Source organism: Bradyrhizobium sp. USDA 223, from assembly GCF_044909005.1.
Classification (GTDB): Bacteria; Pseudomonadota; Alphaproteobacteria; order Rhizobiales; family Xanthobacteraceae; genus Bradyrhizobium; species Bradyrhizobium yuanmingense.
In genome coordinates, this window is record NZ_JBIYDR010000001.1 from 6,238,206 (window position 1) to 6,295,876 (window position 57,671).

A 57,671-nucleotide genomic window follows, 5' to 3' on the forward strand; every position below is an offset into this window, starting at 1 on the left:
AGGACCTCTCGGAGCGTCGCGCGGATTCGATCAAGCGCTACCTGGTCGAGAAGTACAGCATTTCCGCGACCGATCTCGTCACCGTCGGCTACGGCAAGAGCAAGCTCAAGGACCCGAACCAGCCGCTGGCGGAGGCCAACCGGCGCGTGCAGGTCGTCAACATGGAAAACAAGACCACCGCATCGAAGTGAGCACGACGAATCCATTGCCAGTGACAAGTCGTGATGTCGTGTAAGGTCTCGTTTCCAAAGCGCGTCCCGCAGCCTTGCGGGACGCCGCTTCATGTCAGAAAAGCGCTCCGTTTGGGCCTCGCGCGGATGGCCGTGAGCCAGGTCAGGATGATCCGGCGATGAATTTGACTGAATATCTCAAGCCGGCCGGAACCGTGCTGTTCGTCACCGCGCTCGGCATCGGCTATTATCTGTTCGAGCATCGCAAGCGTCCCGAGCCGAAGGAGACGCAAAGCGAGGCGCTCGTCATCGTGACGAAGTCGACCAATGCCTGCTTCTCCGATCTGGTGCGGGTGACCGGCTTCTTCGTGCCGCGCCGCGAGGCGGTGGTCGTTGCCGATCAGGAAGGCTCCAGGGTCACCGACCTCCTGGTCACCGAGGGCACAATCGTCGCCGACAACCAGGAGCTGGCGCGCCTCACTGCGCCGCCGCAGATTCCGGGCCAGCCGCAACGGCCCGGCCAGCAAGGCCCGATCTCGCTGAAAGCCCCAGCGCCGGGCCTCATCACCGAGGTCCGCACCATCGTCGGCGCGCCGGCCTCGCCGCAGGCCGGTCCGATGTTCCGCATCGCCGTCAACAATGAGATCGAGCTCGACGCCCAGGTCCCGGCGGTGCACATGTCCAAGCTCACCTCCGGCGCCACCGTGCGGATCAGCCGCGACGATGCGCCCGATCTGATCGGGCGGGTCCGGCTGGTTGCGCCAGAGATCGACCGCACCACGCAGCTCGGGCGGGTCCGCATCAGCGTCGCCAACAACCCCTCGCTCAAGGTCGGCGTGTTCGCTCGCGCCTCGATCGACGCCAAGCGAAGCTGCGGCGTCTCGATCCCGAAGACCGCGATCGATCACCTCACGGTGCAGGTCGTCAAGGGCAATGTCGTCGAGACACGCAAGGTGCGGGTCGGATTGTCGTCCGACAGCGCGACGGAAATCCTGGAAGGGCTGCAGGTCGGCGAAATCGTCGTGGCCGACGCCGGCTCTTCGCTCCATGACGGCGACCAGATCAAGACCATGTTCGCCGATGAACTCGATCGCACGCGGGTACGCTGATGGCTCTCAATATCTCGGCATGGTCGATCCGCAATCCGCTCCCGTCGGTCGTCTTCTCGATCATCCTGCTGGTCCTCGGCTGGGTGTCCTTCACCAAGCTCGCGATCACACGGCTGCCCTCGGCCGACATCCCCGTGATCTCGGTGGCGGTATCGCAGTTCGGCGCCGCACCGGCAGAACTGGAATCCCAGGTCACCAAGACGGTTGAAGACGCGGTCTCCGGCGTCGAGGGCGTCAGGCACATCACTTCGTCGATCACCGACGGCCTGTCGGTCACCACGATCCAGTTCGCGCTCGAGACCAACACGGATCGCGCGCTCAACGACGTCAAGGACGCGGTGACGCGCGTGCGCTCCAACCTGCCGCAGAACGTCACCGAGCCGCTGATCCAGCGCGTCGACGTCATCGGCCTGCCGATCGTGACCTATGCCGCGATCTCGCCCGGCAAGACGCCGGAGCAGCTCTCCTATTTCGTCGACGACGTGGTCAAGCGCGCGCTGCAGGGCGTGCGCGGCGTCGCCCAGGTCGAGCGCATCGGCGGCGTCGAGCGCGAGATCCTGGTCTCGCTGGATCCCGATCGCCTGCAGGCGATGGGCCTGACCGCGGTCAATGTCAGCCAGAGCCTGCGCGGCACCAATGTCGACGTCGCCGGCGGCCGCGCCGAGATCGGCAAGAACGACCAGGCGATCCGCACGCTCGCCGGCGCCAAGACCCTTGGCGATCTCGCCGGCACCATGATCCCGCTGTTCGGCGGCGGCGAGGTCCGGCTCGACGATCTCGGCACCGTCACCGACACCATCGCCGACCGCCGCACCTTCGCCCGCTTCAACGGCGAGCCGGTGGTCGCGCTCGGCATCAAGCGCTCCAAGGGCGCCAGCGACGTGAAGGTGGCCGAGGCCGTGCAGAAGCGCATCGACGCGCTGAAAGCGGCCTATCCCGACGTCGACCTGAAGGTGATCGACACCTCGGTCGAATACACCAACGGCAATTACCACGCGGCGATCTCGACCCTGTTCGAAGGCGCCATCCTCGCCGTGATCATCGTGCTCTTGTTCCTGCGCGACCTGCGCGCCACCATCATCGCCGCGATCTCGCTGCCGCTGTCGATCTTCCCGGCGTTCTGGGCGATGGACCTGCTCGGCTTCTCGCTGAACCTCGTCAGCTTCCTCGCCATCACGCTCTCGACGGGCATTCTCGTCGACGATGCCATCGTCGAGATCGAGAACATCGTCCGGCACATGAACATGGGCAAGTCGCCCTACCGGGCCGCGCTCGAGGCCGCCGACGAGATCGGCCTCGCCGTCATCGCGATCTCGCTGACCATCATCGCCATCTTCGCGCCTGCGAGCTTCATGTCGGGCATTGCCGGACAGTTCTTCAAGCAGTTCGGCATCACCGTCTCGGTGCAGGTGTTCTTCTCGCTGCTTGCCGCGCGCTTCGTCACGCCGGTGCTGGCCGCCTATTTCCTCAAGCACAGCACGCACGAGGAGCCGCCGCCCGGTCCCATCCTGCGCTCCTATCATCGCATCGTTGCCTGGTCGGTGAAGCACTATTTCATCACGGTGCTGATCGGGCTCGGCGTCTTCGCCGCCTCGATCTGGAGCATCACGCTGCTGCCGCAGGGCTTCCTGCCGGCCCAGGACAGCGCGCGATCGCTGCTTGCGCTCGAGCTGCCGCCGGGCACCCAGCTCGCCTACACCGAGAAGGTCACCGAGGACATCGTCGCGCGTCTGCGCAAGCGGCCCGAGGTCAAGAGCATCTTCGTCGACGGCGGCCGCGTCCCGCCGGGCACCCAGGAGGTGCGCCGCGCCGCTCTGATCATCAATTACACACCCAAGGACAGCCGCGACATCACCCAGCGCGAGCTCGAATTCTCGATCAGCCAGGAGCTGGAGAACGTTCCCGATATCCGCTTCTGGTTCCTGGACGAGAACGGCCTGCGCGCGATCTCGCTGGTGGTGACCGGCGTCGATCCCAACATCGTCAACAACGTCGCGAGCGAGCTCGCGACGCAGATGAAGCGCATTCCCACCATCGCCAACGTCATCTCCGAAACTTCGCTGGAGCGCCCCGAACTGCGCATCGAGCCGCGCGCCGATCTCGCCGCACGGCTCGGCGTCTCCACCGAAAGCCTGTCGCAGACCATCCGTGTCGCCACCATCGGCGACGTCGGACCGGCGCTCGCCAAGTTCGACGTCGGCGACCGCCTGGTGCCGATCCGCGTGCAGCTCGAGGACGCCGCCCGCGGCGATCTGAAGACGCTGGAGCAGCTCCGCGTGCCGCTCGGCGAGCGCGGCGAGAAGGGCGGCGTGCCGCTTTCGGTCATCGCCGACGTCAAGCTCGACCAGGGTCCGACCAGCATCGGCCGCTACGACCGCGAACGGCAGGCGACGGTTGCCGCCGACCTCGTCGGCTCCGCCGCGCTCGGCGATGCCACCAAGAAGATCTACGACCTGCCGGTCATGAAGACCCTGCCGAAGGGCGTGAAGGTCTCGCCCTCGGGCGATGCCGAAAGCCTGAACGAATTGTCCGAGGGCTTTGCGACCGCCATCACGGCGGGGCTGATGATGGTCTATGCGGTGCTGGTGCTGCTGTTCGGCACCTTCCTGCAGCCGATCACCATCCTGTTCTCGCTGCCGCTCTCGATCGGCGGCGCGATCGCGGCCCTGCTCGTCACCGGCAAGCAGCTCACCACGCCGGTGTGGATCGGCATCCTGATGCTGATGGGCATCGTCACCAAGAACGCGATCATGCTGGTGGAATTCGCCATCGAGTCCATCAAGGCCGGCACGCCGCGCGAGGAGGCCATGATCGACGCCGGCATGAAACGCGCCCGTCCGATCGTGATGACCACGATCGCCATGGCCGCGGGCATGATGCCGAGCGCGCTGGCCGTCGGCGCCGGCGGCGAATTCCGCTCGCCGATGGCGCTCGCGGTGATCGGCGGCCTGATCTTCTCGACCCTCCTGTCGCTGGTGTTCGTGCCCGCGATGTTCATGGTGATGGACGATTTCGGCGCCCTGATCTGGCGCTTCGCCAAGCGGCTGATCGTGCACAGCGAGGATGCGGAGATGGATCATGGAGCTGCGCCGGCGGAAGCCAGGCCGGCGCCAACGAGCGTCGCGCGGCCCGCGGCGGAGTAGGGTTAAGCGGCTTACGACCGGCCGACCTTCGTCACCTGTCGGGTGCGATGATGAGCGCCGCGAACAAGCCCCTACTCGTTCCGCGCGATCGCGGTCAGCTTGGTCATGTTCCGCAGCAGGATCCGGCCGCGCTGGAGATCGAGGATCGCTTCCTTGCGCCAGGCCTGGAGCTGGCGGTTGACGCTTTCGCGGGCGGCGCCGACGAAGACGCCGAGCTGCTCCTGCGAGATGTGGACCTCGGAACCGAAATCGGCGGCGAGCGCGCAGAGCCGCCGCGCCAGCCGCACCGGCAGCGGCTGCAGCATGGATTCTTCCATGCGCTCGCTCTGCCAGCGGATGCGCTGGCAGAGCAGCGCGATGATTTTGATCGCGACCTTGGGCTCGCGCTCGAGGAAGCCGAGGAAGTCTTCGCGCCGCAGCACGAACAATTCGCTGGCCTCGCCCGCGGTCGCGTCCGCCGTCCGGTTCTGGCCGTCCAGCACGGCGACCTCGCCGAACAGGTCGCCCGGCCCCATGAAGTTCAGCGTCAGCCGGCTGCCGTCGGCGGCGCCGGTCTCGATGCGGACCTGGCCGCGGCGCACGCCGAACAGCGCATTGCCGGGATCGCCCTTCTGGAACAGCACCTCGCCGCTGGCCAAATGCTGGGTGTGGCAGAGATTGGACAGCCGCTGGAGCTCGTCTGCGCCGAGATCGGCGAACATCGGGTTCATCTTCAGGATGACCGCAAATTCGGCCTGCTTGCTCATGTCAATGTCCTTGTGAACGTCCTGGTCATCGTCTCTTGGCAAATCGTCTTGGCAAATCGCTTGAAACCATCAACCTCAGGATCGCGTAAAACCGCGCTGGAGAAGTGTGTCATAAGTCACATAACTTTGCAGCACCCCCTGACTATTTTTACGCGCTTGGAGCCGCTTCCCGTCCGGGGATAAACTCCGGGCGCAAAGGACGGGTGATCGGCCGGGTTCGGCGCGGATTGTCCGTCGCTGGAAAGTCGAGATGAGAGCATTGAAATTTGTCGGTGGGGCTTTGGCCGCCGTCATCGTCGTGATCGCACTTCTGCTCGTGGTCGGGATCCCCTCGGGCTTCCTGACCTCGACGATCGCCTCACGCCTCGAGAGTGCGACCGGCTATCGGCTGTCGATCGACGGCACCACCAAGATCAGCCTGTGGCCGACGCTGAACGTCACGCTGAACGACCTCACGCTGGCCGACCCCAAGGACCGAAGCGGCATCACGCGCCTGACGATCGATCGCGTGCAGGCCGACATGTCGCTCGCGAGCGTGTGGTCCGGCAGGCCCGAGATCAGCGAGCTCGTCGTCACCCATCCCGTGCTCTACCAGCCGCTGCTCCGCGAACGCCTGCCGAATGCAGCCGCCCCTTCGAAGCCGCTCGCGCTCGACACCAAAGGCGCCACCATCGACCGCATCAAGATCACCGACGGCGAAGTGGCATTCTCGCGCCTGCGCGACCGTGTCGAGGGCCGCATCAGCGCCATCAACGCCGACGCGATCCTGGACCGCGACCGCAAGGTCAATATCACCGGCACCGCGCGCGTCGGCGATCACCCGACCAAGTTCGACATCAAGGCGGCCTCCCCGGCCGAACGGCCGGCGTTTCAGGTGGATTTCGCCGTCGATATGCCCAGCGTGCTGAAGTCCCAGCTCACCGGCCAGGCCGAGATGCGGCTGAGCGGCAATGTCGTGATGATCAACGGCGTGAACGGCAGGCTCGGCGACGGCGCCTTCAACGGCTGGGCTTCCGTCGACATCGCGAGCAAGCCGCTGGTCAAGGTCGATCTCGACTTCCAGCGGCTCGCCATGCCGCTGGCGAAATCGCCGGAAGGCGTGTCGGGGCAGCCCTGGAGCAATGCGCCGATCGACGTGTCCGGGCTCAATTATGTCGATGCGCAAGTGCGGATCTCCGCCAACGAGGCCGTGATCGGCGATGCGCGGATCGCGCCGCTGGCGCTCGACGCCAAGCTCGCCGGCGGCGTGCTGAAGGCCGGCACGGCCAATCTCGGCGCCTATGGCGGCCAGGTCTCGGGCGAGGTGATCCTGGACGCGACCACCGGCGCGCCAAGCTTTGCCATGCATTCCGACCTTGTCGGCGTGCGCGCGCTGCCGCTGCTCCAGAGCCTTGCCGAGTTCGATCGCATCGACGGCAAGCTGCAGGCCAAGCTCGCCTTGCGCAGCGCCGGCAACAGCCAGCGTGCGCTGATGGCGAACATGCAGGGCACGGCCTTCGTCAATTTCCAGGACGGCGCCATCCGCGGCATCAATGTCGCGCAGATGATCCGCTCGCTGACGACGAGCACGCTGTCCGGCTGGCAAGGAAGCCAGAACGGAAACCAGGACCCGAGCCAGGAGCAGAGCACGGATCTGTCGCAGCTCTCGGCCTCCTTCCGCATCGACAAGGGCCAGGCGGTGACGACCGATCTCAACCTGATCGGGCCGCTGGTGCGCGTCACCGGCGCCGGCACCATCGCCCTCGACACCAAGATGATGGGCTTTCGCGTCGAGCCCAAGCTCGTGATGACGACCGAAGGCCAGGGCCGCACCTCCGAGCCGGTCGGCTTCGGCATTCCCGTGATGATCCAGGGCTCCTGGTCGCAGCCGCGGATCTATCCCGACATGGCCGGCATGCTGGACAATCCCGACGCCGCCTATGCCAAGCTGCGCGAGATGGGCAAGGGCCTGTTCGGCCCCGACGGCGCCGGGCTCGGCAACATCCTGGGCAGCCTCGGGCTGGGTGCCACTGCCGCGCCGGGCAGTGGCAATGCAACCGGCAATGCCAATCCGCAAGGCCAGCAACCGGGACAGAACAATCTGCTCGGCGGCCCGCTCGGGGAGGCGATCGGCAATCTGATCCAGCAGGGTCTCTCCAGCGGCGCGGGGAGCGGCACTGGCACCGGGCGCAACCGCAGCCTGCCGGCAACGCCCTCGACGCCGGCGCCGCAGGCCTCGCCGGCGGCCCCAGCCCTGGAGGACCCACCGGCCGCGCAGCAGGACAGTCAGCCAATGAACGACGTGCTGCGGCAGCTCTTCAATCGATAAGCTCCCTCCTTCGAACGGATCCGGCTGCGACAATCGCCGCCGGTCCACCTGCCCAGGAGACCACAGGGGTAACCACACCGGCCGGTCCGCCGGCCGCGTGACGGCCCTTCGGTCCAAATTGTGGTAGAACGGCTTGGAAGGGGCCTGTACGGCCCACAGCGCGCGGCGTCAGTGGCGGCGCGAGAGGATCGGGATGGCAGGAGCGAACGACAAGACACGATCTCTGCGCGAGGGCCTGTTCGCCAAATACGTCGTCTCCCTCGTCGGCCTCGTCGTGTTCGTCCTCGCCGTCAACGGGGCGATGGAGACCTGGATCTCCTACCGCGCGACGCGGACACAGCTGACCGACGGCCTGGAGGACAAGGCGCAGGCAGCCGCCCGGCGCATCGAGCAGGCGATTTCCGAGCTCGACCGCCAGATCAGCTGGGTGACGCGCGCGAGCCAGGACACGCTGGAGAAGCGCCGCGCCGACTATGCCTCTCTGCTGCACCAGGTCTCGGTCGTCAACCAGCTGTTCCAGCTCAACGGCGACGGCCGCGAGGTGCTGCGCGTCTCCAGGCAATCGACCACGACCGGCGGCAATGCCGACCTCTCCCGCGACGTGCGCTTCACCGACGCCGTCGCCCGTGGCGTCACCTACGCGCCGGCCTGGTTCGCCGACCGGACGCCGTTGATGTCGATCTCGGTGGCGCATTCCGGCTTCAATGCCGGCGTCACCGTGGCCGAGATCGATCTCGGCTTCCTCTCCGACTTCCTGTCCGACGCGCAAGTAGGCAAGGCCGCCTTCGCCTATGTCGTCGATCCGCGCGGCCGCGTGCTGGCGACGTCATCGAAAGGGCCCGAGATCGGCCAGGACCTCTCCAAGCTGCCGCAGGTGGCAGCCGCGATCGCGCCCGGCCACGAAGCCGAGACGTCCGGGACCGACTTCAACGGCCATGCGGTGATGAGCGCCGCGAGCATCGTGCCGAAGCTCGGCTGGAGCGTGCTGTTCGAGCAACCGACCACGCAGGCCCTGATGCCGATCCGCGACCAGCTGGTGCGCATCGCGCTTCTGATCGGCATGGGCCTGATGGTCGCGATCCTCGCCGGCACGCTGCTCGCCCGCCGCATGATCATCCCGATCACGGCACTGCGCGACGGTGCCTACCGGCTCGGCGAAGGCGATTTCAGCCACCGCATCGACGTGCACACCTCCGACGAGCTGGAAGACCTCGCCGGGCAGTTCAACCGCATGGCCGACCAGATCCAGGAGACCTATTCGAACCTGGAGAGCAAGGTCGAGGAGCGCACCCGCGATCTCGCGCAGTCGATCCGCGAGCTCAAGGTGCTGGAGGAGGTCGGCCGCGCGGTGGCCTCCTCGCTCGATCTCAACGCGGTGCTTGCGACCATCGCGGCCCGCGCGATCGAGATCACCCGTGCCGACGCGGTGCTGATCTACGGCTTCGACGCCGAGGCGCGCCGCTTCAACCTGGTCGAGGCCAACGGCATCGACAAATCCGCCGAGGGCGCGCATGTCACCATCGCCCAAGGCGGCAACATCCTGAGCGATGCCGCCGACAGCGGCGAGCCGATCGCGCTGGCCGAGCTCAGGCAGGCCGCCGAGCAGCCGCTGCGCGAGGCCGCGCTCGCGGCCGGCTTCAACTCGGTGCTGGTGGTGCCGCTGATCGACCAGCAGGGCACGCTGGGCTCGCTCGTGGTGCTGCGCCGCGCCACCGGGGCGTTCGCGCCCAGCATCATCGGCCTGATGCGCACCTTCGCCAACCAGGCCGTGCTGGCGATGCGCAATGCGCAGCTGTTCAGCGAGGTCGACCACAAGAGCCACGCGCTGGAGGCGGCGAACACGACCGTGCGCGCGCAAGCCGACAAGCTCCGCGAGCAGACCGAGCAGCTCAAGGACTGGAACAAGTCGCTGGAGGAGCGCGTGAAGACCCAGCTCGGCGAGATCGAGCGCATCCGCAAGCTCGAGCGTTTCCTGGCGCCGCAGGTGGCACAGCTGATCGCCTCCTCCGACAGCCCGGAGGGGCTGCTCACCAGCCAACGCCGCGAGGTCACGGTGGTGTTCTGCGACCTGCGCGGCTTCACCGCGTTCACGGAAGCTACCGAGCCGGAAGAAGCGATGAACGTGCTGCGCGAATATCACGCCGCGCTCGGCCAGCTGATCTTCAAGTACGAGGGCACGCTCGACAAATATGCCGGCGACGGCGTGATGATCCTGTTCAACGCGCCGATCCAGTTCGAGGACCACACCAAGCGCGCTGTGAAGATGGCGGTGGAGATGCGCGACACGATCGGCCCCCTGACCGAGCGCTGGCGCAACCGCGGTCATAGCCTCGGCTTCGGCATCGGCGTCGCGCTCGGCTATGCCACGCTCGGCCAGGTCGGCTTCGAGCAGCGGCTGGAATATGCCGCGATCGGCAGCGTCACCAACCTCGCCTCCCGCCTCTGCAGCGAGGCCAAGCCCAACCAGATCGTGGTCAGCCGCCGCGTCTACGGCATGGTCGAGCCATGGGTCGAAGCCCGCGCCCTCGACGATCTCCAGCTCAAGGGCTTCAATCACCCCGTGCTCGCGATGGAGATATTGAGCTGGCGCGAAGAGGTGGAGAACGTGTTGGATGCCACGGCGGTGCGGCGGAGGGGGTAGCCGAAACAAAACTGCGAAAACAACCCCATGCACAGTAGGCGGGCCTTTGGGATCAATGACTTACGGCAGGCTTCGCCCGCGTGCCGCGCGATTTGACACGTCGGGCAAAACACCGGCCGATTGGCAGCATCCTCAACGCCTCCCCGAACCACATCCCTGCTCCCCGCGACCAACCCTCGCCTCAACGGCGAGGCTGAATCCGGATGGAGACGAGCCGTGGCATTTCCGCTGCCTTCGCGTGCCTATGATTTGCAGATGCTGGACCGGCCCGCGGATCGGTCGCGCGACCAGGGCTGGGTGTTTGGGCTGCCGCCGGGCATTGCATCCGAGCAATGGCCGCTCGATCCCGTCACCGGCTATCCCTTGATGCACGGCTTCACGCTTCTGCTGCCGGAGGATTATCGGGTGCATGGCGATGACATCGTCGCATTGTCGTTCTTCGCCACGGCGCCCGATCACAACGACGGCGGCGCGCCCGACGATCCTGAGATTCGCGAGGCGGTGCTGGCACGGCCGGCGCATCCGCGCCTGTCGCGCATGACCGACATTCTCGACTACGCATATGCCGCGCTGCTCTTGACGAGGGCCGAATATGACGGCGCGTTCGCGACACCGCCGGCGCCGCTTGCGCTGGCAACAGTGGAGCGGCCGCGCTGGCTCGACGTCGGCGGCGCCAGCGCCTTCTTCGAGGCCGCGCCGGCTTACGCCAAGAAGATGTTTGCAACCCCGCCGCGCGCCGATCTCGGCGAGACGCGCGCGATCGCGCTGTCGCCGCGCGCTGATGATCCCAACGCCGGCAAGGGCCCGCAGGATGAGTACGTGTGCAAAAATCCGCCGACCGGGTATCAGCCATATTACTACTATGTCGGCGGCGCCCCTAGCCGCGACAATTTCCGCCTGCACGACTGGGCCAGGGATCACGCCCACAACCATCTCGGCGGCACCATGCGGCCGTGCCAAGCCGTGCCGGAGATGAGCCCGTTCTACATCGAGTTCGAGGAATATTTCGGCGGCTACAATTTCGGCGGCGGCAACGCGCAGCTGGATTTCAGGGATATGAAGTTCGACTGGGCGTGCGGGTGATCACGCCCCCCGCTTCGGCCCGATCGCCTCGAACCCGGCCTTTTGCTCGTCGCTTAGGTCGGCCTGGAAATCGTCGAGCGCGTCGCTGATCGCGCCGACGGCTTGCAGCATGGTCTGCAGCCGCGCCTTCACGGCGACGAGGCGGGCCTGCGGGGTTGCGGCGGGCTCGGTCGGACAGGCGCTGAGCGTCTGCATGGTGCGGAGCGTGGTGTCCTGCAGCACCTCGAAGCGGGCGCGGGCGACCTCATCGAGATGGAGCGTGGTGGCGATGTCGGCGGCGGGCCATTGCTGCTGGATCAGCTGCTCGTATTGGCGCTGGGCGTTCTCGTCGGAAAGAGGATCGTAGTCCGCCTGGCATGCCTTGGCCGCCTGCGCGTCCTTGGAAGCGTTCTTGTCAGCGTTCTTGCTCGCGTTCTTGATATCGTTCTTGTCAGCGTTTTTGGACTGATAGGACGCCAGCACGGCGCGACGCTCGCTGGCGAGGGCGTTGAGGCGGGCTTTCTGGTCGTCATTGAGCAGGCCGACGAATTTCGACAACGGCGCTTCCATGGTGTCTATGGCCTTGATCATGGCCTCGACACGCTCGTGCATCAGGCCGAGGCGCTCCGCCGCATTCGCAGGGGTTTGCGCCGGGCAGGCGGTGCGGATGGTGTCGCGCGCGGCAAGCCAGGCGGATGAGAGCTCGTCGAGCGCGGTGCGCTGAGCTTCGTTCGGTGCAACGGCGCTCGCGATGCGCTCGACCGGCAGGCCGCCGGTGTCGCTGGCCTCGCACAGCGTCTCCGCGGTCGGGACCTTTCGCGCGCGACGGCCTTGCGGCACGGTGTAGGCGGCAAGCTCGGTGGCGGCATAGGGTGTGAATAGCGCGGCATAGATGTCGCCGTAGCCGTAGAGCGAGAGGCTGGTGGTGTCGCCGAAGATGATCGCATTGGTGAGATCGTCATGCGCGAACGGCCAAAACACCGGGCCGACCCAGCCGTAGCTGCCATCGGGATGACGCCACCAGCCTTGCGGGCGGCGGCCGCCTTGCCAGCCCGCCAGCGCAGCCTGCGCCGTGAGGGCCGCACGCATCACGTAAGGGTTCGACAGCTGGCTGCGGTCGGCCCCGCGCGGGTCCTGCGACCTCAGCGCCGCGGAGCGGTAGCGGCCGCCGCGCACCGCCATGCGGGAATGGCGCAGGCGCGACAGGCCGATCACGTGGCCGACGGCGAAGCGCGCAACCCCGACCGGACCGCCGCGCAAGCCGAACTGCGCCTCGGCTCTGTCAGGCAGCAGCACTGCTGCAACCACCAGGATCGCGCCAGCCAGTGCCAATCCCATGCGTCCCGACATGATCGTTGACCTGACGACCAATTTGGCCAGGTCTTGTTTGGCCACGACTTGTTCGGCCACGTCTTGGCCCTCCCACCCGCGCCAAGTGCGCAATGCGTCGCATCACGAAGACGCGCGAGGGAACCGAATGTTCCAGAGAGACACAGGACAATGCGTCGCAACGCGCCGGCCGTGCCGTGTCACTCGGCCTTTTGCGGCATCACGAAGGTCTGGCCGGGATAGATCAGATTAGGGTTTTGGATCTTGTCGCGGTTGGCGTTGAAGATCACGGCATAGCGGGAACCGTCGCCGTAAGCGAGCCGGCTGAGCGCCCACAGACTGTCGCCGCGGGCGATGATCCGGCTGCCGCCGGCCTCGGCCGGCGCGGCGGTGAGCGCCTCTGCCGGCGAGGCCGATGCGACCGCGGTGGCCGCCGGCGCATGCGCGAGAGTCCTTGGTTTAGGTGCTCCGATCAGTTTTGGCCGGGCCCCTTGCTTCTCAGGCACCGACGCCAGCCGCGGCGAGGGCGACGGCAGCGCGGCGACGACATCTGATTTGTCGTCGGGCTTCTCGGCCGGCTTGGCCTCCTGCTTCGCAACCGGCGGCGTGCGCACGGGCGGCGGCGCCGCCGCGGCGATGGTGACCGGCATGGTCCGGCCGGATTCGGTGACCGTGCCGTCCGGCGCCCTGGCGCGGAGCGTCAGGTCATACGAGCCGGCCGGCAGCTGCGGCGGGGTCATCACGAATTGGCCCGAGGCGTCGGCGACTACGCTGTCGAGCGGCTTGCCGTCGCGCATCAGCTCGACCCGCGCGCCCGGCGTGGCGCGGCCGGCAATCACCGCCGCCTCGCCGTGATCGTCGATGCGGGCGACGTCGAAACGGGGGCCGGCATCTGCAGCCGGCGCCGGCGGCTTGACCAGCACGAGGTCACCGAGCGCGGCCACCTGCTTCTGGGTCTCGGCCAGCGCGCCCGCCTTCGGCTCGGGTGCAGGCGGCGCGCTGTCGGCGAGCTTCGGCTGTTCCGGCTTCAGCTCTGGCTTGGACTCAGGCTTGAACTCGACCTTGGGCTCGACCTTGGCTTCAAACTTGGGCTCGACCTTGGCTCCGGCTTGGGGTTCGACCTTGGCCTCCGGCTTGGCGGCGACGGTGACCTTCGGTCCATCAGGCAGCAGGCGGCGCAGCTCGGTCGGCCCGATCACCAGCGCGGTGCCGACCAGCGCGAGCAAACAGAAGGCAATGAAGGCCTTGGAGGCGGTGATCATCTGAAAAGGACCTTAGGTGGCAAATCAGCCGAGGCCGGCAAGGTGCGCCGATTTGGCTGCCGCAGCAAGACTGTCGATCGGATTAGACCCCCGTCCGGCGCATCGGATCAACCGGCGCAACCATGCGGGTGTCCAAGCATCAAGGCCGGTTCGCGGCCTTCTTCAAGGGAATTCCTCCCGTGACCGTATTCTCCCGTGCCGCGCGATCACTCGCGTTGGTGGTGACGCTGCCCGTTCACTCGCTTGAGCTGCCTCCTGCCCGCCGTCCGGCTTCACGCTCTGCGACGATGCCGATCTCGCCTTCACCTCGCCGACGGCGCCACCAAGCTCGAGCAGTACATGAAGAGCGTCGCGGCGAAGGGGCCGGCGCATTGGAAATGCCGCTGACCTAGAGACCGGCAAGTTCGATGGGCCGGAGATGTTCGCCAAGACCAACGCGGAAGCCTTGAAGTGGGCAATCGAGCGCTGACATGCTGCGGTATTGCCGCGATCGCCTGTGCGATGGAACCAACTCTCTGATTCCATTCCGATTCATATTTTCCTAACCGTCAATGGTAACGGGGTCTTGTCGGGTTTGCTGCATCTTGCATCCCACGGGAGGGCTGGATGGGCGCATCGATCCGATGGACCGCACGAACGCGTGCGTTGTTCCGCCGTTGGCGCGGGGCGCCGCTGACGTGGCTGATCGCCGGCGGCTTCGTGCTGATGCTCGCGACCGCCATCGGCACCGCGCTCACCGTCGACCGCTTCCGGCAGAATGCTATCGAGAGCGGCCGCGACAGCCTGGAAAACGCCGTCCGCATGCTCGCCCGGCATTTCGACCGCCAGTTCGAGGACTTTGCGGTGCTGCAGAAGAGCATCATCGCGGAGCTCGAGAGCCACGGCATCGCCTCCGCCGAAATCTTCCGCAGCGAGATGGGCACGCTCGCCGTGCACGAGGTGCTGCGCGCGAAAGCCAGCGGCTGGTCCGACATCGCCGGCGCCAATGTGTTCGATGCCAGGGGCGTGCTGATCAACTCGTCGCGGCAATGGCCGGTCGCCGATGTCTCGATCGCCGATCGCGGCTATTTCAACCGTCTCAAGGACGATCCGGCTGCGCAAGAGGAAGTGGAGGTCGTGCCCGGCCGGCTCGGCAACGGACCGGCGATCGTGTTCGCGCGGCGCATCTCCGGCCCGCACGGCGAATTCCTCGGGCTGGTGTCGCGCGCGATCGCGCCCGAGCAGCTCGAATCCTTCTTCGCCTCGACCGGGCTCGGCGAGGATTCCTCGATCGCGATGCACCACCAGAACGGCCAGCTGCTCGCCCGCATTCCCCACGTCGAGGCGATGATCGGGCAGAACTTCCGCACCGGCACGCCGGAGCAAATGGCGGTGTTCGAGCGCACTTTCGTCACCACCCAGCTCGCAAGCCCTATCGACGGCAAGGACCGCATCGTAGCCTCGCGCCTGCTCACCGGCGAGCCGCTGGTCGTGGTCGCGACCAAGTCGCTTGATGCGACGCTGGCGACCTGGCGAACGCAGACGAAATTCTTCGTCACCATTGCCGCGCTGTCGATTGGCCTGTTGGTGCTCACGCTCTTTCTGATCTTCCGCCAGGTGACGCATCGCCTGTCGCTCGAGAAGCAGCGGCTCGACACCGCGATGAACACGATGACGCAGGGCCTTTTGATGTTCGATCAGGACGAGCGGCTGATCGTCTGCAATCGCCGCTACGTCGAGATGTACGGGCTCTCGGCCGCTGTGGTGAAGCCCGGCGTCCACTTCCGCGACGTGATCCGGCACCGCCGGGACACCGGCTCGTTCGAGGGCGACGTCGAGGCCTATTGCGACGACATCCTGAGCAATAGCGGCCGCACCAAGAGCGCGATCGTCGAAACCGCCGACGGCCGCCTGATCGAGATCAAGAACCAGCCGGCCGCTGCCGGCGGCTGGCTCGCCACCCATGAGGACGTCACCGAGCGCATCCGCGCCGACGAGCGCATCGCCCATCTGGCGCATTACGACGCGCTCACCGATCTGCCCAACCGCGTGCTGCTGCGCGGGCATTTGGAACGCCGCGTCGCCGAGCTCGCTCAGGGCAAGCCGTTCGCGATCCTCTATATCGACGTCGACGAGTTCAAGGGCGTCAACGACTCGCTCGGACACGAGGTCGGCGACGAGTTGCTGCGCCAGGTGGCGAACCGCCTGCGCGCCTGCGTCAGCGGCAACGACATGGTCGCGCGGCTGGGCGGCGACGAATTCGCCATCGTCAAGGCCGGCACCTCCGATCCGGCCGAGCTGACGGCACTGGCGGAAACCATCCTCAAGGCATTGCGCGCGCCGGTGGATTGCAGGGGACAGGAGATTCCGACCGATGCCAGCATCGGCATCGCCATCGCGCCCGACCACGGCGACAATCTCGACGATCTGCTCAAGCGCGCCGATCTGGCGATGTATGCGGCGAAGTCGCAGGGACGCCGCACCTTCCGCCTGTTCGTGCCCGAATACGACGCCAAGGTGCGGCAGCGCCGCCAGCTCGAGCTCGATCTGCGCCAGGCGCTCGCACGCGGCGAGTTCGAGGTGCACTACCAGCCGCTTGTCGACCTCACCGCCAATGTCGTCACCGGCTGCGAGGCGTTGCTGCGCTGGCGCCATCCCGAGCGCGGCATGGTATCGCCGGCGGAGTTCATCCCGGTCGCCGAAGACACCGGCCTGATCGGCGAGATCGGAGAATGGGTGCTGAAGCAGGCCTGCGTTGAGGCAGCCTCGTGGCCGGGACGGATTCACATCGCGGTCAACGTGTCGCCGGTCCAGTTCCGCTCGCGCACGCTGGCGCTCAAGGTCGCCGCCGCCCTCGCGGAGTCCGGGCTCGCGCCGGGACGGCTCGAACTCGAGATCACCGAGACGGTGCTGATCCGCGACGACGAGGAGGCGCTGGCGATCCTGCAGCAGCTGCGCGAGCTCGGCGTGCGCATCGCGCTCGACGATTTCGGCACCGGCTATTCCTCGCTCAGCTATCTGCACCGCTTCCCGTTCGACAAGATCAAGATCGACCGCAGCTTCATCAGCGACATCGGTCAGTCCGAGGACTCCTCGCCAATCGTGCAGGCCGTGGTGCACATGGCCGCCGCGCGCCATATGGCGACCACCGCCGAAGGTGTCGAGACCGAAGCGCAAGCCGAGGTGCTGCGCCAGCTCGGCTGCAGCCAGATGCAGGGCTGGCTGTTCAGCCCGGCGGTACCGGCGGCGAAGCTGAAGCAGCTGCTGGCGGCGCAGGCGGTCGCGGCCTAGCCGGCGACGCCACGTCTGGCCCGGATGTCCGCTGCGAGGAGAGCGGCGCCGCTGAGTGTTTGGTTCGAGGTCGTGCGGCGATTTGACAATCAGCGACCGACAGCTATCAATTCATTGAATTCTGCGCACCTGGCTCGTCGAAATGGTGAGCCGCCGATCCGCCTTATTTTCGAGAGGGCGGGCGAGAAACGCTCAAAATACCGATGGTTTGCCTTCATTGGCCGCCGCAACGAAGAGTCGCATCGAGTCCCAATCCAAGCGCAAACCACAGGCATTTCGGAGCCGTTCAGCGCAATTTGAACCAGGGATTTCTGCATGCCGAATGATGAGTCGAGGACGGGGACGGAGCGTCTGAGACACTGGCTTGAAAGCGTTGGGCTCAGCCAATACACGGACCTCTTCGTCCGCCATCGCATCGGTCTCGACATCCTGCCCCACCTGACCGAGTCGGATCTGGCACAGATTGGACTGCCGCTCGGAGACCGCAAGCGGCTTCAGCGTGCAACGGCGTCCCTTTCCGGAATGGCCGCGCCAGCCGCGGGCTACACATTGCCCGCTACGGCAATCGTTGCGGAACGTCGCCAGCTCACCACGATGTTCTGCGACATGGTCGATTCCACCGCGCTCTCCGCACAGTTCGATCCCGAGGACGTGCGTGACATGATCGCGAGCTTTCGCGAAATCTGCGTCGGTGTGGTCAAACACTATGAAGGATTTGCCGCCCGCTTCGTCGGCGACGGCATCCTGGTCTATTTCGGCTACCCGAAAGCGCATGAGGACGATGCCGAGCGAGCGGTGCGGGCTGGTCTCGAGATCGTGCGGACATTGTCGACCGCGCCTGCGATCGAGCCGCTGGGTGCGCTCAGCCATGCGCCCGCCGTCCGGATCGGCATCGCGACGGGACTGGTGGTCGTGGGCGACTTGGTCGGCCAGGGGACCGAGGAGCGCGATTCCGCGGTCGGCGAGACCGTCAATCTGGCGGCGCTATTGCAGGGCCTGGCGCCGCCGAACGGGGTGGTCATCTCGTCGTCGACGCAGTCGCTGTTGAAGGGAAAGTTCGACTATCGCAATCTCGGGGTCCATGCACTCAAGGGCATAGCCGGAAGAACACAGGCGTGGCATGTGGTTCGGCCGTCGCGCGTGGAGACCCGCTTTGCCGCAGCCATCGGCTCCCGGCTGACGCCACTCGTCAATCGCGACGACGAGATCACGGTTCTGCTCGGCCGCTGGGAGCAGGCCAAGGCGGGCGACGGCCAGGTCGTGGTGCTGTTCGGGGAACCGGGCATTGGCAAGTCGCGCATCGTCCAGGAAATCTTCGTGCGGATTGCGGGGGATCGGCACGGGCATGTCTCGTTCCAGTGTTCGCCCTACTACAGCTCGACGGCGTTCCATCCCTTCATCGAGCAGCTCAAATTTGCCCTGGGCCTCGACCGCGACGATGCTTCGGCCTCATCTCTGTCGAGTCTTGAGCGGACCGTTGCGGCCGCGCACGGCGACATCGAGCAGATGACGCCGCTCTTTGCGGCGCTGCTGTCGATCCCGACCGGAGGTCGCTATCCTCCGCTCGATCTGTCGCCGCAGCAGCAAAAGGACGCCATCGTCTCCGCCCTCATCAATCATCTCCTGGGCCTCGCGCACGATCAGCCGCTGGTGATCGCCTTCGAGGACGCCCATTGGATCGATCCGACATCCCGGGAGGTCATCGATCTGCTGGTGGAGCGGGTCCAGTACACGCCCATTCTCGTCGTCATCACCTGCCGTTCCGAATTCAAGCCGAGCTGGAGCGCTCACTCTCACATCACGACGCTGGTGCTGAACAGGCTGAGCCGGCAGCAGCGGACGACCTTGGTCGAGCGGGTTGCCGGCAGCCGCAAAATGCCGAAGGAAGTCGTCGAGGACATCATCGTCAAGACCGACGGCGTGCCGCTGTTCGTCGAGGAGCTGACCAAAGCCGTTCTCGAAAGCGACCTTCTGACCGAGGAACGCGGAAACTATGTGCTCTCCGGTTCGTGGCGACCGCTGGCAATCCCGGCGACGCTGATGGATTCGCTGATGGCGCGTCTGGATCGGCTGGGCCCGTTCAAGCGGGTCGCACAGATCGGAGCCACCATCGGCCGGCAGTTCTCCTACGAGATGCTGAACGCTGTCGCCTCCGTACCAGCCGACCAGATCGAGGCGGCGCTCGATCGCCTGGAGGAGGCAGGGCTGATCGTCCAGCTGGGTCATCCGCCGGATGCGCTCTACTCGTTCAAGCACGTGATGATCCAGGATGCAGCGCATGCGAGCCTGTTGCGCAGCGAGAGGAGACGGCTCCACGCGCGGATCGCGTCGGTGCTGACTCAGAACTATCCGGAAAAGACCGAGCGCGAGCCGGAGCTTCTCGCCTATCATCTGACCGAATCCGATCAAAGCCAGCCGGCGGCAGCTTCCTGGATCAAGGCCGGCAGGCACGCCGCAAGGTTGGGAGCCTATTTGGAAGCGATCGGCCATCTGCGCCGTGGCCTAGCGGTCGTCCTCGGCAGTCCCGAGATGCCCGACCGCGATGAAATGGAGCTGGAGCTTCGCATTGCGCTGGGTAACGCGCTGATCGCTGCCAAAGGTTACGGCACACAGGAGGTGGAAGACAATTTTGCCCGAGGCCTCGAGCTCGGACGGCAGCTCGATGATGAAGACAAGGTGCTTGCGGCGATAAGAGGGCTTTGGATGCACCACTTCATTCGGGCTGACCTGACCAAGGCACACGGTCTGAGTGCCGCACTCCTGAAATTCGCCAAACGGGAACGTCCGAGCGAGTTGCTGTCGAAGCAGACCCTGTACCTCGTGGAGGCCCACAGGTCGATCGCGGCGACCATGCTTTACCGCGGGCGGTTTCTGGCGGCGCAACATCATCTTCGTCGCTCCATCCAACTCGATGATCCGGCTCTGCATCGCGGTTCGGCGGAAAGGCTCCTCAATCCAGGCGTCATGTCGATGTCGTACCTCGGATACCTGCTATGGTTCCTGGGCCAGCCCGACACCGCGCGGCAGCACAGCGAGCAGGCGATTTCCGATGCCGAGCAAATGCGCCATCCTTTTACGCTGGCATTCGCGCAAGTGTTTGGCGCATACCTTTGTCAGCATCTGCGCGACGTCACGGGCACCAGAGATTATGCCAGCCGCGCGATGACCATTTCATCGCAACACGGCTTTCTGCATTGGAAGCAACAGGCCACCATTCTGCATGGATGGGCGCTGACTGAGCTCGGGGACATGGATGCAGGTCTGAGCGAAATGCGCACGGGCGTCGAGGGTTATGAGGCGCAGAATTCCTGGCTCGCCAGTTGCTGGTTCAGATGCCTCCTCGCGCAAGGCTATGCGAGGGCCGGTCTGTCGGAAGCGGCCTTGCGCGCGCTCGATGGTGCCTTGACGGTCGCGAAGAGGACGGGCGATCACTTCTATCTGGCGGAGATCTACCGCCTGCAAGGGGAGTTCATCCGGGCCCATGCCGGACCAGCGGCCGACTCCGAGGAATTGTTCGTGCAGTCGCTGGAAGTCGCGCGCGGACAGAATGCCCGCTCGTGGGAGCTGCGGACAGCCGTCAGCCTGGCCCGCCTCTGGCGAGATTCCGACAAGCTTGAGCAGGCGGTGGACCTGCTTGTGCCTGTTGTCGGCAGGCTCCGTGAAGGGCTCGTCACGCCAGACGTGAAAGAAGCCATGGCGCTAGCAAACGAGCTCGATATGCTGTCATCCAGAGATCAGCCATGGATCGCGCGAATCAATTCGATCCGACAGTGCCCGTGACCGGCATCGACATGCGACAGCGCACGCCGCCGGGTTCGAAGGCGAGATCGAACTCGCCGCCGAGGTCCGCCTCGACACAGCGCTCCATCAGCCGCGTGCCGAAGCCGCGGCGCACGGGCGGCATGACTTTCGGGCCTCCTGTTTCCACCCATTCATAGTCGAGGATGGTGCCGTGCCCGCCATTCCGCAGGGTCCATCGCATCGAGAGCGTCCCATCCGGCGCCGACAAGGCACCGTACTTGGTCGCATTGGTCAGGAGTTCGTTGAGAACCATCGTAAAGCTGAGCGCCGAGCGCGCATTGAGCGCGACGTGTGGACATACCTTCCATCCTGATCCGGCCATCCTCGGCCACGGGCGCCGTGATGTCCTCGACGAGCCGCTGGAGCGGAGCGTCCTGCCACTTGCGCTCGGTCAAGAGATCATGCGCACGGGAGAGCGCCAGCAACCGTCCCTCGAAGGTTCGCTTGAAGTCGTCCAGGCTGCTGGTATGGCGCGCGGTCTGGCTGGCAAGCGATTGCACCGTGGCCAGGGTATTCTTGACGCGATGATTGAGCTCGTCGATCAGAAGCGCTTGCGCCACTTCCGCGCGCTTGCGTTCGGTGATGTCGACCAGCATGTTGACCGCACCGATCATCCTGCCGTCGGAATCGTAGAGCGGCGTCGGATAGGGAATGAACGGTACGCGCGTGCCGTCCGGTCGCTCCGCGACAGCTTCCACGCCGCGCACGGGCCGTCCTTCCCGGAGCGCGATCGCCATCGGACATTGGTCGTGCGGCAGGGGCGTGCCGTCCGGCCAATAGAGCTTCCAGGTCACGCACCATTCGTCGCCGGGCAGCGGCGTGCGCCCGGCCATCTCGACGGCGGTCTTGTTGTAGAAAGTGATGCGACCTTTTGCGTCGGTTGTGTAGAGCGCGGCGGGCAGCGCCTCGAGCAGATCGCGCATATGCTGCTCGCTCTCGCGGATCCGATCCTGTAAACGCTTGGCTTCGGTGACGTCGTGACTGACGCGAACGCCGTAACGGAAGCGGCCCGCGCTGTCCCTGACTGAAGAGCTGAAAATCTCAAGATAACGCACGCTGCCGTCGGGGCGCAGGGCGCGCTTGCGATAGGTATAGCTGGGAATCTCGCCACGCACCTGTTGCTCGTAGAGCGCAAGGTCCGCGGCGCAATCGTCGGGATGGGTGTAATCGGAAAAGCTCATCGCCAGCAGATCTTCACGGGATCGCCCGGTGATCTCGCTCAGGTAATCGTTGACCCGGAGCAGCCGCCCATGTTCATCCGCCTCGGCGATGCCGACGCTGGCGGCCTGGTAGGTTGCAGCGAGGCGAGTCTCGCTCGCCTCGCGCGCCAGCTCGGCCACGTGCAGCTCGGTGACGTCAGTCGTGAAGCAGCGCGTGCTGACGAACTTGCCGTCCTCGACACGACTGTTCGAGGTGATCAGTACGTGCTTGATCGAGCCATCCTTCGCGCGCAGGCGGGCGGGATAGCGGTCGAGCCTTTCGCCACAGGACAGCCGGTGAAGAATGTCGCCGATGATGGGGGCGTCCGCGTGAAATTCGGCCACGTGGTGACCGATATATTCTTCGGCGCTGTAGCCCAGCAGATCGAGCTCGGCCTGATTGGCCCGGCGAATGATGCCATCGCCACCCACGATGTGGAGCCCAACCGCACTGTTCTCGAAGAAGTCCTCGAGATCCTTGGTCTTCGCGCGGACCTCTTGTTCGATCTTCTTGCGATCTGAAACATCCTGAAAGCAGTTGATTGCGCCCTGGATGCGGCCGGCATGATCGCGCAGGGGACGGATGTTCACGAGCGCGGTGATCTGCGAGCCGTCAGGTCGTTCGACCGTGACCTCCGTGTTGCGTGTAGGGAGCCCGAGCCGGATCGCCGTGGCCATCGGGCACTCGGAATGGGGAAGCAGGGTACCGTCCATCTTGTAGAGACGGTGCGACCCGCAGAACTTCTCGACCGAGCCAAGCTCGGGAGTCCTTCCCCACAATTCCGCGGCTGCGCCATTATAGGTCACGATCCAGCCTTCGCTATCGCAGACATAGACGGCGCCGGGGATGGCCTCGAGCGCTGCAGGAGCCGCGGTCACGAGGGCCTCGAATTCAGTCAGCTTGCGGGCAGAAAGCGGAAATTCTTCGACATTCGACATACTTAGCCCCGACGTGCCGCAGGCGGGCGCCTACGCAATGAGCTTGAACGCATGGAAGCCCGGAGCGTTCCAAGGCCTGCCAACTGCTGGTTGAGACCTGGCGGCGCCGAGTGCGGCTCCTCGGCAATCGGGTCGAGGTGCCCGACGACACCGTCATCACCGAGCCCAACCGCGCCGGGCGCACCATGGTCTGGCCTTATTACGTCAACGGCCGTCCCATGATCCGCTGCTTCATGCCCGGCAGCATGACGTGAACCGGGACGCGCCTGGAAAGGGCGGCACGCTCACATCTGCCGTCTGGCGGCCTGCACTTCGACGAATTCGGAATCGGGGTGGCTGACGATCGTGGCGACCCAGATGCCGCTGATGATCAGCGACCAGGCGGTGTTCCAACAGATCCAAAACACGAGCCAGCCTCCCTTTTCCCTCTCTCACGCCCCGAGCTAACGGCAGAACGATGCCGCCGTTCCCGGCGCGGGGCCTGCCGCGAGGGGGGGCGCAAGGTACTATTTTGGTTTGGTCGGCGGCGCCGCCCGATCGGTTTGGCCGGTGTGGCGCTTTGCCACGACGTCCGCATCGCGCTCGCCCTCGTGCGGGCGCGGCGGAAGCTTGGGCTGGCCGGCTTGACCGCCATGCTTGCCGCCCATGTCGGGCTTGCCTTCGAGATCGTTTGCGCGGGACATGTCGGTTCAATGCGTTCGCAGCGCATTGGTTCGCGACAGCATCGGCCGTTTTCGCCCTGTGAACGGCCTCATAGAACCGCCGCTCTTTGCAGTGCAGGATCGCTGACGCGGCCCTTGGCCTCGCGGCTTGCACCGATGGATTGGCCTGATGCGAAAACGACTCATCCTCTGGACCCTCATGACCTCCGCCCTGGTCGCGATCACCGTTTGGACCATGCTCGGGCCGCCGGACCAGCCGTCCGGGTTGCGTCTGCCCTCCCGAACCGCAGCGGCGCGCTGACCCGGCATCCCGCGACCGATACGATTTCGGCATCGATCGATCCCCATTGGATTTTGGTGCGGCGGCGCTCCGCCCGCTATGCTCGTAGCCAAAACGACAATGCCGTGAGCCGGCCTTCAGGAGGAGCCCATGTCGAGATCCATGTCGAGACCGATCCGACGCATCGCATCGCGCGCGCCACGCGCTGCGATCGCCGCCGCCCTGCTCGCTTCGCTTACCCTCATTTTTGGAGTCCGTGCCGGTATGGCCGAAACCTTCGCCTATGTCGGCAACGCCGACAGCAACGACATCAGCGTGTTCAAGATGAGCGAGAGCGGCGAGATGACGCTCGTGCAGACGGCCGCCTTCAAGGGCGTCGAAAAGCCGGGCTCCTCGACACCGCTCGCGATCACGCCCGATCACCGCACGCTGATTGCCGGAATCCGATCGCAGCCCACTCTCGCGGTGAGCTTTGCGATCGATCCCAAGACGGGCGAGCTCAGCCATCTCGGCAACGGACCGCTCGCGGACAGCATGGCGCATATCGCCATCGACCGCAGCGGCAAGTTCCTGTTCAGCGCCTCCTATGGCGGCAACAAGGTCGCGCTGAATCCGCTGCTTGGCAACGGCGTCGCAGGCGAGCCCAAGCAGGTGATCCCGACCGGGCTGAACGCCCACGCCTTCCTGCCATCGCCCGACAACCGCTTCGCATTCGCGACCAATCTCGGCTCCGATCAGGTGTTGGCCTTCGCATTCGATGCCACGGCCGGCACGCTGACGCCGAACGATCCGCCGGCGTACAAGGTGCCGGAAAAATCGGGGCCGCGGCACTTCGTGTTTCATCCCGGCGGCAAGTTCGTCTATCTCCTCCATGAGCTGAACGGCGATGTCGCGGCCTTCACTTATGAAGCCAGGAGCGGCGCGTGGGACGAGATCCAGCGCACCACCGCGCTGCCGGAAGGGTTTTCGGGAAAAGAGCCTAATAAGAAGCCTTGGGCGGCCGACATCCACATCACGCCGGACGGCCGCTTCCTCTACGCTTCCGAGCGCACCACCAGCACGCTCACCGCCTACAGGGTCGATGGCCCGAGCGGCAAGCTGACCAAAATCGGCAGCGTGCCGACCGAGAAGCAACCACGCGGCTTTCAGGTTGATCCCACCGGCCGCTATCTCGCCGCGGTCGGCGAGCTCTCCGATAGCATGACGGTCTATGCCATCGACCAGGGCAGCGGTGCGCTGGCCAAGCTGAAATCCTACCCCACCGGCAAGAGGCCGAACTGGGTCGAGTTCCTGAACCTGCCGTGAGGGGCCGTCGCCGACCTACGTAATCATCCGTAATTTGCGAGGCGCCAGCTTGGCGTCATATCTCGGTCATGGACCGGCAGATTGTCTTCAAATGCCCTCAGACGGGCCTGAACGTGCAGCATCGGCTTACCGACGAGCCGAGCGACCGCACGCACGTGTCGGTGTCGTGTCCGGCCTGCACGCGGTTACATCTGATCGAGCGGACCAGCGGCAAGCTGCTGGGTGAGCGGCGCCGCTGACGGCCCCCGCGCGAGCTCTTCGGAGCGAACCTGTTCTCCAATCCCGCGACTCATCAAAGACTTGTCGTCAAGGACTTGCCGCGATGCCTGCGGCGGCGCAGCGTCCTGTTTCGGGACGACGCGGCCGTAGTGCAGGCGGCGGCCATCTGCTATCGATTGGAGGCGTAGCCCAAGTGGAATTTACCCAATTGGAATTTCCGATGCGTCATTTGCCCCGCGCCGTCGTTCGAAACCTGTGCCCCGCAGCCGTCGCCGGCCTGCTCGTCCTCAGCCCCCATCCGGCCGGCGCCGCCGATGACGACGCGCCGAAGGGGCCGGCGGTCACGGTGCTGAAGGTCGCGAAATCCTGCTTCTCCGACGTCGTCGAAGCCACCGGCACGATCATCGCGCGCGAGGAAACCTCGGTGCGGCCCGAGCGGCCCGGCCTGAAGGTCACGGACGTGCTGGCGGAAGCCGGCGACACCACCACCGCGGGCCAGGTGCTGGCCCGGCTGGCGCTGCCCGAAGGCGGCACGCTTCAGGTCACCGCGCCCGTGGCGGGGGTGATCGCGACCTCGACCGCGCAGATCGGCAACTTCGCCTCGGCCAAGGGCGAGGCGCTGTTCACGATCGTGGCGCGCAGCGAGTACGACCTCGTCGGCCTCGTCGCCACCACCGATGTGCGCAAGCTCGCGGTCAATCAGCAGGCCACCGTGCGGATCCCAGGTGGCGGCGACATCAGCGGCAAGGTGCGCCGCATCGGACCGACCGTCGAGCCGAACATCCAGCAGGGCATGGTCTACATCGGCATCTCCTCGCAGAAGCGGCTGCTGCTGAATGGGAGTGGGCGCGCGCTGATCAAGACCGGGCAGAGCTGCAACGTGGCGGTGCCGCTGACGGCCGTGCAATATTCGTCCGCCGGCACCGTGGTGCAGGTGATCCGCCGCAACCGGGTCGAGACCAAGCGTGTCGAGGTCGGCTTGATGTCGGGCGGCAATATCGAGGTCCGCGACGGCCTCAACGAGGGCGATGTCGTCGTCGCCCGCGCCGGCGCATTGCTGCGCGAGGGCGATCCGGTGCGTCCCGTGATGGCGAGCGCGGAAGCGGCGAAGTAGCGGCCACGTCGTAGGGTGGGTTAGCCGAAGGCGTAACCCACCTCTTTGCTTTCCAAGCTGACGAGAGAGAAGCGGTGGATTACGCCTTCGGCTAATCCACCCTACAAGAGCCGAAAACTAACCGCCGGCTTCGCCGAAACGGACGTCTTCGAGCAGCGACGACGATACGGTCGGGACCTGGTCGCCTTCGCTGGCGCGGGAGATGGCGAGACGGGTCTTGTTGAAGACGCTCTCGGCGCTGCCGGGCTTGCTGAGGTTGTTGAGGAACTCGCTGACCAGCACGCTGTGCTCGCCCTTGCCGTCGTCGACGACCTTGCCGGGCGAGGCGGAGGTGAGGATGAGCGCATTGTCGGACGCGCTGATCGGCGCGAGACCGTGGCTGTAGGAGCGGAAGCGGCGCTCGTAAGGATTGCGGCGGGAGGCATCGACCACGACCAGCTTGGCCTTGGCACCCTGCTCCTTCATCATGTCGAGCACGCCGTCGATGGAGACGCCATGGCGGCGGACGTCGTTTTCCTTCCAGATCACGGCATCGACCGGCAGCATGTAGCTCTCGCGGCCGGCCTGCACGCCGTAGCCGCCGAAGAACAGCATGACGACGCTGTCGCGGGTGATCCGGGACTTCAGGCGGTTGACGGCCCGGACCATGTCGTCGCGGGTCGCATCTTCCACCATGTCGACGTCGAAGCCGTTCTTGCGCAGCGACGAGGACAACGCACGGGCGTCGTTGATCGACTGCGTCAGCGGCGCGCTGGCGTCGGGATAATGTCCATTGCCGATGACGAGCGCGAGGCGCGAGGTCTGGCCGATCGAACCGGTGATCTGGTCGGTCGAGACCGCCTTGGCGGCATCGATCGCACGCATGTTGAGAGCAGCATGGGCGCCGATCACCAGCGACACCGTGCCGATGAGGGCCGCGGCGAGGGCGATCGTACGTCTGGAAAGGTCGAGCTGCTTTACATTCATCTCGCTTCGTTTCCTGTGCCAAAGACCATCCAAGCGCGCGCACACTGTTTGAGTAGCGCGATAGCGTCTTTAGGTTTGAGGGATTGGCCGGGGAAGTGCCCCCGAATTGCGCGCAATTTGCGGCGCCGCACCAAACAAACCCTTAACCGGATATAGGCCCTGGGGCAATAGATTGCCCAAAATTTGAACTAAGTAGCTGAATGTGTTAGCTAATTCTCCCAGCTCAAGTCCTGCTTTGATGGCTTCCCGGTAGCATTCCGGGGATCGACCATGCAGCCCTCGCGCCGGCTTTTCCGTGACGTTCGTCACATTTGTATTTCCTGCGAATCCGAGTAGCCTTTTCAACGACTTGCAGGGGGTGGCGCGCAGATGCCAGCGTGCCTGATGTCCCCGACCAAGGCCCCCGCGACCAGGTATTTCATGAGCTTTCATTATTTTGCCGGCGCCGCCTGCCGGGCGCTGACGGCGCGGAAGGACGGCCCCTCGCTTTACGACGTCTGCGATCCCGTATTGTCGGATACGGCCCGCGGCGATCCGCATCTGGCCAAATTCTACAGGACCGCGCTCGGCAATCCCGCGCTGCGGATCCTGCTCCGCCGCGCCGGCCTGCCCGAACTGCGCGACGAGGGGACCCTGATGCGGCTGCGCGCGGCCCTCACCCAGGCCCGCGACCAGGCCGAGCCCGACTGGGCGGCGGTCGGGCGACCGATCGCCGATCTCGTCGACAGCATCGCGCTCGACCATCCCAGGCCGCCGCCGGTGCCGTTCACCGCCGCCATGCCGCAGAGCGCTGAGATCGACGGCGTGATCCGCGATTGCGCGCAGCATCTGCTCGGCTCGTACCGCCGCAACGGCTTCCTGCCGACCTACGCCGCCTTCAACCTGATCGGCGATCCTGATGTCCGCGGCCGCGAGCTGATCATGGCGCTCACGGGCCTCAACGCGCGCGGCTACAAGAATTCCTCGCTGCTGTTCAACCTCGCCCGCGTCTTCATCGCGCGCTCGCCCGCGCGCGCCGTGGTCAATCCGCCCTGGAAAGGCATTGCCGAGCCGATGTGGGAGCCAGTGCAGATCCGCCACCGCTCGGCCTATTACGACGCGTTCTTCATCGAGGCCCTGCTCGGCTTCGTCGAGACCGGGCTCGCCTCCCCGGCCGACAAGGTCGCGGCGGAGCGCGCGATCGCCGACATGGTCGATTTCTGCGTCAACATCAGTCGCGAGGAGGTCGAGGGCTTGGGCGGCGCGCGCTTCAACGTCGTCACCGCACTGGCGCCGGCGCCGCATCCGCGCTTCTCCCGTTACTTCGCGCAGATCAAGCAGGACCTCGGTTTCGGCATCTACGTGCCGGATTGCGACACCACGGCCTGCTCGATCTCCGCGGCGACGCAGGCCGGCTGTACCGACGCCATCATCGACCAGCCGCTCCTGGACTTCTATGCGGGCTATCAGGTGCGCGCCGGCGTCAACGAACCGCGCGTGACCGTGCCGCTCAACGACAATATCGACTATGAGGGCGGAGTTGCGACCTGGATCGACAATCTCAAGGGCGAGCGCCCTTACGGCAACGATCTCGATCCGACGCTCAATCTCGACATTCTCGAGGTCAGCTTCCGCAACCTTGAGCGCTGGAAGGTTTTGGAGACGCCGTCGCGGCTCGCCACCGTTCATCGCATCATCGGATTCCAGAAGCGCCTCGCCGCGAGCGGCGCCTTCGCCAATCCGCGCTCGCACATCTATTATCTGCCGGAGCTCTACAGCGCCTATTTCGGCCGCTGCTATGCCGCCTTCCTGGCGCTGCCGCTGGCGGCGCAGGCCGCGATCGATCCCGCCGGCGATTTCGATTTCATCCGCCACCGCGTGCTGTCCTACGTCAAGGGCGAGCTGATGGCGGCCGAGATGAACGTGTTCGACGCCGCGCTGGCGCTGATCGCGCTCGGCCATCTCGGCGCCGACCCGCGCGCCTTCGCACCGGCGCTGAACGTGATCGTCGCCGGGCTCGGCGAAGGCGGCCGCCGCGGCCCGTTCCGCGCCTATGAATGGAACAAGATGAAGACGCCGACGCGGATCCTGGTCGGTGGGCCCGAGGTGACCTCGGCGTTCGTGCTGATGGGGCTGGCGGTGGCCCGAAGGCGAATGGTGAATGGCGAATAGCGAATGGCACTCGCCCTACTCGCCACTCACCATTCGCAACTCGCCCGCCCAATGACAGGAAGTTGAAAGCCTATCTGTTCGGCATGCGCTGGCCGCGCGGCCAAAAGCCGACCACAATTGCGCCGTCTATCGAGATTTTCATCACAACTGGACGGGGAATGTTGCGAAAGGTCCTGATTGCGCTGTCTTTGTTCGCCATCCCTTCGCTGGCGGATGCCGCCGAGATCACCGGCACGGCAAAGGTCCGCGCTGGCGATGCCGTGGTGATCGGCACCACGCGGATCCGGCTCGGCGGCATCGACGCGCCTGCAATCGACCAGCTCTGCCTCAACACCAAGACCGAGCGCTGGACTTGCGGCGTCGCGGCCCGCGATGAGCTCGCCAGATACGCCGAGGGCAAGACTTGGATCTGCCACCCGAGATCGGTCGACCGACGCGGCCGCACCGTGGCGCGCTGCGAGGTTGGCGGCGAGGACATCCAGAAATGGCTGGTGCGCAACGGCTGGGCGCTGGCCTACACCCGCATGTCGCGCGACTATGAGGCGGATGAAAAGGCCGCGCGCGAGGCAAAAGCCGGCATGTGGCAGGGTGCCTTCATCGCGCCGTGGGACTGGCGCGAGCGCAACAAGAAGACCGCGATCCTCGGCGCGACCAAGCCGCCGGACGGCGCGCACGCGGTGCTGCTCGCTTCGGCCTCGGGGCCGGTCGCGCCGTCGCCGGACTGCACCATCAAGGGCAACGTGAACAGCGCGGGCGAGTGCATCTACCACCAGCCGACCAGCCGCTGGTACACCCAGATCAAGATGAAGATCAGCAAGGGCACCCGCTGGTTCTGCTCGGTCGAAGAGGCCGAAGCGGCCGGTTGCCGGGAGACCAAGAGATAAGAGCCCCAGACCTGCGTTTTGCGCGCTTTTCTCGAGACGCGACGCCGCGTAGAACTATGATTCAGCGACCCACCATCCTGTTCTCTGGCAATAAGGACCGACAGCAATGACCGTTCGCGCGGGCCGGGAGTTTCTGGCCATCCCCGGGCCCACCACGATGCCCGACGAGGTGCTGCGGGCAATGCACCGTCCGGCGATCGACATCTACGCCAAGGAGATGCTGGATCTCACCGAGAGCTTGCTCAGCGACATCTCCAAGCTGTTCGCGACCAAGGGCAAGTCCTACATCTACATCGCCAACGGTCACGGCGCCTGGGAAGCGGCGCTGAGCAACGTGCTGTCGCGCGGCGACAAGGTGCTGGTGCTGGAGAGCGGACGCTTTGCGATCGGCTGGGGCAACGCGGCGGCGCTGATGGGCGCCGAGGTCGAGGTGCTCAAGGGCGACTGGCGCCGCGCGGTGCGGCCGCACGAGGTCGAGGAACGCCTGCGCCGCGACAAGGAGCACAGCATCAAGGCCGTCGTCGTGGTCCAGGTCGACACGGCCTCCGGCGTGCAGAACGACATCGAGGCGATCGGCAAGGCGATCAAGGCCAGCGGCCATCCGGCGCTCTACATGGTCGATACCGTCGCCTCGCTCGGCTGCATGCCGTTCGAGATGGACAAATGGGGTATCGACGTTGCGATGTCCGGCTCGCAGAAGGGCCTGATGACGCCGCCCGGCCTCGGCTTCGTCGCCGCCAATGCGCGCGCGCTCGAGGTGCACAAGAAGGCCAACATGTCGACGCCCTATTGGAGCTGGAGCGAGCGCGAGGGCACCGAGAATTATCGCAAATATGCCGGCACCGCGCCGGTGCATCTGCTGTTCGCGTTGCGCAAGGCGATCGACATGCTGCACGAGGAAGGCCTGGAGAACGCCTTCCGCCGCCACAGCCTGCTCGGCGAAGCCGCCCGCCGCGCGGTCTCGGTCTGGTCGGAAGGCCAGGTGCTCGGCTTCAACGTGGCCGAAGCCAGCGAGCGCTCCAACACCGTGACCACGGTGACGATGAGCAACGGCCACGATCCGGCGGTGCTGCAACGCTATTGCAAGGACAAGTGCGGCGTCGTGCTCGGCACCGGTATCGGCGATCTCTCGGGACAAGCCTTCCGCATCGCCCATATGGGCCATGTCAACGCGCCGATGCTGCTCGGCACGCTCGGGGTGATCGAGGTCGGGCTGAACGCGCTGAAGATCCCGCACGGCAAGGGCGGGCTGGAGGCGGCGGTGTCGTATCTCGGGGACGAGGTGGCGGCGTAGGAAAGCCGCGCCCCGGACGCAGCGCAGCACGGAGTGATGCGCTGCTGAGCCGGGGCCCAGTGGCTCCGATGGGTCCCGGCTCTGCGGAGCGGCACTTCGCGCCGCACCGCGTCCGGGACACGGGATTCTCGAATCGTCCTGCGCGACGTCCCTACGGCCTCGGAGCGCGATACGCTTCCACCTGCGCCTTCAGCTCGTTCAGCGACGCGAGCGGCGCTTTCGGGTCGACGCGGTGCTCCCCGCTCGCAAGCCACTTCAACACCTTCGCGTCCACCACCGGCGAATGGTGGATGACGTCGCTGTAGTTGTCGAGATCGTGCGTGACGACCTTGATCGCGCGAAAATCGTGCAGGCGGACGTTGGGCAGTTGCGTCAGACGCTGCGCAATGTGCGCCGTGAGATCGGTGACGATCTTCAGCGTTTCGGGCGAGGCGTCGCGCATCGCGACGAATTGCAGGATCGAATAGGGCGGGAGGTAGATGTCGAACGTCACGTCGGGGTGGCGCGCGATCAGGCCGACGGCGTCGTGCTCGAAATGCCGGACCATGGCTTCGTAGCTGTAGCCTTCGCCGAGGAAGCGACGGCGCACGGGATCAGTGATGTAGGTGAAGGCGGCGAGCGTCTTTCTGGCGTTGTAGTCTCGCGCAACGTCGAAATCACGCGGCAGGGCGTAGATGTCGTCGACGTCCGCCAGCGCGAACTTGACCGGCAGATAAGACGACGCACGCGTCAGCGGCTCCCGCAGCAGCGGGACGGACCGCAGCAGCGCGAACACCGATTCCTTCGTCATCGCCGCGCTGAACAGATAGGAGGCGATGCCCTTGGCGGTTCGGCGATAAAGATCGACGGACAAATAGGGGTCGGTCTCGATGTCCGCGGCATCGATGAAGATGAAATCGTCCATTTCCCAGATCGCGCGCCTTGCGCCGCGGTCGATCGCCTGCTCCAGCACGAAGGCCTGCTGGCGCGAATTGGAGCCGGTCATGGCCAGCTTCAGCGAGCGGACACGAAGCGCGCGATCGATGTCGCTCTGGCGGAAATGGATCGCGAGCGAGGTGCCCATGAAGGCGGTGTCGAACGGCTGGCTGAGGATCAGCCCGGCATTCTGCACGCGCGTGTCCTCCGAGTAGAAGGCCGGGACCAGGCGCGAGGGGCGGAACAGCTGCAGGGGATCGACGATGAAGGTGAGCGCTGCGGCGCCAAGCACGCAGGCCGCGCTCGCCAGCAGAAGACGCCTGAGATGGGTGAACGCGCCCTGCATCAGAACCGGAAGTAGATGAATTCGCTGTGGCTCTGGATGCCCAGGACGCCGAAGGCGAGCAGCAGCGAGGCCGCATAGAGCGCCAACGGCAGCGTGCGCCCTGCCCGCAAGGCCTCGCCGACCTCGCGGCTGCCGTGGTCGTATCCGATCAGCGCTTGCGTGTTCGGCGCCAGCCACACCAGCGCCGCATAGATCGCGACCTGGACCAGCGCCGCGATCTCCTCGCGGCCGAGCACGAGGTTCGAAGGGGCAGCCATGGCGTGGAGCACCCGCAATGCCCAGGCGACGCTCTCGGCACGGAAGAACACCCAGGCGATGACGACTGCGAGGAAGGTCAGCACAGCGCCAAGCAGGCGGCCGGGACGCGCCAGCAGCGGCGGAACGTTCGGCACCAGCGCGTTGAACGCGTGATTGACGCAGAGATAGGCGCCATGCAGCGCGCCCCAAATGACAAATGTCCAGGCCGCGCCGTGCCAGAGACCGCCGAGCAGCATCGTGATCAGCAAATTGACGTAGCGCAGCACGCGGCCGCGGCGGTTGCCGCCGAGCGGGATGTAGAGATAATCGCGCAGGAATTGCGACAGCGTCATGTGCCAGCGGCGCCAGAACTCGACGATGCTGGTGGCCTTGTAGGGCGAATTGAAATTGACGGGCAGGAAGATGCCGAACATCAGCGAGATGCCGATCGCCATGTCGGAATAGCCGGAGAAGTCGAAATAGAGCTGGAAGGTGTAGGCGAGCGCGCCAAGCCAGGCCTGGTCGAAGCTCGGCGAGCGCGCCTCGAAAGCGAGCGCGACCAGCGGCTGGATGCCGTCGGCAAGGCAGGTCTTCTTGAACAGGCCGATCGCGAAGATGATGATTCCGCACAACATGAGATGCCCGTCCGGGCGCTTGGTCTCCTCGTGCTCGAATTGCGGGATCATGTCCTTGTGATGGAGGATGGGCCCCGCGATCAGATGCGGGAAGTAAGACACGAACAGCGCGTAATGCGGCAGCGCATAGGCCGCGACCTGACCGCGATAAGCGTCGACCAGGAACGCGATCTGGGTGAAGGTGTAGAAGGAGATGCCGACCGGCAGCAGGATGTGGAGCGCGACATGCGTGCCGAGCAGCGCGTTGACGTTCTCGGCGACGAAGCCGGCATATTTGAAGATGCCGAGCATGAGGAGATCGCCGGCGAGGCCGAGCGCGAGCGCGGCCTTTCGTTGCGGCTGCGTGAACTCCGCCACGATGAGAAGATGGCCGACGCCGTAGTTGAAGGCGATCGAGAGCAGCAGGAGGGCGACGAACTGCCAGCTGCCGATAGCGTAGAAGGTGATCGAAGCCAGCGCCAGCCAGACCACCGGAGCCAGATTGCTGCGCCGGCCGAGCCGGAAATAGCCGGCGAGCACGACCGGCAGGAACAGCAGGATGAACGCATAGGAATTGAACAGCATCGGCTGGACCGGCGGCGGGATATTGTCCCTCAAAGCACACAAGGAGCCGATCAACAACCCGGCAGCATGGGCGGTCGCGCTGGCAATCCGCGGAATCGGAACGATATAAGGAACGCGCGAACAAGCGGCGGCCCTTCTTCTCCCTCTCCCCGTTCTCACGGGGAGAGGGTTGGGGTGAGGGGCCTGTCTCCGCAGGCGAGATGGTCGAGGGACCTGTACCCCCTCACCCGCCGCTTCGCGGCGACCTCTCCCCGCAAGCGGGGCGAGGTTAAGACAAGACGATGTGCTGACGAATGAGGACCGAGTGACCCAAGCCAAGACGCCTTCGAAGCCCCCCGTCGCCCCGCGCCGGCCGCATTCCTTCACGCGGCACGGCATCACCGTGACCGACGACTATGCCTGGCTGAAGGACGCGAACTGGCAGGAGGTGCTGCGCGATCCCGGAGTGCTCGACCCTGATATCCGCAAATATCTCGACGAGGAGAACGCCTACACCGAGAGCCTGCTCGGCCACACCTCGGGCCTGCAGAAGACGCTGGTGCGGGAGATGCGCGGGCGGATCAAGGAGGACGATTCGAGCGTGCCGTCGCCCGACGGCCCCTTCGCCTATTTCCGCAGGTTTCGCGAGGGCGGGCAGCACGAGCTGTTCGGGCGCATGCCGCGCGACGGCGGCGAAGGCCATATCGTGCTCGATGGCGACGCGCTCGCCAAGGACCACCAATATTTCAAGTTCGGCGGCAGCCGCCACTCCTACGATCACAAGCTGCAGGCCTGGAGCGCGGACACCAAGGGCTCGGAATATTTTTCGATCCGCGTCCGCGACTGGGCGACGGGCAAGGATCTCGACGATCTCGTCGAGGAGACCGACGGCGGCGTGGTCTGGGCCGCGGATGCCAAGTCCTTCTTCTATGTGAAGCTCGACGACAATCATCGGCCGATGCAGGTGTGGCGGCACAAGCTCGGCACCAAGCAGGCCGACGACACGCTGGTCTATGAGGAGCAGGATGCCGGCTGGTTCACCCACCTGCATGAAAGCACCAGCGGCCGCTTCTGCGTCATCGCCGGCGGCGATCACGAGACTAGCGAGCAGCGGCTGATCGATCTCGCCAATCCCGAGGCGCCGCCGCGCCTCGTCGCGGCGCGCGAGGAGGGCGTGCAATATTCGCTCGCCGATCGCGGCGACGAACTGTTCATCCTTACCAATGCCGACGACGCCATCGACTTCAAGATCGTCACCGCGCCGCTTAGCCAGCCCGAGCGCAAGAACTGGCGCGATCTAATTCCGTATCGGCCCGGCATCTACATCATCGACCTCGATCTCTATGCCGGCCATCTGGTGCGGCTCGAGCGTGCCAATGCGCTGCCGTCGGTCGTGATCCGCGATCTCGTCTCAAACGAGGAGCATGCCATCGCCTTCGACGAGGCGGCTTACTCGCTCGACACGATGGGCTCCTACGAGTTCGAGACGACCAATCTGCGCTTTTCCTATTCGTCGATGACGACGCCGTCGGAAGTCTATGATTACGACATGGTCAAGCGCACGCGCACCTTGCGCAAGCGGCAGGAGATTCCGTCAGGTCATAACTCGTCCGACTACGTCACGACGCGCATCATGGCGAAATCGTATGACGGCGCCGAGGTGCCGGTCTCGATCCTCTATCGCCGCGGGTTGAAGCTCGACGGCGCAGCGCCGCTGTTGCTCTACGGCTACGGCTCCTACGGTATGGCGATGCCGGCTTCGTTCAGCGCCAACCGCCTGTCGCTGGTCGATCGCGGCTTCGTCTATGCCATCGCCCATATCCGCGGCGGCGCCGACAAGGGCTGGGGCTGGTATCTCGACGGCAAGCGCGAGAAGAAGACCAACTCGTTCGACGATTTCGCCGCCAGCGCGCGGGCACTGATCGACGCGAAATACACCAGCGCCAAGCGCATCATCGGTCATGGCGGCTCGGCCGGCGGCATGCTGATGGGCGCGGTCGCCAACCGCGCCGGCGAATTGTTCGCCGGCATCGTCGCCGAAGTGCCGTTCGTCGACGTGCTCAACACCATGCTCGACGACACGCTGCCGCTGACGCCGCCGGAATGGCCGGAATGGGGCAACCCGATCGAGAGCGAGAAGGATTTCCGCACCATCCTGTCGTATTCGCCTTACGACAACGTCGCGGCAAAGGACTATCCGGCGATCCTGGCGATGGGCGGACTTACTGATCCCCGGGTCACTTACTGGGAGCCCGCCAAATGGATCGCGCGCCTGCGCGCCACAATGAGCGGCGGTGGCCCGGTCCTGCTCCGCACCAATATGGGCGCCGGCCACGGCGGCGCGTCGGGGCGCTTCGACCGGCTGGATGAGGTCGCGATCGTCTATGCGTTCGCGCTGTGGGCGGCGGGAACGGCGGAGGCCGGGGTGTAGCCATCGCCGCAGCCTCGTAGGGTGGGCAAAGGCGCGTAGCGCCGTGCCCACGATCTCTCAATCGTCAAGGCAAGGTGGGCACGCTTCGCTTTGCCCACTCTACGGCAGCTGAAGGAACTACCGCCCGTTCTTCTTGCGCCATTCCGCGAAGTCGGTGAGCGTCTGCGGATCGGTGGCGGGATAGAGACCGAAGATGCCGCGGCCCTTGCCGACTTCCTCGGTGACGAAATCCTCGAACGCTGTCATCTCGAAAGTTTCATTGGCGATCTCGTCTGCCAAATGCGCGGGGATCACGATGACGCCGTCGGCATCGCCGAGGATGACGTCGCCGGGAAACACCGGCGCATCGCCGCAGCCGATCGGCACGTTGATCTCGATCGCCTGATGCAGCGTCAGGTTGGTCGGCGCCGAGGGGCGATGGTGGAAGGCGGGAAAGCCGAGCCTTGAGATCTCGGCGGAGTCGCGAAAGCCGCCGTCGGTGACGACGCCGGCGACGCCGCGCTTCATCAGGCGCGTCACCAGGATCGCGCCGGCCGAGGCCGCGCGCGCATCTTTGCGGCTGTCCATCACCAGCACCGCGCCCGGCGGGCAATCCTCGACTGCTTTGCGCTGCGGATGGGAGCGGTCCCTGAACACGTCGATGGTGTTGAGGTCCTCGCGCGCCGGCATGTAGCGCAGCGTGAAGGCCTCGCCGACCATGGTCGGCTGGTCCGGGCTCAAGGGGCGGACATCCTGGATCATCTGGATGCGCAGGCCGCGCTTGAACAAGGCGGTGGCGACGGTGGCGGTGGAGACGGATTTGAGTTTTGTGCGGGTGGCTTCGGAAAGTTTGGTCATGTCGTGCTCTCTCATCTCGTCATTCCGGGATGCGCCGGAACGGCGCAGGCCCGGAATCCATACTCCCGATTGTGGTTTGGATTCCGGGCTCGCGCCAAGCGGCGCGCCCCGGAATGACAGGGGGTCAGTAAATCGACGGCTCGCCGATCGGCGCGCCGAAATCCGTCTCCAGGAAGTCGAAGTCGCAGCCGTCATTGGCCTGCTTGATGTGCCTTGTGAACATCCAGCCATAGCCGCGCTCGAAGCGGCGCTCGGGCTGCTTCCAGGCCGCGCGGCGCTTTGCGAGCTCGGTTTCGCCGACATCGAGATTGATGGTGCGCGCAGCGACATCGAGCGTGATGCGGTCGCCGTTCTGCACCAGTGCCAGCGGGCCGCCGATGTAGGATTCCGGCGAGACGTGCAGGATGCAGGCGCCGTAGCTGGTGCCGCTCATGCGCGCATCCGAGATGCGTACCATGTCGCGTACGCCCTGCTTCACGAGCTTGGTCGGGATCGGCAGCATGCCCCATTCCGGCATGCCCGGCCCGCCCTGCGGGCCCGCATTGCGCAGGATCAGGATGTGATCCTCGGTGACGTCGAGATCGGGATCGTCGACCGCCTTCTTCATCGCGGGATAATCGTCGAACACCAGCGCGGGGCCGGTGTGCTTGAGAAAGCGCGGCGCGCAGGCGGAGGGTTTTATGACGCAGCCGTCGGGCGCGAGATTGCCCTTGAGCACCGCGAGCGCCCCTTCCTTGTAGATGGGATTGTCGATACCGCGGATCACGTCGGCATTGTAGACCTCGGCCCCCTCGATGTTCTCGCCCAGCGTCTTGCCTGTGACCGTGACGCAGTCGAGATGCAGATGCGGCTTGATCTGGCCCATCAGCGCCGGCAGGCCGCCGGCGTAGAAGAAGTCCTCCATCAGGTACGCATCGCCGCTCGGGCGGACGTTGGCGATGACGGGCACCTTGCGGCTCGCCTTCTCGAAATCGTCGAGGCCGATGTCCTGGCCGGCGCGGCGGGCCTGCGCGATCAGATGGATGATGGCGTTGGTGGAACAGCCCATCGCCATCGCGACCGCGATCGCGTTCTCGAACGCCTTGCGGGTCTGGATCACCTTCGGCGTCAGATCCTCCCACACCATCTCGACGATGCGGCGGCCGCATTCACTGGCCATGCGGATGTGGTTGGCATCGGCGGCGGGAATCGAGGAAGCGCCGGGCAGCGTCATGCCGATCGCTTCCGCAATCGCAGTCATGGTCGAGGCGGTACCCATGGTCATGCAGGTGCCGTAGCTGCGGGCGATGCCGGCCTCGATGTCGAGCCAGTCCTTGTCGGAGATCTTTCCGGCGCGGCGCTCGTCCCAATATTTCCAGCCGTCGGAGCCGGAACCCAGCGTCTTGCCCTTCCAATTGCCGCGCAGCATCGGGCCTGCCGGCAGATAGATCGCCGGAATGTTCATCGAGGTTGCTCCCAGCAGCAGCGCCGGCGTGGTCTTGTCGCAGCCGCCCATCAGCACCACGCCGTCGACGGGATGGCTGCGCAGCAACTCTTCGGCGTCCATCGCCAGCAGGTTGCGATAGAGCATGGTGGTGGGCTTGAGCAGCGATTCCGACAGCGACAGCGCCGGCAGCTCCAGCGGCAGGCCCCCCGCCATCAGGATGCCCCGCTTGACGTCCTCGACGCGCGACTTGAAGTGCATGTGGCAGGGCTGCGCGTCCGACCAGGTGTTGAGGATCGCGATGATCGGGCGGTCCTTCCACTCCTCCGGCGCGTATCCCATCTGCATGGCGCGGGAGCGATGGCCGAACGAGCGCAGATCGTCGGGCGCGAACCAACGCGCGCTGCGAAGCTGGTCGGGCGTCTTCTTCTTGTTGGTCATCTCTTTCCTTGTCCGTCCGGAGGATTCGTCCTGCTCTTCTCACAGACAATCCATCCCGGGCAAGGCGCTGGGCGGGGCGGGAGGCGGGCCTCTGCTATGCACTCAGGCGTGCATAGCGGCAGTGCAGCGCAACACAGCGGCAGCTCCGGCCGAAGTGCTTGCCGGCAGACAAGAATCCGCGCAACAATTTCGAGTTGATTGGCTTGATTTGCGGTTGGTGGGACTAACCCCGCCGGCTCCGGAGGTTTCAGACGTGGCCAACATCCTGATCGTGGATGACGACCCGGCCGTCCAGTTCACCATCCGGCTGCTGCTGGAACGGGCTGGTCATCACGTGACGGTCGCCGGCGATGGCCGCAAGGGGGTGGCGCTGTTCGAGGCCAGCCGGTTCGACCTGCTGTTTCTCGACATCTTCATGCCCGGCATGGACGGACTGGAGACGATGCGTCACATTCGGGCGCTGGCCCCGGCCGTTCCGATCGTCGTCATCTCCGGCCGTTCGCTCACGCCGGATGCCTATGCGGAGCCGGACTTCCTGAAGATGGCGACCAAGCTCGGCGCCGTGGCCAGCCTGCAAAAGCCGTTCCGGCCCGATGCACTGCTTGCCGTGGTCGCAGATTGCCTGAAGGCCGACGCGCCAGAGGGGTCCGATGTCCGTTCCGGCCGCCGATGACAAGAACGCCTCCTCTGCTGCAAGCCAGAAGTGGCTCAGCGATGCGGCAGGTCCGGCGAAACTCCCCATGCGAGCAGCAACGACGCTGGCCACGCGGCTGGCCATCGCGATGATCCTGCTGGTTGCGGTCACCGTGGCCGCAGTCGGATGGTTGGGCTATCGCAACACCACACAGGCCGTCATTCCTCGGGTGCTGGAGCGGGTCGAAGCCCAATCGCGCCTGCTCGCGACCAACCTTGAATCCTACGTCGCCGGCGTGCGCGGCGATCTGATCGGCTATCGCGCCGCAGCGGCAATCAACGGCCTCATCCGGGCTCATGCCGGCGGCGGGATCGATCCGGCGGACGGCGTCTCGGAGCAGACCTGGCGCGAGCGTATCGCGGCGCGGCTCGCGGCCGAGATCGACGCCAAGCCCATCTACGGGCAGTTCAGGATCATCGGCGTCGATGACGACCAGCGCGAACTGGTCCACGTCGATCGATCGGGGCCCAACGGAGCAGCCCGGATCGCTCCGGACAGCGAATTGGAGCGCAAGAGTGGCCGCGCCTACTTCCAGGAAGCCATACGGCTCGGGCCCGGCGAGATCTATGTGTCTCCCATCGAGCTCGCGACCCGTCAGGGGGGAACGACGGCGCCTCGCGCGCCGACCATGCGCGCGGCGATGCCGCTGTTCACAGCCGACGACAAGCCGTTCGGCATCATCGTGGCCAATATCGACATGCGCCCGGCCCTCGACCGGATCCGCGCGACGACGACCTCGGGCGGAGAGATCTACGTCGTGAATGCGCGCGGCGACTATCTCGTCCATCCCGACCGAACGCGGGAGTTCGGGTCATCGCGGGGCCATCCGGCCGATTGGCGCAAGGACCTTCCGTTCCTCTCAACCCTGGCCGGCACGTCGGACGTGGTCACACGCGTCACGACCGACGAGTCGGGCCGGACGAGCGGCGCGGCATTCGTGCCGTTATCGCTTGCGGGCAAGGAATGGGTCGCCATCGTCGTGACCGTTCCCCCGTCGGTGTTCGGCCGCGTACCGGCCGCCATTCAAAGAACGTCCGTGCTCGTCGGCGTGCTGGCCGTTCTCGCCGCGGCTGCGCTCGCGGTGCTGCTGGCGCGTTCGTTGACCCGCCCGATCGGGCGTCTGACGGAGGCGGTGCAGGCCATCGGCAGCGGACGTCCCGCGGACATCCCCGTCGATGCCAGCGGCGAGACCGGCGTGCTGGCACGGGCCTTTGCGCGGATGGTGGAGGAGATGCGCGCGAAAACGGCCGCGCTCGAGCGCGAGATCGAGGAGCATCGCCGCACCGAGGCCGCGCGAAGCCACCACGCGGCGCGCGAGAACCTGTTCAGCGCCGCGGTGGAATCGTCCGACGATGCGATCGTCATGCAGACGCTCGATGCCATCATCACCGGCTGGAATCCGGCCGCCGAACGCCTTTACGGCTATACGGCGGAGGAGGCGATCGGCAAGCCCACCTCGATCATCGTCCCGTCCGACCGCCGCGAACAGGGCAAGGACTATCTGCGGCGGATCGCGCGGGGCGAGCCGATTGAACGCTTCGAGACGGTCCGCCTGCGCAAGGACGGCACGCCGGTCGAGATTTCGCTCGGCCTGTCGCCGATCAAGGGACCGTCGGGCGAAATCATCGGCGCGTCCGGAAGCGCGCGCAGCCTGACCGAGGCGCGGCGCGCGGAGCGGGCACTGCAGCACCAGCTTGAGGAGCGGCGGCAGATCTTCGAGACGTCGCAGGACCTGATCATGATCATGGACGCGCACGGCCATGTCGCGCAGATCAGCCCGAGCAGCGAGACCATTCTCGGCTATCGGCCGGACGAGATGATCGGCCGCAGCGGCGCCGACTTCATTCATCCCGCTCATCTGGAGCAGTCCCGTGCCGAGATGCGGGCGATGCGCCGCGGCGAGCGCGTCAAGCTGGCCGACACCCGCTGCTTGCACAAGAACGGGCACGAGGTGTGGCTATCCTGGCTCGGCAGTTGGTCCGAGCAGGCACATCGCTTCTTCTTTGTCGGGCGCGACATGACCGAAGCGCGGCTCGCACAGGAATCGCTGCGCGAGAGCGAGCGGCTCGCCCGCAACATCGTCGAGACTTCGCTTGACGCCTTCGTCCAGACCGACGAGACCGGAAGCATCCTGAACTGGAACTCGCAGGCCGAACGGCTGTTCGGCTGGCGCCGCGACGAGGTGCTCGGCAAGAGCACGATCGACCTCATCGTCGCCGAGAGCGAACGTGACCGGGTCCGAGCCGGCCTGAAACGCTTCCTCGAAGACGAGGGTGGCCGGACGCTGAACCGCCGCCGCGAGCTGATGTGCTGCCGGCGCGACGGCAAGGAATTCAAGGCCGAGTTGAGCGTCACAGCGCTGAAGCGGCGCGAGGGCCTGCTGTTCAACGTCTTCTACCGCGACCTCACCGACAAGATCGCCGCCGAGGAGCGCATCCGCCATGCCGAGAAGATGGAGGCCGTCGGCCAGCTGACCGGCGGCGTGGCGCATGACTTCAACAACATTCTCACCGTCATCACCGGGACGATCGAAATTCTCGCGGAGGCGGTCGCCAAGGAGCCGCAGCTCGCGGCGATCACCAAGATGATCGACGAGGCGGCCGCGCGCGGCGCCGATCTGACCCAGCACCTGCTCGCCTTCGCACGCAAGCAGCCGCTCCAGCCGCGCGAGATCGACATCAACTCGCTGATCGTCGACACCGCGAAATTATTGCGTCCGACGCTCGGCGAGCAGATCCAGATCGAATCGGTGTTCGAGGACGAGAATTGCGTCGCCATCGTCGATCCCAACCAGCTCACCACCGCGATCCTCAACCTCGCGCTCAATGCGCGCGACGCCATGCCCGGCGGCGGCAAGCTGATCGTGGAGACCGGCGCCGCCTATCTCGACGAGGTCTATGCCAGCGCCAACGACGTGCCGCCGGGGCACTACGTGCTGATCGCCGTGAGCGACACCGGCACCGGAATCCCTGCGCACATGCTGCCCCGGGTGTTCGATCCCTTCTTCACCTCGAAGGGACCCGGCAAGGGCACCGGACTCGGGCTTTCGATGGTTTACGGCTTCATCAAGCAGTCCGCAGGTCACATCAAGATCTACAGCGAGGAGGGGCACGGCACCACGATCAAGATGTATCTGCCGCCCGGCAAGACGCCGACGGCGGTCGGCGAGGGCGTGACGCCGGCGACGATCGAGGGCGGACACGAGACGATCCTGGTGGTCGAGGACGACCGGCTGGTGCGCGACTACGTCCTGGCGCAGTTGCATTCGCTGGGTTACGTCACGTTGCAGGCCGCGAACGCCGCGGAGGCGCTCGCGATCGTCGCGGCCGGCAAGCCGTTCGACCTTCTGTTCACCGACGTCATCATGCCCGGCAAGATGAACGGACGGCAGCTCGCGGACGAGCTGATGAAGACGCGCCCGGATCTCAAGGTGGTCTACACGTCAGGCTATACAGAGAACGCGATCATCCATCACGGCCGGCTGGATTCCGGCGTGATGTTGCTGGCCAAGCCCTATCGCAAATCGGATCTGGCGCGGATCATCCGCAAGGCGCTGAGCGGGTGAAGGCTCTGGTGTCCCGGACGCACTGCGGCGCGTAAGCGCTGCTGTGCAGAGCCGGGACCCAGAACGTTAGCCGTGAAGTTGGAAGGATGGGCCCCGGCTCAGCGGCGCATCATTTCATGATGCGCCGCGTCCGGGGCACGAGAGAGAACCAGCGCCTACGACGCGCGCTGGGCCGCGGTCATCACGATGCGGATCAGGTCGGCGGCATTGCGCGCGCCGAGCTTCTTCATGATGTTGGCACGGTGGTCCTCGATGGTGCGCGGACTGATGCCGAGCGTGCGGCCGGCCTCCTTGTTGGAGGCGCCGGAGGCGAACTGCTCCAGCACCTCGCGCTCCCTGCGCGTCAGCGGCTCGCGGCCGGGGAAATGCAGCGAGCCGAATTTCGGCGACGCGTTCTCCGCCTGCCTGCGTGCATAGGCACCGATTGCCTCGTCGAGACGGCCGACGATCTCGCTGCCCCGGAACGGCTTCTCGATGAAGTCGAGCGCTCCGCTCTTGATCGCGCCCACCGCCATCGCGATGTCGCCCTGCCCGGAGATCATGAAGATCGGAGCCGGATAGTCCTCGCCGTGCAGCTCCTTCAGGATGTCGAGACCCGACTTCCCGGGAATATTCACGTCGAGCAGGATTGCAGCCGGCGTGCGGTTTCGCGCCACGGAAAGCAGCGCTGCACCGTCCGCGAAACAGATCACCTCATAGCCCGCCGCCTTCAACACCATCGACAAGGTGTCGCGAACGGCAGGGTCGTCATCGACCACGAAGATTTCACCGCGAGAGCTTTGTTCGGCCATGTGCCACATCCGGTTGGCATGAAGGACTCGCGTCCGCGCCAATCGTTACGGCGCTCGGCGCGGATTCGGCCCACCCGTATTTGTACGGGACATGGACTTAACGCACAAGTAGCGGCATGGCGCCTATTTGCGGTGGACGGAGAATATCCATGCCAAATTTGGCCGACACGCCGCCTCCCGTCGCAACGTCCGAAGTCGAGAGCCGTGAGCTGATTGCGGCGGACCTTCGTTTGCTGATCGCACAGATCGAGACCAGCATGCGCCGGATCGCCGCAGCCATGGATCAAGAACACGGCAGCGATCCGGAAGGTTCCGCAGATATCGTCTTGCTCGACGACGTCACGCCCCGCTACGCCAGCGCAAGCGCGGCCCTCAATGCCTGTCGGGCGGGCCTCAGCCACGCCCTCCAATGTCTGTCGGAATCCGGCAACACGGCGGGCGGCCGCATCTGACCGCATCGCAGCTCCGCAAGCTCAAGCGCGGTGCCGTTCCACGATCGCGTCGGTGGCGACACCACCCCAGGTGTGAATCGCCGGCAGACCCATCGCGGTCTTGCCGAGGTTGGCGAGGCTGATGCGCAGCGCCGCGAGATCCAGCGGCTTCGGCAGGCTCTGGAGCTCGATCCCGACGGAACGGGCGAAGCTGCGGGCGGCACTGCGGCGCTTGCCGTCCATGCCGCTGATGACGATCACGGAGCCTGCAAACTTCGCGCTCGCCATCTCGCGCAGCACGTCGACGCCGTCGCCATCCTCCAGCACGAGATCGAGCGTCACGCAGTCGAAGCGCGCGGCGCGCAGCTTCTCGATCGCGTCCGCCACCGATGGCGCCACGGTGACCTCGTGGCCCGCCTGCTTGGCCGCGACCGTGATCAGGCGGCGCTGCGTGGCGTCGTCATCGACCACCAGGAGCTGAAGTGCACGCCGCTCGGAGCCGTCGGGCAGGTTTGACGAGATCGGGGAAAGAGAACTTCTGGGCATTACCGGATCCTGAGATTGAGAGCGTCAATGGATACACGGCTCGCGCTGAAGCCGCGTAAAGCTGCCGCGGGCAATTGACTCGGAAACGTTCAGCAAATGTGAAGCAAAGTGCCGGAAAGCGCAGCGACGGCGGCGGCGAGATCAGGCCGCGGCGTCGTGGCCGCCGGCCGCACCGCGCTTCTTCCGGTTCTTGCCGCGCAGGAACTGGATGTCCATTTCGGCGCCGTTGACACGGACCAGCTCGCAGCGACGATAGGCAAGACCCGTGGACGACAGCAGCAGGAAGAACTCCTTCAGGTTCAAGCCCTGGATCGAGCCTTCCACGGTGAGTACGGCGTCGGTGTCGGAGATCGCGTTGAGCTTGCAGTCGCGCCGCCAGGTGCCGTCGATGGCCATGATGCAGACATCATAGCCGCGGCTGAAGGTCACACGCTCCGCGCCCTTGCCATCCTCGGCCATGATTATCGTCCCGCCATCGCCGCCATGCGCGGCGCCGCACCGGCGAGAACCGGCTTGGCCGCGGCCGCGCGCGGATCATTCGGCTTGTAGAGGCCGCGCCGCTCCGGAATCGGCCGGAACGTGTCGGTCAGTCCAACCACGGTCTCGGCGGCGCCAAGCACCAGGAAGCCGTCGGGCTCGATCTGGCGCGCCAGGCGGTTGAAGATGTTGATCTTGGTGTCCTGATCGAAATAGATCAGCACGTTGCGGCAGAAGATCACGTCGAAGGTGCCGAGCTGGGCGAAATCGTGCAGCAGGTTGAGCTGGCGGTGCTGGATCATCGCCCGCAATTCGGGATTGATCTGCCAGGTCTCGCCGGTCTGCCTGAAATATTTCACCAGCATCTGGATCGGCAGGCCGCGCTGCACCTCGAACTGGCTGTAGACGCCGGCCTTGGCCTTCTCCAGCACCTCTTGCGACAGGTCGGTCGCGATGATCTCGACGCGCCAGCCGGTGAGGGCCGCGCCCATCTCCTTCAGGCACATCGCCAGCGAATAGGGCTCCTGCCCGGTCGAGCCGGCAGCACACCAGATGCGCACGCTGCGCTTGGCCGCACGCGCCTTGATGATCTCCGGCATGATGTGGTCGCGGAAATGATCGAACGGGACCTTGTCGCGGAAGAAGAAGGTCTCGTTGGTGGTCATGGCCTCGACCACGTCGGTGATCAGCTGGCGCGAACCGCCTTGCAGCTTCTGCACGAGCTCGGCGATGCCGGACAGCCCGGCCTTGCGGGCCAGCGGCAGCAGGCGGCTTTCGATCAGATATTGCTTATCTGCGGACAGGTCGAGACCGGAATTATCCTTCAGGAACTTACGCAAATACTCATACTCGGTCGGGGTCACGGATGGCCTCTCGAAAGCTGTACTGGAACACTCTGGCCCAAGTGCTTTGGGCCGGACACACTCAGACCATGGCTTGTCCGACCGGGATCAAACCAACTTCAGCGAACTTGTCGGCGATGATGTCCTTGTCGAAGGGCTTCATGATGTACTCGTTGGCGCCGCCGCTGAGCGCCTGAGCGATATGAGCCACGTTGTTCTCAGTGGTGCAGAACACCACCTTCGGCTGGTCGCCGCCGGGCAGGCGGCGCATGTGGCCCATGAACTCGAAGCCGTCCATGACCGGCATGTTCCAGTCGAGCAGCACCGCGTCGGGCAGCTGCCGTTGGCAGATTTCGAGCGCCTTCGAGCCGTCCTCGGCCTCGGTGACCTCGAACTCCAGACCTTCCAGGATCCGGCGCGCGATCTTGCGCACCACGCTGGAATCATCGACCACCAAACACGTCTTCATTTCTGTTCTCCGGCTTCGATGTTTCGTTGGCTCAGGCGGCCATTTGCGTCTTGGTTTCGAGCTCGAGGACACGGTCGACGTCGAGGACGACCATGAGCTGGCCGTCGAGGCGGTGGACGCCGCCGGCGAGCTTGGCCATGCGGGGGTCGAGGTTGACGGGGTTTTCTTCCTTGCCGTCCTCGGGCAGGCGCAGCACCTCGCCGATCTGGTCGATCAGGAGGCCATAGGATTCGCCGCGCAGGTCGACGCCGACCGCCATCGCGGTCTTGCCGTCCTCGTCCTTGGGCAGGCCGAGGCGCGAGCGCATGTCGACCACGGTGACGATGCGGCCGCGCAGGTTCAACACGCCGGCGATCTCGCGCGAGGCCAAGGGAACGCGGGTGACGCGCTCGGGCATGAACACGTCCTGGACGCGGGAGATCGGCAGGCCGAACAGCTGGCCGCCGATCATCGCGGTGACGTACTCGACCATGGCGCCTTCAGCGGACTGGGTCTTCTTGCTCATTTCAGTGTCTCCTGGTCCATGCCGCTTAAGGTTTAAGCCGCGGCCGCCCGGCTCAGTTCGGAGGCGCCGGCGGCGCCCGCGGTCTGCTCCTTCAGCGCCGCGATCAGGCCGGGACGGTCGAACTTGGCGACATAATCGTGGAAGCCGGCCTGACGGCCGCGCTCGATCGCCGCCGGCGACACCAGCGCCGACAGGCCGATGATCGGCGTCGCGGCGAGGTTGTTGTCGGAGCGGACGACTTCCGCGAACTCGAACCCGTTCATGTCGGGCATCTCGATGTCGGTCAGGATCACGTCGAAGCTTTGGGCGCGCAGTGCCGCGAGGCCCTCCTGCGCGGTCGGCGCGGTGCGGACGCGGTAGCCGGCCGCCTTCAGCACCGGCGCCAGCATGTTGCGGAAGAAGGCCGAGTCGTCGACCAGCAGCACCGACTGCGAATGCAGCGACGGCTTCATCTCCTTGCGGGTGAACCAGTCGGCGAACGCCATCGGCAGGAAGTGGCCGACGTCGATCACCTCGGTGGCCTGGCCCTTGATCACGGCCGAGCCGAGAATGCCGGAGGAGGAGCCGCCGACCTCGATGTTGAGCCGTTCCTCGACGATGTCGATGATCTCGTCGACGACGAGGCCCATGGAGCGGCCGTCGTCGGCGAACACCAGGATCGGCTGGGCGCCCTGGCTCGCAATGGTGACGCCTTCCATGGCCACCAGCGGCATCAGCTGCTCGCGGTACTGCACCATGTAGCGGCCGTTCGAGAACTCGATCTTGTCGGCCGGCAGCTCCTCCAGGCGCGTGACGAGGCCGAGCGGGACCGCCTTGGGCTGCGACGAGCCGGCGCGGAACACCAGCAGCGAGGTGGTCTGCTCGCCACTTCCGATGTGATGGCCGGCCGCTTCGTCGCCCATGTCATGGGCCGAGGAGCCGGCGGCGCCGAGCGCCTTGGCGATGCCGTTGGGATCGATGATCATGATGACCGCGCCATCGCCCAGAATGGTGTTGCCGGAGAACATGTCGATGTGACGCAGTTTTGTCGACATCGGCTTGACCACGATTTCTTCGGTGTGGAACACGCCGTCGACGACGATGCCGAACGTCTGGCTGCCGACTTGCGTCACCACGATGAAGCCGTTCTCGGGATCGGAGGCCGCGCCGTCGTCGATCTTCAGGAGCTTCTTGAGATGGATCAGCGGCAGCAGCTTGTTGCGGAGCCTGAGCACCGCGGTGTCCTTGATGCGCTCGATGCGGTGCTCGGAGTTGGCGCGGGCGCGGACCAATTCCACGACCGAGAGCTGCGGGATCGCGAAGCGGTCGCCGGCGGCTTCGACGATCAGCGCCGAGACGATGGCGAGCGTCAGCGGGATCTTGATGGTGACGGAGCTTCCTTCGCCGGCCACGCTCTTGATGTCGATGGTGCCGCCGATCTGGTCGATATTGGTGCGGACCACGTCCATGCCGACGCCGCGGCCCGACACCGAGGTGATGGCAGCGGCAGTGGAGAAGCCCGGCGCGAAGATGAACTTGTGGATCTGGGCTTCGCTCATCTTCTCGAGCTCGGCCTCGGTGACGAGACCGGACGAGAGCGCCTTGGCCTTGATCTTCTCGGTGTTGAGGCCGCGGCCGTTGTCGGCGATGCAGATGATGATGTGGCCGCCCTCGTGATAGGCGGACAGGCGAATGGTGCCCTGCTCGCCCTTGCCGCTGGCGAGGCGCTCGGCGGGGGTCTCGAGGCCATGATCGGCGGAGTTGCGCACCATGTGGGTGAGCGGGTCCTTGATCAGATCGAGCACCTGGCGGTCGAGCTCGGTGTCGGCGCCGTGCATCTCGAGCTCGATCTGCTTGCCGAGTTCGGATGAGAGGTCGCGGACGATGCGGGGCAGCTTCTGCCAGGCATTGCCGATCGGCTGCATGCGCGTCTTCATGACGCCTTCCTGCAGCTCGGCGGTGACGTTGGAGAGGCGCTGCAAGGGCACCTTGAACTCGGTGTCCTCGTTGCGGCGGGAGATCTCCAAGAGCTGGTTGCGGGTCAGGACCAGCTCGGAGACCATGGTCATCAGGTGCTCCAGCGTATCCACGTTGACGCGGATCGACTGGTTGGCGATGCGGTCGCCCTCGCCCGCCATCTCGTCGGCCATCGACTTCTTCGGCGCGGCCTTTTCCCTGGCGGGTTTTGCGGCTTCCTTCGCCACGGGGGCTTCAGCAGCTGCCGCGGGCTCGGCCTTGACCTCAGCCTTGGCAACGGGCGCGGGCACCGGCGCTTCGATCGCGGTCTCGCGGAAGGCACGCTCGAGCTCGTCGAGCGAGACCTCGCCCGGACGCAAGGGCCGCTCCAGGGTCTGATCGACCAGCGTGCCCATGGTCATCTCCTTGGCGGGGGCGGCTGCAGCGGCGGGCGCTTCCGGCGCCAGCGGCGGCGCATCGGCAACGGGAGCAGCAGTGCCGGCAGTCGGCATCGGCTGCGCCGAGCCTGACATGGCGGCCATGCCCTGCTCGACCATCGCTTCCAGCTTGTCGATGAGATCGCGGTCGTTGCCTTCAGGCTCGGCCTCGGTCGCCTCCAAGCCAGCCAAAATCTCCTTGATGCGGTCGATCGAGGACAGGATCACCGTCACCGCCTCGGCGGTGACAGGCATGCCGTCGCGGAATTTGCCCATCAGGGTCTCGCCGGCATGGGCCAGCGCTTCCAGCCGCGGCAGGCCGAGGAAGCCGCAGGTGCCCTTGATGGTGTGGACCAGGCGGAAGATGTTATCCAGGATCTTGGCGTTGTTCGGCTCCTGCTCGAACTTGACCAGCTGATTGTCCACGGTGTCCAGGCTCTCGCTGGTCTCCGTCAGAAACTCCCGCAACAGATCATCCATGAGCTACGCCTTACTGACCCGGGCCGCAAACGCGACGTCCGAGCCACCCTTGGCACGGACGGACGCCCTATTTTGGATCGTTAGACATCCCCCTTTCACAGTCCCGTTAATTTCATCCTCCGTGCTACTACGGATTTTGAAGAGAAGTTTGCGGTTCTGCCGCGTGTTGCAGCGCTTTTCGGCAAAGCCATCCCCACGCCGCAACGGCGGGAGCCGCGCGGTAAACGAGCCACTAATCGCGCGACGAGACGCGTGGGAAAGGCCTGCTCGTGAAGAACGATAGAGCTGGGCCGCAGGCGGTTGGGGCGAGCCGCGCGCAACCGGCGGCGCTCTCGTCGCGCGCGTTCTTGGGCGTTGCCGCGATTTGCGCGTCTACGCTCGAGGTAAACGAAGCGTTACCCCGCGGGGAAAGCGGCTCGTGTCGCGCTAACCGAGCTGCACGGCCGTGACAATGTCGGAGCGGGAGCGATGCTCTGCCCGGCAATCGTTGATGGCGGCGAGCAGCGCGTGCGGCGTGAACGGCTTGCGCAGACAGCGCGTGGCGCCGAGCTCCAGCGCCCTCCGCAGGAAGTCCGGCGCGGGCGAGTTCAAATTCGCGAAGGCGTAGCCGGACATCGCGATCAGCGGAATGACCGGAGCCAGCTCGTGGAAGATCCGGATCGATTCGAACCCGCGCATGTGCGGCATGAAGATGTCGATGATCATCAGATCGAATTGCTTGTGCTCGAGGGCGCGCAGTCCGGCTTCACCGCCCTCGGCGATCGTCACCCGAAAATTGTTGCGCTGGAGGTAGACCTCGATGGCCATGCACACCATCGCGTCATCGTCGACGACGAGAATATGGCGCACATCGTCTCGCCCTAATTGTCCTTCCAGTTTCGGCGATTCATCAATTGAATCGTGGGGCATCCTTTCCCCTTTGCTTTCGATGAGAGGTGAAACGAACATTCTTGCGGAAGCAGTCGAGGCGACGCGCGCTGGCCCGATGGCCAGCGCGACTGCAACGCCGTCCGGCTCCTGAGGCCCCCTTGCCGCTTGTTCCTGCGCAATCGTTTCAGGACAGCCGCCTCGTCAGCGAACCAGTGTGCGCTTCTTAATTCCGCCGCAAATGAGACAGGCTGTCTGCCCTCTAACGGGTATATGGACGATGCCACAACCTTTAGGGTAGCATGTTCGCGCCGTGCAACTGAGTGACGAGGGCGGCGCCCAGCGTCCATCGAACCCGCCGGATTGACCTGCATGACCGTGAGCGGCCACCAGCCCAACCAACTGCTGCAACTGCTCGATGCGGCGGATTTCGATCTGCTGCGTCCGCACCTCGCGACGGTTGAATGGTCAGCAAGTCTGTCCTGGGCGAGGTCGGCACTGCGCCGAGACATGTCTACTTCCCGCATAGTGCTTCCGAAGGACAGACGATGGAAATTGCGATGCTGGTCCGCGACAGCGTCGTGCGGGCTGGCGCGGCGCTCGCCGACGGAGCCGCGGCGTGACGGGAGCACGATGCGATCCCTGTATGCCGACGGCACGCGGCGTCGACGCATCGCCAGGGCCGGACAACTTGTCTCAATTGCCAATATGTCCCGCCGCGAAGATGATGGAATTTACCCGCGCACGACGTAAATCCGCGCGTTGCGATTCCCACGTGCAAGGTACGGGGGAGGCAGCTTTGGAAAGCATGGCGCGTCCGTCCAACGGCTTCCTGTCGGCATTGTCGGCGGACGATTATGAATTGATCCGCCCGCACCTGCGAACTGTGGATCTGCCCCACGGAGCGGTGCTGGTCGAGACCGGCGAGACGCTCAGGCGCGCCTATTTTCCTCACCGCGGCGTCATCTCGCTGGTGGTTGAACTGGCCAAAGGCGGGCATGTGCAAGTCGCCATGATCGGCCGCGACAGCCTGCTCGGAACGCTCGCCATCGTGGGCGATGCGTGTGCGTTGAACACCGCGATCGTGCTGGTTCCCGGCGTCGCCTCGGCGGTGGATCTGGACCGCCTGCGCATGGCCGCCGACCAGAGCAGCGTCCTGCGCACGCGGCTCACGCGTCACGGGTTGGCGGTCTACGCCCAGGTGCAGCAGACCGCGGGCTGCAATGCCGCCCATCCGGTGGAGTCGCGGCTGTCGCGCTGCCTGTTGCACACTCATGACCTGTCGGGCGAGTCGCGCCTGGTGCTGACCCAGGAGACCATGGCGCAGATGATCGGGGCCCGGCGCAACAGCGTTTCGCTGGTCGCCAATTCCTTGCAACAAGCCAATGTCATCCACTACAGCCGCGGACACATCCAGATCACCAACCTCGACGGGCTGCGACAGACGGCGTGCGAATGCTACGCCGCCGTGAAGGCCCAGTACGACCGGCTGCTCGGCCCGCCCTGAACGCCGCGCTCGCCTGGTAAACCGCAGGCTAACGCCGGCCTGCAAACACCGGCCATCCTGCTACCGGAACTGAAATTCGAAGGCCGTACACACGCGACATGCCTCGCGCCGCGACGTGCCGCGCGACAACGAACCGGATCAAGGCAGGCAAGGCCATGTTTGACGTCACCGTCGCGCTCGCAAAGGCACTCGATGCCGAACCCGCGCGCGAGCCGCGCGCGTACGAAGCGCTGGTGCGCGAGATCGGCGAGGATGGTGCCGGCGAAGTGCGCGACGTGTTCTGGAGCGAGACCTGCGCGCGCCTGCAATCGTTCCGAACGCTCTCGCCTGCGCAGCACCACGCCAGGATCGCGCGCGAAGCGCATTCGTTGAAGAGCGCGGCCGGAACGTTCGGCTATCTCAGGCTCGCCGCACTGTCGCTGCGGCTGGAGAAAACCGTGGAAAGCCTCGGCGAGGCCGAATTCCGCGCGCTCCTGGATCTGATGGATGCGGCCTACGCCGCCGCGCACGCGCAGGAGCCGCAAGGCTAGCTCGCGTTTGACGTGCAACTTCGCGTGAAAAGCGCCCCGAACTACCGGCGCGTGCACTCCCGCCGTACTTCTACGGTTTGCGATTTTCACAGAAGGCTAATCATAGCTGGCGATAGTCCCGGAAAACCAGGAGGGTTTTCCATGTTCACCTACGAGACCGCAGACCAGAAGGAGGTTCGTCGCTTCCGGATCGCACAGTTCAACGGCCGAATGGCGACGGTGCAGGCCGGCGAGTCGACCGTGACCGGTTTCGTGCGCTCGGTGCTGGAGCAGGAATCGAGCATGCCTCCCCGCTGGACCATCACCATCATTCCGAGCGCGCCGAAGGAAGAGATCAAGCCGCTGCGTCCCGTCTCGCGCGCACGTCCCTTCGCCGAGGATTATTTCTGAGCGCCAAGGGTTTCCAAATTTTCGAAATAGGCGTCGGGTCTCTGCGGGCGACGGGCCCGGCCTCAGTCGATCGAATGCAGCAGTGCCGCACGGACGAGGTCCGCGGTGTTGCGCGCACCGAGCTTGCGCATCGCCTCGGCGCGATGGCTCTCGAAGGTGCGCGGACTGATCTGCATGCGAAGCGCACCCTGCTTGTTCGAGTAGCCTTCGCTGATCAGCCTCAGCACCTCGCGCTCGCGCCTGGTCAGCCGCTTCTGGCCCGACGGGCCGATCAGATCGGCGCTCGGCGGCCGCGGCGGTTGCAGCACGCGGACGGCCTTCGATTCCGCTTCTTCGGACGGGCTGGGCAAGCCGCCCTTGGAGCCGCCCTTGGAGCCGCCCTTGGGCGGGCCGGCGAGCTGCTTGACCAGCCCGCAAACGCGCTCGGTCTGGGCCAGCGCGTTCTCCACCACCCGCTGCAAATAGGCGCGATCGCCGGTCGCGGGGACGAGCTGATCGCTGTGGTGCTTGATCTCGCCCATGTAGAGCAGCAGCGCGGTCAGGGGGCCATTGAGCTCGCGGGCGATGGCAGCCGCCATTTCGTCGGCCGCATTGGCACGCAAGGCGCTCAGGCGGGCGAAATCGGGCTCTTCAGCTGAAGCAGCGCTGCTCTCGTGCCATGCCGACGGCCGCGAATCGGTGGCCGTATCATTCTGTGACCCCATGTCACTCGTTTAGCGGAACCGGGGCGGGTCTGTGGTTAACTTTCTGCTCCGTATGACTACGGTGATTTAGGCTCTTTTACGCTGAAATGACGACTTCGGCACAATTTGTGCTTGCGCGGCGTCGCCCGCGACCATGCAACGGTTGAGTTTTCTGCCAAAATCCTGGGCTGGGAACGGGAAAAGCTCGTCGGCGGCCGCCTTGCTCCGACATCCATCCCCCGGATTTTACGGATTAATTAACGGCGACTTGCTTCTCTAGGGAGGTTGAGAGCGCGCAAATGCCTCCACGCATTGGGTCCGCAAGCCCGCGGGCCACGCTGCGAAAGATTGCGTGCCATGGACGAGATCGACCGGCTATCGGAATTTCTGCAGAGGCTGACGCCGCTGTCGCGCAGCTGTCTGCTCAGCGAGCTCGAACGGCTCGAGCTGTGCGGCATCGACATGCCGGGTTCGGCCGACATCCAGGCCCGCTTGCGCGCCGAATTCCGCAAGGACGGATCGACCCAGGTGCGCGCCACCAGCCCGTCGCGCTATTTCTTCGCGCCGCTCGAGCTGCTGCTGATCGACGGCGCGCCCGAGCATGCCAACATGGGGCGCATCTCGCGCAATACCCTCACCCCGATCTGGGAATGGATCTGCCGCGACCTTTTGCCGACGATGGCGCGCGACTACATCAAGGCGATCAACGACCAGGTCGCGGCCAACAACCCGAAGGAAGTCCAGAAGATCGCCTCGACCTTCCAGATCAAGGTCGTCAAGGTCCTCGAGAGCACCCTCGCCTCGCCCGAGAGCGCCGAATCCGCGCGCGCCAAGCTCGGACAATATACGGCGTCACGCACCGCCTTCGACGACGTCGTGAAGATGCTGAATGTGTTGCGCGCCGGCGATGCACTGCCGAAGTTCAACGAGAAGCTGCCTGACAAGATCGCGAAGTTCGACGACGGCCAGGTCGCCCAGATCACCGCGCAGCTCGACGCCTTCAAGAAGGCCCATCCACAGGCGCTGCCCTTCGCGCTGACGCTGGTGGCGCGACGCCTGAGGACGTCCTGGCAATTGGTGCGGCTTGCCACCAGGGCCGCTGCGAGCAAGGCCGCCGCAGACGTCGCCGCCACCCCCTATGCCTGCGTCGTTCCCATGGTGCTCGACCGGCTCGACGACAAGCGCCTCGCGCTTCGTGTCGCACTCCGGCACAACCGGGTGCTGATCGCCCGCGACCTGCTCGCCGAAATCTACGACACCGAATATGCGCTCAAGGTCCGCATCGACGGCATCGAGCAATGCGAATGGGGCGCCCGCCTCCAGCAATTGATGGACGCGATCGCGGCGCTGGTCTCCGCCGAGGTGAGCCGCTTCCCTGCCAATGTCGGCCACATTCTCGGCTCGCGGCGGCTGCGCAGCCACGATACGCTCGGCGGCAAGCTGTCCTATCTGGCCTGGAAGGGACGTGACGCGATGCAGGACGGTGCGGCGGCGTTCCGCAAATTGATCGGGCAAACCTAAAGCCGGTTCGGTCGCGAAAAACCCGTGCGCTGCGCAGCTAGCGCGGCAGGCACAGGAAGCGATCCATGAATCGCCCTGACAGCACGAACCTGAACCACCAATACATCATTCGCCGCATCGACATAGCTGTAATCCTCGACAGCCCTCCACCGGCTCGGGGGAGCTTTAGCGCGAGTGCGGCAACGCGCGTGTGATGTGCTTCACATTCTCGGCCGCCGACGCGGACCCGTTGTCGCAGAACTGTCGCGAGCGAAAGGCGGCGGTGCGCGCATCGCGGGAAGACGCAAGCGTGAAAGCCGCCGCCGATTCACGTAGCGCCGGCTTCGTCGCCGCCTCGCGAAAACCGCGCACGCGCGGCGAAGATTTCGTCGACAAATTAGCTCGAATTGCAGGGCTTAACGTTACTCAGATAATTCAAGAACGATGTGAAGCTCTCCTTATTTGAACCCACGCTCCGCGTTTAAGAAACCGTCACGGAACGGGAGTGGTGAACGATGAACGATGGGATGATTGAACTCGTCGGACGAAGGCCTGTGACCTTCGGACGGCGAAAGGTGACGCCGCGCGCCTGCGTGGCCGACAGCAAGCGTCACTTGCGCGCGTTCCTCAGCGAGATCCTCGAGGATCTCGGCTTCGTCACCTGCGAATGTGCCAGCGCCGAGGAGCTGAAGACGGTGCTCGCGAGCGAATTGCCGGACCTGATCCTGCTCGGCGTCGCCGCCGACGGCATCGAGCCGGGACGATTCCTCGAAGTGCTGGTGCGCGAGGCGTTTGCCGGCAAGGTTCTCGCCGTCGGCGCCCGCGACTCGATCATCGTCAAGGCCGTGCGGCAGGTCGGCGACGAATATGGTCTTGCCATGCTGCCGCCGCTGACCACGCCCTTTGCCGCGGAGACGCTGCGCGAGCGCGTTGCGATGCTGCTGCCGGAGGAGCCGGCGCCGAGCCCGGCCGTGCATGTCGGCGAGGCCTTGCATGCCGGCTGGCTCGAGCTCTGGTACCAGCCCAAGATCGACGCGCGCACGCTGGTGCGCAACGGCGCCGAGGCCCTGGTGCGGATGCGGCATCCGACCTGGGGCGTGGTGCCGCCGGCCTATTTCATCCCGGAGCCGCACGATCCGCATTTTCGCGAGCTGTCGGAGTTCGTGATCGATCGCGCCGTGCAGGACTGGCACTATCTTCTGGAGCAACAAAGTCCGGTCGATCTGTCGATCAATCTTCCCGCCGCCTATCTCAGGGAGCCGCAGGCGGTGCGCGATCTCTGCCGCCGCGTGCCGACGCATCCGGCCTTCGGCGGATTGACGGTCGAGATCGACAGCGAGGAGGCGATCCGCGAGCTCGA

At 65.5% G+C, this 57,671-nt stretch carries 46 protein-coding genes and 1 pseudogene (2 of these 47 cut by a window edge); 27 read left to right on the plus strand and 20 right to left on the minus strand.

What is annotated here, in order from left to right; genetic code table 11:
• From ABIA40_RS29090 to ABIA40_RS29100, 3 genes are all read left to right on the plus strand, one after another.
• Positions 1–191: the final stretch of an OmpA family protein gene (locus ABIA40_RS29090; protein WP_157287232.1), read on the plus strand. 481 nt of this gene lie to the left of the window's left edge; the window shows 191 of its 672 coding nt (coding positions 482–672); its start codon lies off the left edge, out of view; it ends in the stop codon at positions 189–191.
• Positions 192–349: 158 nt separating this feature from the next.
• Positions 350–1,279 (plus strand): efflux RND transporter periplasmic adaptor subunit, encoded by a 930-nt coding sequence (locus ABIA40_RS29095; RefSeq protein ID WP_404544650.1) that lies wholly within the window; start codon positions 350–352, stop codon positions 1,277–1,279.
• Positions 1,279–4,422, plus strand: coding sequence for an efflux RND transporter permease subunit (locus ABIA40_RS29100; protein ID WP_271539790.1), 3,144 nt, complete (start codon positions 1,279–1,281; stop codon positions 4,420–4,422). Before ABIA40_RS29095 ends, ABIA40_RS29100 begins: the two co-directional genes overlap by 1 nt.
• Before the next feature lie 71 nt (positions 4,423–4,493).
• Here ABIA40_RS29100 and ABIA40_RS29105 read toward each other — a convergent pair whose 3' ends face one another.
• Complete coding sequence (locus tag ABIA40_RS29105) at positions 4,494–5,168, minus strand: Crp/Fnr family transcriptional regulator (RefSeq protein WP_036044931.1); 675 nt, start codon at positions 5,166–5,168, stop codon at positions 4,494–4,496.
• A gap of 250 nt (positions 5,169–5,418) precedes the next feature.
• On the opposite strand from ABIA40_RS29105, the gene ABIA40_RS29110 reads away from it, so the two are divergent.
• The 3 genes from ABIA40_RS29110 (at position 5,419) to ABIA40_RS29120 (ending at position 11,200) form a co-directional block, all read left to right on the plus strand.
• The gene (locus ABIA40_RS29110) at positions 5,419–7,476 is read left to right on the plus strand and encodes an AsmA family protein (RefSeq protein WP_404544653.1); all 2,058 of its coding nucleotides are present in this window, start codon (positions 5,419–5,421) and stop codon (positions 7,474–7,476) included.
• A gap of 193 nt (positions 7,477–7,669) precedes the next feature.
• On the plus strand, positions 7,670–10,117 hold the full coding sequence (locus ABIA40_RS29115) for an adenylate/guanylate cyclase domain-containing protein (protein ID WP_271539792.1): 2,448 nt from the start codon (positions 7,670–7,672) through the stop codon (positions 10,115–10,117).
• Between the two features lie 216 nt (positions 10,118–10,333).
• Positions 10,334–11,200 (plus strand): hypothetical protein, encoded by an 867-nt coding sequence (locus ABIA40_RS29120; protein WP_404544656.1) that lies wholly within the window; start codon positions 10,334–10,336, stop codon positions 11,198–11,200.
• Here ABIA40_RS29120 and ABIA40_RS29125 read toward each other — a convergent pair whose 3' ends face one another.
• Positions 11,201–12,529, minus strand: a complete 1,329-nt coding sequence (locus tag ABIA40_RS29125; protein ID WP_271539833.1) for a Spy/CpxP family protein refolding chaperone — start codon at positions 12,527–12,529, stop codon at positions 11,201–11,203.
• Positions 12,530–12,708: 179 nt separating this feature from the next.
• Positions 12,709–13,770 carry a LysM peptidoglycan-binding domain-containing protein gene (locus ABIA40_RS29130; protein ID WP_271539794.1) on the minus strand — a complete coding sequence of 354 codons (1,062 nt, stop codon included), beginning with the start codon at positions 13,768–13,770 and terminating at the stop codon, positions 12,709–12,711.
• Between the two features lie 606 nt (positions 13,771–14,376).
• Between ABIA40_RS29130 and ABIA40_RS29135 the strand changes: the two genes are divergently transcribed.
• Together ABIA40_RS29135 and ABIA40_RS29140 are read left to right on the plus strand one after the other, a co-directional pair.
• Positions 14,377–17,040, plus strand: coding sequence for an EAL domain-containing protein (locus ABIA40_RS29135; protein ID WP_271539795.1), 2,664 nt, complete (start codon positions 14,377–14,379; stop codon positions 17,038–17,040).
• Positions 17,041–17,355: 315 nt separating this feature from the next.
• Positions 17,356–20,820, plus strand: a complete 3,465-nt coding sequence (locus ABIA40_RS29140; protein WP_404544660.1) for an ATP-binding protein — start codon at positions 17,356–17,358, stop codon at positions 20,818–20,820.
• Here ABIA40_RS29140 and ABIA40_RS29145 read toward each other — a convergent pair.
• Positions 20,795–22,979, minus strand: a pseudogene (locus ABIA40_RS29145) (PAS domain S-box protein). The gene ABIA40_RS29140 and the pseudogene ABIA40_RS29145 sit on opposite strands and share 26 nt — an antisense overlap.
• Positions 22,980–23,089: 110 nt before the next feature.
• Here ABIA40_RS29145 and ABIA40_RS29150 point away from each other — a divergent pair.
• Positions 23,090–23,233, plus strand: a complete 144-nt coding sequence (locus ABIA40_RS29150) for a hypothetical protein (protein ID WP_157287223.1) — start codon at positions 23,090–23,092, stop codon at positions 23,231–23,233.
• A 30-nt stretch (positions 23,234–23,263) separates the two neighbouring features.
• Here ABIA40_RS29150 and ABIA40_RS29155 read toward each other — a convergent pair whose 3' ends face one another.
• Positions 23,264–23,386, minus strand: coding sequence for a hypothetical protein (locus ABIA40_RS29155; RefSeq protein ID WP_256375387.1), 123 nt, complete (start codon positions 23,384–23,386; stop codon positions 23,264–23,266).
• Between the two features lie 99 nt (positions 23,387–23,485).
• Positions 23,486–23,662, minus strand: coding sequence for a hypothetical protein (locus ABIA40_RS29160; RefSeq protein ID WP_156447317.1), 177 nt, complete (start codon positions 23,660–23,662; stop codon positions 23,486–23,488).
• Between the two features lie 148 nt (positions 23,663–23,810).
• Here ABIA40_RS29160 and ABIA40_RS29165 point away from each other — a divergent pair, with 148 nt between their 5' ends.
• The 4 genes from ABIA40_RS29165 (at position 23,811) to ABIA40_RS29180 (ending at position 26,559) form a co-directional block, all read left to right on the plus strand.
• On the plus strand, positions 23,811–23,942 hold the full coding sequence (locus ABIA40_RS29165; RefSeq protein ID WP_260345447.1) for a hypothetical protein: 132 nt from the start codon (positions 23,811–23,813) through the stop codon (positions 23,940–23,942).
• Between the two features lie 243 nt (positions 23,943–24,185).
• Complete coding sequence (locus ABIA40_RS29170) at positions 24,186–25,226, plus strand: lactonase family protein (protein WP_404544664.1); 1,041 nt, start codon at positions 24,186–24,188, stop codon at positions 25,224–25,226.
• A 68-nt stretch (positions 25,227–25,294) separates the two neighbouring features.
• Complete coding sequence (locus tag ABIA40_RS29175) at positions 25,295–25,465, plus strand: hypothetical protein (RefSeq protein WP_404544666.1); 171 nt, start codon at positions 25,295–25,297, stop codon at positions 25,463–25,465.
• A gap of 200 nt (positions 25,466–25,665) precedes the next feature.
• The gene (locus ABIA40_RS29180; protein WP_271539801.1) at positions 25,666–26,559 is read left to right on the plus strand and encodes an efflux RND transporter periplasmic adaptor subunit; all 894 of its coding nucleotides are present in this window, start codon (positions 25,666–25,668) and stop codon (positions 26,557–26,559) included.
• A 117-nt stretch (positions 26,560–26,676) separates the two neighbouring features.
• Here the strand turns inward: ABIA40_RS29180 and ABIA40_RS29185 are convergent, their stop codons facing one another.
• Entirely contained in the window at positions 26,677–27,525 is an 849-nt protein-coding gene (locus ABIA40_RS29185; RefSeq protein ID WP_157287219.1) for a caspase family protein, read from the minus strand.
• Between the two features lie 420 nt (positions 27,526–27,945).
• On the opposite strand from ABIA40_RS29185, the gene ABIA40_RS29190 reads away from it, so the two are divergent.
• The 3 genes from ABIA40_RS29190 to ABIA40_RS29200 all read left to right on the plus strand — a co-directional run bounded on the left by ABIA40_RS29190 (position 27,946) and on the right by ABIA40_RS29200 (position 31,854).
• Positions 27,946–29,676, plus strand: a complete 1,731-nt coding sequence (locus tag ABIA40_RS29190; RefSeq protein WP_404544668.1) for a hypothetical protein — start codon at positions 27,946–27,948, stop codon at positions 29,674–29,676.
• A 158-nt stretch (positions 29,677–29,834) separates the two neighbouring features.
• Positions 29,835–30,560: a thermonuclease family protein gene (locus ABIA40_RS29195; protein ID WP_275503353.1), complete on the plus strand. Its 726-nt coding sequence runs from the start codon at positions 29,835–29,837 to the stop codon at positions 30,558–30,560.
• A gap of 106 nt (positions 30,561–30,666) precedes the next feature.
• Entirely contained in the window at positions 30,667–31,854 is a 1,188-nt protein-coding gene (locus ABIA40_RS29200) for an alanine--glyoxylate aminotransferase family protein (protein ID WP_271539804.1), read from the plus strand.
• A 151-nt stretch (positions 31,855–32,005) separates the two neighbouring features.
• Here ABIA40_RS29200 and ABIA40_RS29205 read toward each other — a convergent pair whose 3' ends face one another.
• Together ABIA40_RS29205 and ABIA40_RS29210 are read right to left on the minus strand one after the other, a co-directional pair.
• Positions 32,006–33,115, minus strand: coding sequence for a hypothetical protein (locus tag ABIA40_RS29205; RefSeq protein ID WP_404544671.1), 1,110 nt, complete (start codon positions 33,113–33,115; stop codon positions 32,006–32,008).
• Complete coding sequence (locus ABIA40_RS29210) at positions 33,115–34,551, minus strand: MBOAT family O-acyltransferase (RefSeq protein ID WP_404546387.1); 1,437 nt, start codon at positions 34,549–34,551, stop codon at positions 33,115–33,117. The genes ABIA40_RS29205 and ABIA40_RS29210 overlap by 1 nt, the downstream gene beginning before the upstream one ends.
• A 304-nt stretch (positions 34,552–34,855) precedes the next feature.
• On the opposite strand from ABIA40_RS29210, the gene ABIA40_RS29215 reads away from it, so the two are divergent.
• On the plus strand, positions 34,856–36,961 hold the full coding sequence (locus ABIA40_RS29215; RefSeq protein WP_404544673.1) for a S9 family peptidase: 2,106 nt from the start codon (positions 34,856–34,858) through the stop codon (positions 36,959–36,961).
• A 117-nt stretch (positions 36,962–37,078) separates the two neighbouring features.
• On the opposite strand, the gene ABIA40_RS29220 is transcribed toward ABIA40_RS29215, so the two are convergent.
• Together ABIA40_RS29220 and araD are read right to left on the minus strand one after the other, a co-directional pair.
• Positions 37,079–37,798, minus strand: a complete 720-nt coding sequence (locus ABIA40_RS29220; protein WP_036030575.1) for a ribonuclease activity regulator RraA — start codon at positions 37,796–37,798, stop codon at positions 37,079–37,081.
• 124 nt (positions 37,799–37,922) lie between these two features.
• A complete protein-coding gene (gene araD, locus ABIA40_RS29225) occupies positions 37,923–39,662 on the minus strand; it encodes an L-arabinonate dehydratase (RefSeq protein ID WP_271539809.1) in 1,740 nt (579 codons plus the stop codon).
• Between the two features lie 253 nt (positions 39,663–39,915).
• Between araD and ABIA40_RS29230 the strand changes: the two genes are divergently transcribed.
• Both ABIA40_RS29230 and ABIA40_RS29235 read left to right on the plus strand, forming a co-directional pair.
• Entirely contained in the window at positions 39,916–40,335 is a 420-nt protein-coding gene (locus ABIA40_RS29230; protein ID WP_271539810.1) for a response regulator, read from the plus strand.
• Positions 40,313–43,921 carry a PAS domain S-box protein gene (locus ABIA40_RS29235; RefSeq protein ID WP_404544676.1) on the plus strand — a complete coding sequence of 1,203 codons (3,609 nt, stop codon included), beginning with the start codon at positions 40,313–40,315 and terminating at the stop codon, positions 43,919–43,921. The genes ABIA40_RS29230 and ABIA40_RS29235 overlap by 23 nt, the downstream gene beginning before the upstream one ends.
• Before the next feature lie 155 nt (positions 43,922–44,076).
• On the opposite strand, the gene ABIA40_RS29240 is transcribed toward ABIA40_RS29235, so the two are convergent.
• A complete protein-coding gene (locus ABIA40_RS29240; protein WP_026202588.1) occupies positions 44,077–44,712 on the minus strand; it encodes a response regulator transcription factor in 636 nt (211 codons plus the stop codon).
• A gap of 149 nt (positions 44,713–44,861) precedes the next feature.
• On the opposite strand from ABIA40_RS29240, the gene ABIA40_RS29245 reads away from it, so the two are divergent.
• Positions 44,862–45,164 carry a hypothetical protein gene (locus tag ABIA40_RS29245; RefSeq protein WP_404544679.1) on the plus strand — a complete coding sequence of 101 codons (303 nt, stop codon included), beginning with the start codon at positions 44,862–44,864 and terminating at the stop codon, positions 45,162–45,164.
• A 21-nt stretch (positions 45,165–45,185) separates the two neighbouring features.
• Here ABIA40_RS29245 and ABIA40_RS29250 read toward each other — a convergent pair whose 3' ends face one another.
• From ABIA40_RS29250 to ABIA40_RS29280, 7 genes are all read right to left on the minus strand, one after another.
• Positions 45,186–45,689 carry a response regulator gene (locus tag ABIA40_RS29250; protein ID WP_036044884.1) on the minus strand — a complete coding sequence of 168 codons (504 nt, stop codon included), beginning with the start codon at positions 45,687–45,689 and terminating at the stop codon, positions 45,186–45,188.
• Positions 45,690–45,830: 141 nt separating this feature from the next.
• Positions 45,831–46,148: a hypothetical protein gene (locus ABIA40_RS29255; RefSeq protein ID WP_036015908.1), complete on the minus strand. Its 318-nt coding sequence runs from the start codon at positions 46,146–46,148 to the stop codon at positions 45,831–45,833.
• A gap of 2 nt (positions 46,149–46,150) precedes the next feature.
• On the minus strand, positions 46,151–47,029 hold the full coding sequence (locus ABIA40_RS29260) for a protein-glutamate O-methyltransferase CheR (protein WP_109141791.1): 879 nt from the start codon (positions 47,027–47,029) through the stop codon (positions 46,151–46,153).
• A gap of 61 nt (positions 47,030–47,090) precedes the next feature.
• Positions 47,091–47,477, minus strand: coding sequence for a response regulator (locus tag ABIA40_RS29265; RefSeq protein WP_018321619.1), 387 nt, complete (start codon positions 47,475–47,477; stop codon positions 47,091–47,093).
• Positions 47,478–47,508: 31 nt separating this feature from the next.
• Positions 47,509–47,982: a chemotaxis protein CheW gene (locus tag ABIA40_RS29270; protein ID WP_057030291.1), complete on the minus strand. Its 474-nt coding sequence runs from the start codon at positions 47,980–47,982 to the stop codon at positions 47,509–47,511.
• A gap of 32 nt (positions 47,983–48,014) precedes the next feature.
• Positions 48,015–50,834: a chemotaxis protein CheW gene (locus tag ABIA40_RS29275; RefSeq protein WP_404544682.1), complete on the minus strand. Its 2,820-nt coding sequence runs from the start codon at positions 50,832–50,834 to the stop codon at positions 48,015–48,017.
• A 426-nt stretch (positions 50,835–51,260) separates the two neighbouring features.
• Positions 51,261–51,743 (minus strand): response regulator, encoded by a 483-nt coding sequence (locus tag ABIA40_RS29280; RefSeq protein WP_271543678.1) that lies wholly within the window; start codon positions 51,741–51,743, stop codon positions 51,261–51,263.
• Positions 51,744–52,165: 422 nt separating this feature from the next.
• On the opposite strand from ABIA40_RS29280, the gene ABIA40_RS29285 reads away from it, so the two are divergent.
• The 4 genes from ABIA40_RS29285 (at position 52,166) to ABIA40_RS29300 (ending at position 54,128) form a co-directional block, all read left to right on the plus strand.
• Positions 52,166–52,324, plus strand: coding sequence for a hypothetical protein (locus ABIA40_RS29285; protein ID WP_271543676.1), 159 nt, complete (start codon positions 52,166–52,168; stop codon positions 52,322–52,324).
• Between the two features lie 185 nt (positions 52,325–52,509).
• Entirely contained in the window at positions 52,510–53,208 is a 699-nt protein-coding gene (locus ABIA40_RS29290) for a Crp/Fnr family transcriptional regulator (RefSeq protein WP_404546389.1), read from the plus strand.
• Positions 53,209–53,363: 155 nt separating this feature from the next.
• Positions 53,364–53,738 carry an Hpt domain-containing protein gene (locus ABIA40_RS29295; protein ID WP_271543674.1) on the plus strand — a complete coding sequence of 125 codons (375 nt, stop codon included), beginning with the start codon at positions 53,364–53,366 and terminating at the stop codon, positions 53,736–53,738.
• Between the two features lie 141 nt (positions 53,739–53,879).
• Positions 53,880–54,128, plus strand: a complete 249-nt coding sequence (locus ABIA40_RS29300; protein WP_157286442.1) for a hypothetical protein — start codon at positions 53,880–53,882, stop codon at positions 54,126–54,128.
• Positions 54,129–54,190: 62 nt separating this feature from the next.
• On the opposite strand, the gene ABIA40_RS29305 is transcribed toward ABIA40_RS29300, so the two are convergent.
• A complete protein-coding gene (locus ABIA40_RS29305) occupies positions 54,191–54,832 on the minus strand; it encodes a helix-turn-helix transcriptional regulator (protein ID WP_271543672.1) in 642 nt (213 codons plus the stop codon).
• 336 nt (positions 54,833–55,168) lie between these two features.
• Between ABIA40_RS29305 and ABIA40_RS29310 the strand changes: the two genes are divergently transcribed.
• From ABIA40_RS29310 to ABIA40_RS29320, 3 genes are all read left to right on the plus strand, one after another.
• On the plus strand, positions 55,169–56,332 hold the full coding sequence (locus ABIA40_RS29310; protein ID WP_404544687.1) for a hypothetical protein: 1,164 nt from the start codon (positions 55,169–55,171) through the stop codon (positions 56,330–56,332).
• A 193-nt stretch (positions 56,333–56,525) separates the two neighbouring features.
• Positions 56,526–56,777 carry a hypothetical protein gene (locus ABIA40_RS29315; protein ID WP_404544689.1) on the plus strand — a complete coding sequence of 84 codons (252 nt, stop codon included), beginning with the start codon at positions 56,526–56,528 and terminating at the stop codon, positions 56,775–56,777.
• Between the two features lie 49 nt (positions 56,778–56,826).
• On the plus strand, positions 56,827–57,671 hold the 5' portion of the coding sequence (locus ABIA40_RS29320; protein WP_404544691.1) for an EAL domain-containing protein. It continues 364 nt past the right edge of the window; only the first 845 of its 1,209 coding nucleotides appear in the window; it begins with the start codon at positions 56,827–56,829; its stop codon lies off the right edge, out of view.

Excerpts from the sequence above, each read along its gene's own strand:
- ABIA40_RS29300 (WP_157286442.1), top strand. The coding sequence starts at position 53,880 with ATGTTCACCTACGAGACCGCAGACCAGAAGGAGGTTCGTCGCTTCCGG.
- ABIA40_RS29275 (WP_404544682.1), bottom strand. The coding sequence starts at position 50,834 with ATGGATGATCTGTTGCGGGAGTTTCTGACGGAGACCAGCGAGAGCCTG.
- ABIA40_RS29180 (WP_271539801.1), top strand. The coding sequence starts at position 25,666 with ATGCGTCATTTGCCCCGCGCCGTCGTTCGAAACCTGTGCCCCGCAGCC.
- ABIA40_RS29165 (WP_260345447.1), top strand. The coding sequence starts at position 23,811 with ATGCGAAAACGACTCATCCTCTGGACCCTCATGACCTCCGCCCTGGTC.
- ABIA40_RS29285 (WP_271543676.1), top strand. The coding sequence starts at position 52,166 with ATGGTCAGCAAGTCTGTCCTGGGCGAGGTCGGCACTGCGCCGAGACAT.
- ABIA40_RS29125 (WP_271539833.1), bottom strand. The coding sequence starts at position 12,529 with ATGTCGGGACGCATGGGATTGGCACTGGCTGGCGCGATCCTGGTGGTT.
- ABIA40_RS29185 (WP_157287219.1), bottom strand. The coding sequence starts at position 27,525 with ATGAATGTAAAGCAGCTCGACCTTTCCAGACGTACGATCGCCCTCGCC.
- ABIA40_RS29210 (WP_404546387.1), bottom strand. The coding sequence starts at position 34,551 with ATGCTGTTCAATTCCTATGCGTTCATCCTGCTGTTCCTGCCGGTCGTG.
- ABIA40_RS29240 (WP_026202588.1), bottom strand. The coding sequence starts at position 44,712 with ATGGCCGAACAAAGCTCTCGCGGTGAAATCTTCGTGGTCGATGACGAC.
- ABIA40_RS29255 (WP_036015908.1), bottom strand. The coding sequence starts at position 46,148 with ATGGCCGAGGATGGCAAGGGCGCGGAGCGTGTGACCTTCAGCCGCGGC.
- ABIA40_RS29245 (WP_404544679.1), top strand. The coding sequence starts at position 44,862 with ATGCCAAATTTGGCCGACACGCCGCCTCCCGTCGCAACGTCCGAAGTC.
- ABIA40_RS29130 (WP_271539794.1), bottom strand. The coding sequence starts at position 13,770 with ATGATCACCGCCTCCAAGGCCTTCATTGCCTTCTGTTTGCTCGCGCTG.
- ABIA40_RS29105 (WP_036044931.1), bottom strand. The coding sequence starts at position 5,168 with ATGAGCAAGCAGGCCGAATTTGCGGTCATCCTGAAGATGAACCCGATG.
- ABIA40_RS29110 (WP_404544653.1), top strand. The coding sequence starts at position 5,419 with ATGAGAGCATTGAAATTTGTCGGTGGGGCTTTGGCCGCCGTCATCGTC.
- ABIA40_RS29175 (WP_404544666.1), top strand. The coding sequence starts at position 25,295 with ATGGACCGGCAGATTGTCTTCAAATGCCCTCAGACGGGCCTGAACGTG.
- ABIA40_RS29295 (WP_271543674.1), top strand. The coding sequence starts at position 53,364 with ATGTTTGACGTCACCGTCGCGCTCGCAAAGGCACTCGATGCCGAACCC.
- ABIA40_RS29205 (WP_404544671.1), bottom strand. The coding sequence starts at position 33,115 with ATGCAGGGCGCGTTCACCCATCTCAGGCGTCTTCTGCTGGCGAGCGCG.
- ABIA40_RS29190 (WP_404544668.1), top strand. The coding sequence starts at position 27,946 with ATGAGCTTTCATTATTTTGCCGGCGCCGCCTGCCGGGCGCTGACGGCG.
- ABIA40_RS29305 (WP_271543672.1), bottom strand. The coding sequence starts at position 54,832 with ATGGGGTCACAGAATGATACGGCCACCGATTCGCGGCCGTCGGCATGG.
- ABIA40_RS29170 (WP_404544664.1), top strand. The coding sequence starts at position 24,186 with ATGGCCGAAACCTTCGCCTATGTCGGCAACGCCGACAGCAACGACATC.
- ABIA40_RS29315 (WP_404544689.1), top strand. The coding sequence starts at position 56,526 with ATGTGCTTCACATTCTCGGCCGCCGACGCGGACCCGTTGTCGCAGAAC.
- ABIA40_RS29250 (WP_036044884.1), bottom strand. The coding sequence starts at position 45,689 with ATGCCCAGAAGTTCTCTTTCCCCGATCTCGTCAAACCTGCCCGACGGC.
- ABIA40_RS29270 (WP_057030291.1), bottom strand. The coding sequence starts at position 47,982 with ATGAGCAAGAAGACCCAGTCCGCTGAAGGCGCCATGGTCGAGTACGTC.
- ABIA40_RS29100 (WP_271539790.1), top strand. The coding sequence starts at position 1,279 with ATGGCTCTCAATATCTCGGCATGGTCGATCCGCAATCCGCTCCCGTCG.
- ABIA40_RS29235 (WP_404544676.1), top strand. The coding sequence starts at position 40,313 with ATGTCCGTTCCGGCCGCCGATGACAAGAACGCCTCCTCTGCTGCAAGC.
- ABIA40_RS29290 (WP_404546389.1), top strand. The coding sequence starts at position 52,510 with ATGGCGCGTCCGTCCAACGGCTTCCTGTCGGCATTGTCGGCGGACGAT.
- araD (WP_271539809.1), bottom strand. The coding sequence starts at position 39,662 with ATGACCAACAAGAAGAAGACGCCCGACCAGCTTCGCAGCGCGCGTTGG.
- ABIA40_RS29160 (WP_156447317.1), bottom strand. The coding sequence starts at position 23,662 with ATGTCCCGCGCAAACGATCTCGAAGGCAAGCCCGACATGGGCGGCAAG.
- ABIA40_RS29265 (WP_018321619.1), bottom strand. The coding sequence starts at position 47,477 with ATGAAGACGTGTTTGGTGGTCGATGATTCCAGCGTGGTGCGCAAGATC.
- ABIA40_RS29200 (WP_271539804.1), top strand. The coding sequence starts at position 30,667 with ATGACCGTTCGCGCGGGCCGGGAGTTTCTGGCCATCCCCGGGCCCACC.
- ABIA40_RS29220 (WP_036030575.1), bottom strand. The coding sequence starts at position 37,798 with ATGACCAAACTTTCCGAAGCCACCCGCACAAAACTCAAATCCGTCTCC.
- ABIA40_RS29135 (WP_271539795.1), top strand. The coding sequence starts at position 14,377 with ATGGGCGCATCGATCCGATGGACCGCACGAACGCGTGCGTTGTTCCGC.
- ABIA40_RS29095 (WP_404544650.1), top strand. The coding sequence starts at position 350 with ATGAATTTGACTGAATATCTCAAGCCGGCCGGAACCGTGCTGTTCGTC.
- ABIA40_RS29140 (WP_404544660.1), top strand. The coding sequence starts at position 17,356 with ATGCCGAATGATGAGTCGAGGACGGGGACGGAGCGTCTGAGACACTGG.
- ABIA40_RS29195 (WP_275503353.1), top strand. The coding sequence starts at position 29,835 with ATGTTGCGAAAGGTCCTGATTGCGCTGTCTTTGTTCGCCATCCCTTCG.
- ABIA40_RS29310 (WP_404544687.1), top strand. The coding sequence starts at position 55,169 with ATGGACGAGATCGACCGGCTATCGGAATTTCTGCAGAGGCTGACGCCG.
- ABIA40_RS29280 (WP_271543678.1), bottom strand. The coding sequence starts at position 51,743 with ATGCCCCACGATTCAATTGATGAATCGCCGAAACTGGAAGGACAATTA.
- ABIA40_RS29115 (WP_271539792.1), top strand. The coding sequence starts at position 7,670 with ATGGCAGGAGCGAACGACAAGACACGATCTCTGCGCGAGGGCCTGTTC.